At 41.4% G+C, this 57,671-nt stretch carries 48 protein-coding genes (2 of these 48 cut by a window edge); 42 read left to right on the forward strand and 6 right to left on the reverse strand.

All coding sequences use genetic code 11. The features are described from left to right. From HZB59_11740 to HZB59_11800, 13 genes are all read left to right on the forward strand, one after another. Positions 1-1,290, forward strand: the 3' portion of a protein-coding gene (locus HZB59_11740) for a sigma-54-dependent Fis family transcriptional regulator (protein MBI5022097.1). 51 nt of this gene lie to the left of the window's left edge; the window shows 1,290 of its 1,341 coding nt (coding positions 52-1,341); the start codon falls outside the window, past its left edge; it ends in the stop codon at positions 1,288-1,290. Between the two features lie 114 nt (positions 1,291-1,404). Continuing rightward, positions 1,405-2,574, forward strand: coding sequence for an acyl-CoA dehydrogenase family protein (locus HZB59_11745; protein MBI5022098.1), 1,170 nt, complete (start codon positions 1,405-1,407; stop codon positions 2,572-2,574). 126 nt (positions 2,575-2,700) lie between these two features. Further along, the gene (guaB, locus tag HZB59_11750) at positions 2,701-4,167 is read left to right on the forward strand and encodes an IMP dehydrogenase (protein MBI5022099.1); all 1,467 of its coding nucleotides are present in this window, start codon (positions 2,701-2,703) and stop codon (positions 4,165-4,167) included. A gap of 30 nt (positions 4,168-4,197) precedes the next feature. Next, complete coding sequence (locus HZB59_11755; protein ID MBI5022100.1) at positions 4,198-5,286, forward strand: aminopeptidase P family protein; 1,089 nt, start codon at positions 4,198-4,200, stop codon at positions 5,284-5,286. A gap of 12 nt (positions 5,287-5,298) precedes the next feature. Further along, complete coding sequence (locus HZB59_11760) at positions 5,299-6,588, forward strand: glycosyltransferase (protein ID MBI5022101.1); 1,290 nt, start codon at positions 5,299-5,301, stop codon at positions 6,586-6,588. Beyond that, positions 6,585-7,880 carry a phosphoribosylamine--glycine ligase gene (gene purD / locus HZB59_11765; protein ID MBI5022102.1) on the forward strand — a complete coding sequence of 432 codons (1,296 nt, stop codon included), beginning with the start codon at positions 6,585-6,587 and terminating at the stop codon, positions 7,878-7,880. Before HZB59_11760 ends, purD begins: the two co-directional genes overlap by 4 nt. Before the next feature lie 66 nt (positions 7,881-7,946). Further along, positions 7,947-8,876: an NAD-dependent epimerase/dehydratase family protein gene (locus HZB59_11770; GenBank protein MBI5022103.1), complete on the forward strand. Its 930-nt coding sequence runs from the start codon at positions 7,947-7,949 to the stop codon at positions 8,874-8,876. Next, on the forward strand, positions 8,876-9,817 hold the full coding sequence (gene meaB / locus HZB59_11775) for a methylmalonyl Co-A mutase-associated GTPase MeaB (GenBank protein MBI5022104.1): 942 nt from the start codon (positions 8,876-8,878) through the stop codon (positions 9,815-9,817). Before HZB59_11770 ends, meaB begins: the two co-directional genes overlap by 1 nt. Before the next feature lie 91 nt (positions 9,818-9,908). Then, positions 9,909-11,054 carry an acyl-CoA dehydrogenase gene (locus HZB59_11780; GenBank protein MBI5022105.1) on the forward strand — a complete coding sequence of 382 codons (1,146 nt, stop codon included), beginning with the start codon at positions 9,909-9,911 and terminating at the stop codon, positions 11,052-11,054. A 5-nt stretch (positions 11,055-11,059) separates the two neighbouring features. Further along, positions 11,060-12,715, forward strand: a complete 1,656-nt coding sequence (locus tag HZB59_11785; protein ID MBI5022106.1) for an acyl-CoA carboxylase subunit beta — start codon at positions 11,060-11,062, stop codon at positions 12,713-12,715. 3 nt (positions 12,716-12,718) lie between these two features. After that, positions 12,719-13,414 (forward strand): hypothetical protein, encoded by a 696-nt coding sequence (locus HZB59_11790; GenBank protein MBI5022107.1) that lies wholly within the window; start codon positions 12,719-12,721, stop codon positions 13,412-13,414. Positions 13,415-13,463: 49 nt separating this feature from the next. After that, entirely contained in the window at positions 13,464-14,837 is a 1,374-nt protein-coding gene (locus HZB59_11795) for a sigma-54-dependent Fis family transcriptional regulator (GenBank protein ID MBI5022108.1), read from the forward strand. A gap of 311 nt (positions 14,838-15,148) precedes the next feature. Then, positions 15,149-15,466 (forward strand): zinc ribbon domain-containing protein, encoded by a 318-nt coding sequence (locus tag HZB59_11800; GenBank protein MBI5022109.1) that lies wholly within the window; start codon positions 15,149-15,151, stop codon positions 15,464-15,466. A gap of 87 nt (positions 15,467-15,553) precedes the next feature. Here HZB59_11800 and HZB59_11805 read toward each other — a convergent pair whose 3' ends face one another. After that, the gene (locus tag HZB59_11805; GenBank protein MBI5022110.1) at positions 15,554-16,216 is read right to left on the reverse strand and encodes a PorT family protein; all 663 of its coding nucleotides are present in this window, start codon (positions 16,214-16,216) and stop codon (positions 15,554-15,556) included. Positions 16,217-16,578: 362 nt separating this feature from the next. On the opposite strand from HZB59_11805, the gene HZB59_11810 reads away from it, so the two are divergent. From HZB59_11810 to HZB59_11875, 14 genes are all read left to right on the forward strand, one after another. Next, entirely contained in the window at positions 16,579-17,259 is a 681-nt protein-coding gene (locus HZB59_11810; GenBank protein ID MBI5022111.1) for a TIGR00730 family Rossman fold protein, read from the forward strand. Positions 17,260-17,286: 27 nt separating this feature from the next. Continuing rightward, positions 17,287-17,826: an NUDIX hydrolase gene (locus tag HZB59_11815; protein ID MBI5022112.1), complete on the forward strand. Its 540-nt coding sequence runs from the start codon at positions 17,287-17,289 to the stop codon at positions 17,824-17,826. Beyond that, entirely contained in the window at positions 17,823-19,088 is a 1,266-nt protein-coding gene (locus tag HZB59_11820; GenBank protein MBI5022113.1) for a DUF1343 domain-containing protein, read from the forward strand. Before HZB59_11815 ends, HZB59_11820 begins: the two co-directional genes overlap by 4 nt. A gap of 78 nt (positions 19,089-19,166) precedes the next feature. Next, complete coding sequence (locus tag HZB59_11825) at positions 19,167-20,075, forward strand: M23 family metallopeptidase (protein MBI5022114.1); 909 nt, start codon at positions 19,167-19,169, stop codon at positions 20,073-20,075. Positions 20,076-20,087: 12 nt separating this feature from the next. Further along, positions 20,088-20,480, forward strand: coding sequence for a polymer-forming cytoskeletal protein (locus HZB59_11830; GenBank protein ID MBI5022115.1), 393 nt, complete (start codon positions 20,088-20,090; stop codon positions 20,478-20,480). 13 nt (positions 20,481-20,493) lie between these two features. Beyond that, complete coding sequence (locus tag HZB59_11835; GenBank protein ID MBI5022116.1) at positions 20,494-20,754, forward strand: AtpZ/AtpI family protein; 261 nt, start codon at positions 20,494-20,496, stop codon at positions 20,752-20,754. A gap of 3 nt (positions 20,755-20,757) precedes the next feature. Continuing rightward, complete coding sequence (locus HZB59_11840; protein MBI5022117.1) at positions 20,758-21,147, forward strand: hypothetical protein; 390 nt, start codon at positions 20,758-20,760, stop codon at positions 21,145-21,147. A 6-nt stretch (positions 21,148-21,153) separates the two neighbouring features. Continuing rightward, positions 21,154-22,065, forward strand: a complete 912-nt coding sequence (atpB, locus tag HZB59_11845) for a F0F1 ATP synthase subunit A (GenBank protein MBI5022118.1) — start codon at positions 21,154-21,156, stop codon at positions 22,063-22,065. Between the two features lie 46 nt (positions 22,066-22,111). Next, positions 22,112-22,339: an ATP synthase F0 subunit C gene (locus HZB59_11850; GenBank protein MBI5022119.1), complete on the forward strand. Its 228-nt coding sequence runs from the start codon at positions 22,112-22,114 to the stop codon at positions 22,337-22,339. Between the two features lie 12 nt (positions 22,340-22,351). After that, positions 22,352-22,837 (forward strand): F0F1 ATP synthase subunit B, encoded by a 486-nt coding sequence (gene atpF, locus HZB59_11855; protein MBI5022120.1) that lies wholly within the window; start codon positions 22,352-22,354, stop codon positions 22,835-22,837. A 2-nt stretch (positions 22,838-22,839) separates the two neighbouring features. Beyond that, a complete protein-coding gene (gene atpH, locus HZB59_11860) occupies positions 22,840-23,385 on the forward strand; it encodes an ATP synthase F1 subunit delta (GenBank protein ID MBI5022121.1) in 546 nt (181 codons plus the stop codon). A 26-nt stretch (positions 23,386-23,411) separates the two neighbouring features. After that, positions 23,412-24,959, forward strand: a complete 1,548-nt coding sequence (locus HZB59_11865) for a F0F1 ATP synthase subunit alpha (GenBank protein MBI5022122.1) — start codon at positions 23,412-23,414, stop codon at positions 24,957-24,959. A 3-nt stretch (positions 24,960-24,962) separates the two neighbouring features. Beyond that, positions 24,963-25,868 carry an ATP synthase F1 subunit gamma gene (gene atpG, locus HZB59_11870; GenBank protein ID MBI5022123.1) on the forward strand — a complete coding sequence of 302 codons (906 nt, stop codon included), beginning with the start codon at positions 24,963-24,965 and terminating at the stop codon, positions 25,866-25,868. Positions 25,869-25,961: 93 nt separating this feature from the next. Next, complete coding sequence (locus HZB59_11875) at positions 25,962-28,382, forward strand: hypothetical protein (protein MBI5022124.1); 2,421 nt, start codon at positions 25,962-25,964, stop codon at positions 28,380-28,382. 203 nt (positions 28,383-28,585) lie between these two features. Here the strand turns inward: HZB59_11875 and HZB59_11880 are convergent, their stop codons facing one another. Then, positions 28,586-29,833, reverse strand: coding sequence for an acetate kinase (locus tag HZB59_11880; GenBank protein ID MBI5022125.1), 1,248 nt, complete (start codon positions 29,831-29,833; stop codon positions 28,586-28,588). Positions 29,834-29,988: 155 nt separating this feature from the next. Here HZB59_11880 and HZB59_11885 point away from each other — a divergent pair, with 155 nt between their 5' ends. From HZB59_11885 to HZB59_11900, 4 genes are all read left to right on the forward strand, one after another. Beyond that, a complete protein-coding gene (locus tag HZB59_11885; protein MBI5022126.1) occupies positions 29,989-30,204 on the forward strand; it encodes a PspC domain-containing protein in 216 nt (71 codons plus the stop codon). Positions 30,205-30,364: 160 nt separating this feature from the next. Continuing rightward, the gene (locus HZB59_11890; protein MBI5022127.1) at positions 30,365-31,795 is read left to right on the forward strand and encodes a peptidase M64; all 1,431 of its coding nucleotides are present in this window, start codon (positions 30,365-30,367) and stop codon (positions 31,793-31,795) included. A gap of 49 nt (positions 31,796-31,844) precedes the next feature. Beyond that, the gene (locus tag HZB59_11895) at positions 31,845-33,617 is read left to right on the forward strand and encodes a peptidase M14 (protein ID MBI5022128.1); all 1,773 of its coding nucleotides are present in this window, start codon (positions 31,845-31,847) and stop codon (positions 33,615-33,617) included. After that, positions 33,542-35,776, forward strand: a complete 2,235-nt coding sequence (locus HZB59_11900; GenBank protein ID MBI5022129.1) for a T9SS type A sorting domain-containing protein — start codon at positions 33,542-33,544, stop codon at positions 35,774-35,776. The genes HZB59_11895 and HZB59_11900 overlap by 76 nt, the downstream gene beginning before the upstream one ends. A 111-nt stretch (positions 35,777-35,887) precedes the next feature. Here HZB59_11900 and HZB59_11905 read toward each other — a convergent pair whose 3' ends face one another. Next, positions 35,888-37,123, reverse strand: a complete 1,236-nt coding sequence (locus HZB59_11905; GenBank protein ID MBI5022130.1) for a hypothetical protein — start codon at positions 37,121-37,123, stop codon at positions 35,888-35,890. Positions 37,124-37,283: 160 nt separating this feature from the next. Between HZB59_11905 and gpmA the strand changes: the two genes are divergently transcribed. Genes gpmA through HZB59_11940 form a run of 7 tightly spaced genes read left to right on the forward strand, consistent with a single transcriptional unit; the run spans position 37,284 to position 44,415 of the window. Continuing rightward, the gene (gene gpmA / locus HZB59_11910) at positions 37,284-38,033 is read left to right on the forward strand and encodes a 2,3-diphosphoglycerate-dependent phosphoglycerate mutase (GenBank protein MBI5022131.1); all 750 of its coding nucleotides are present in this window, start codon (positions 37,284-37,286) and stop codon (positions 38,031-38,033) included. 40 nt (positions 38,034-38,073) lie between these two features. After that, positions 38,074-39,297, forward strand: a complete 1,224-nt coding sequence (locus tag HZB59_11915) for an aminopeptidase P family protein (protein MBI5022132.1) — start codon at positions 38,074-38,076, stop codon at positions 39,295-39,297. A 40-nt stretch (positions 39,298-39,337) separates the two neighbouring features. Then, positions 39,338-40,270 (forward strand): efflux RND transporter periplasmic adaptor subunit, encoded by a 933-nt coding sequence (locus tag HZB59_11920; GenBank protein ID MBI5022133.1) that lies wholly within the window; start codon positions 39,338-39,340, stop codon positions 40,268-40,270. Positions 40,271-40,274: 4 nt separating this feature from the next. After that, complete coding sequence (locus HZB59_11925) at positions 40,275-41,237, forward strand: ABC transporter ATP-binding protein (protein MBI5022134.1); 963 nt, start codon at positions 40,275-40,277, stop codon at positions 41,235-41,237. Continuing rightward, the gene (locus HZB59_11930; protein MBI5022135.1) at positions 41,218-42,159 is read left to right on the forward strand and encodes an ABC transporter ATP-binding protein; all 942 of its coding nucleotides are present in this window, start codon (positions 41,218-41,220) and stop codon (positions 42,157-42,159) included. The genes HZB59_11925 and HZB59_11930 overlap by 20 nt, the downstream gene beginning before the upstream one ends. Beyond that, the gene (locus HZB59_11935) at positions 42,156-43,286 is read left to right on the forward strand and encodes an ABC transporter permease (protein ID MBI5022136.1); all 1,131 of its coding nucleotides are present in this window, start codon (positions 42,156-42,158) and stop codon (positions 43,284-43,286) included. The genes HZB59_11930 and HZB59_11935 overlap by 4 nt, the downstream gene beginning before the upstream one ends. 1 nt (position 43,287) lies before the next feature. Further along, positions 43,288-44,415 (forward strand): ABC transporter permease, encoded by a 1,128-nt coding sequence (locus HZB59_11940; GenBank protein MBI5022137.1) that lies wholly within the window; start codon positions 43,288-43,290, stop codon positions 44,413-44,415. Positions 44,416-44,675: 260 nt separating this feature from the next. On the opposite strand, the gene HZB59_11945 is transcribed toward HZB59_11940, so the two are convergent. The 3 genes from HZB59_11945 to HZB59_11955 all read right to left on the reverse strand — a co-directional run bounded on the left by HZB59_11945 (position 44,676) and on the right by HZB59_11955 (position 51,297). Further along, entirely contained in the window at positions 44,676-48,107 is a 3,432-nt protein-coding gene (locus tag HZB59_11945; protein MBI5022138.1) for an immune inhibitor A, read from the reverse strand. Between the two features lie 353 nt (positions 48,108-48,460). Continuing rightward, positions 48,461-50,620 (reverse strand): S46 family peptidase, encoded by a 2,160-nt coding sequence (locus tag HZB59_11950; protein ID MBI5022139.1) that lies wholly within the window; start codon positions 50,618-50,620, stop codon positions 48,461-48,463. An 89-nt stretch (positions 50,621-50,709) separates the two neighbouring features. Next, positions 50,710-51,297, reverse strand: coding sequence for a hypothetical protein (locus HZB59_11955; GenBank protein MBI5022140.1), 588 nt, complete (start codon positions 51,295-51,297; stop codon positions 50,710-50,712). Positions 51,298-51,473: 176 nt separating this feature from the next. Here HZB59_11955 and lepA point away from each other — a divergent pair, with 176 nt between their 5' ends. The 4 genes from lepA to HZB59_11975 form a co-directional block, all read left to right on the forward strand. Continuing rightward, positions 51,474-53,270, forward strand: coding sequence for an elongation factor 4 (gene lepA, locus HZB59_11960; protein ID MBI5022141.1), 1,797 nt, complete (start codon positions 51,474-51,476; stop codon positions 53,268-53,270). Between the two features lie 32 nt (positions 53,271-53,302). Then, a complete protein-coding gene (lepB, locus tag HZB59_11965; GenBank protein ID MBI5022142.1) occupies positions 53,303-54,211 on the forward strand; it encodes a signal peptidase I in 909 nt (302 codons plus the stop codon). A gap of 84 nt (positions 54,212-54,295) precedes the next feature. Next, positions 54,296-55,432, forward strand: a complete 1,137-nt coding sequence (hemW, locus tag HZB59_11970; GenBank protein ID MBI5022143.1) for a radical SAM family heme chaperone HemW — start codon at positions 54,296-54,298, stop codon at positions 55,430-55,432. Positions 55,433-55,510: 78 nt separating this feature from the next. After that, on the forward strand, positions 55,511-57,671 hold the 5' portion of the coding sequence (locus tag HZB59_11975; GenBank protein MBI5022144.1) for a DUF2723 domain-containing protein. It continues 617 nt past the right edge of the window; 2,161 of the gene's 2,778 nt are visible here — the first part of the coding sequence; the start codon lies at positions 55,511-55,513; the stop codon falls past the right edge of the window.

Below are 57,671 nucleotides of genomic sequence, written 5' to 3' on the forward strand. Positions count from 1 at the left end.
ACGTTATTGAAAGAGGAACTGCAGGATGCGGGCGGTTACGAAGTAGATCTTGCATTCGACGGTGTTGAAGCCATCAATCTCATTCAAAAATCTCTCTACGATGTGGTGCTTCTCGACATGAAGATGCCGCGCGTTGACGGCAGGGAAGTTCTTAAATTCATTCAGGAAAATTCTCCCACCACGCATGTAATCATTTTATCTCAGTATGCCGATATAAAGATGGCGGTTGAAACAACAAAACTTGGCGCTTCCGAAGTCCTGGGCAAACCGTATGATATAGATCAGGTTGAACAGACTATTGAACGGGCGATCGAGCGTAAGAAACTTTCCATCGATAATAAGCTGCTACAAACCGAGCTTTCGCGCAAAGCTGGAACAACTGAAATAATCGGATCAAGCCAGGTGATGCAGCACATCATAGAGAACGCAACGAAAGTTGCGCAGAGCGATTCAATTGTTCTTATCACGGGCCCAAGCGGAACGGGAAAAGAATTAATTGCCAATCTAATTCATCGTGCAAGCCCCCGCGCCGATAGACCGTTTGTGCCGGTGAACTGTTCTTCAATTCCCGATACATTGTTGGAGAGTGAACTTTTCGGGCACGAAAAAGGCGCCTTCACAAATGCTTATACAGCTAAACCGGGATTAGTAGAAGTTGCAAACGGCGGTACACTATTTCTTGATGAAGTTGGAGATATAAGTCCGATTATTCAACCCAAACTTCTTCGATTTCTCGAGACCGGAGATTTCAGAAGAGTTGGCGGTACAAATGAATTGCGCGTGAATGTGAGAGTTCTATCTGCAACCAATAAAAATCTTCAGGAAGAATCCCGCGCCGGGCGATTTCGCGAGGATTTGCTTTATCGACTCAACGTGATAACGATAAAAATGCCTTCACTGCGCGAGCACCGCGAAGATATTCCTCTGCTTGTAGAACACTTCCTGAAGAAAAAATCGAAATCAAAAGAGCCCAAAAGATTAACCGATGATGCGTTGAAAGTTTTAATGGCGTACGATTGGCACGGGAACGTACGCGAGCTGGAACACGTGATTGAAGGAACAATAATCCTTTCGCCAAATCAATTGATCGAGGCGAAAGATTTATCTTTGGCAGACCGACAGATCGAATCGACATCAGAATCACTCTCCATCACTTCATTAGAACAACAGCACATCGAAAAAGTTTTGAAAATGTATGGCGGAAACAGAAAAAAAACCGCCGAGGCGCTCGGCATCAGTGAAAAAGGTTTGTACCTCAAGATTAAAGAGTACGGTATAGATGTAGATTAGAAAATTTATTCTTCAATGTTTGCCTTTCCTTCAAATATTTCGTAATTTTCAAGCAATTCATAATCATCGGGGCTATCTCGATTTCCTTATAACTTTTTACTGAAAGTTCCTCCCATGACAAAATTTACTGGTCTGGACTATTATGAAATCGACGGCTTACTTACAGAGGAAGAAATCCTCGTTCGTAATACGGTGCGCGAATTTACCGAAGAGCAAATTCTTCCCATCATCGAGAAAAATTACCGTATCGGAACATTTCCCATGGATCTCATTCCAAAGATGGCTGATCTTGGAATGTTCGGTTCAACTCTACCCGCGAAGTATGGCTGCGCGGAAATGAATAATGTTGCCTACGGTCTGGTGATGCAGGAATTAGAACGCGGCGATAGCGGCATACGCAGTTTCGCTTCGGTGCAAAGTGCATTGGTTATGTATCCTATCTACACTTTCGGCTCCGAGAAGCAAAAAGATTATTGGCTACCCAAATTAGCAACCGGTGAGAGTATTGGTTGCTTCGGATTAACTGAGCCCGATTATGGATCGAATCCCGGGGGTATGATAACAACGGCACAGGATAAAGGTGATCATTATCTTTTGAATGGTGCGAAGATGTGGATTACGAACGGAACAATCGCCGACGTCGCGGTCGTTTGGGCGAAGCTGAACGGGAAAGTACATGGTTTTTTGGTTGAAAAAGGTACACCCGGATTTTCCGCGCCCGAGATGATCGGAAAACATTCGCTTCGTGCCTCGGTTACTTCCGAACTGATTTTTCAGGATGTTAAAATTCCAAAAGAAAATATTTTCCCCAAAACGGATGGATTGAAATCTCCGCTCATGTGTCTGAATCAAGCTCGGTACGGAATTGCATGGGGAGCGATCGGCTCTGCAATGGCGAGTTACAACGCCGCACTCGATTATTCAAAGAGTAGAATCCAATTTGGAAAACCGATTGCATCATTCCAGATGACACAGGAAAAATTAGTCTTCATGATTACCGAAATTACCAAGGCACAACTTCTTTGTCTCCAACTCGGTAGATTGAAGGATAAGCAGACCCTCCGATTTCCGCAGGTATCGCTCGCAAAAAGAAATAATGTTCATGTGGCACTTGAAATAGCACGTATGGCCCGCGAGATTTTAGGCGCTAACGGAATACTCGATGAATATCCGGTCATGCGCCACATGGCAAATCTAGAATCTGTCAAAACATATGAAGGCACACACGAGATGCATACTTTGATTGTGGGTGAAGATATTACGGGGATACAGGCGTTCACATGAGATATCATATATGAGTTATGAGTTATGAGTTATGAGTTATGATGTATGATGTATTAAAAGCTTATAGCCAATAGAAACGCCTAATGACAAATGACAAACAACCAATGATTTTTTAGGAATCAGAAAATGGCAAATAAAAAATTTATCGGTGAAGCAATAACGTTCGACGACGTTCTGCTTGTCCCACAGAAATCAAGCGTACTGCCGCGGGATGTTGATGTAACAACAAAGTTAAGCAGGAATATCATTTTGAATATTCCACTTGTATCTGCGGCTATGGATACGGTAACAGAATCGAAGACAGCAATCGCGCTCGCACGCGAAGGCGGCATCGGTATCATACATAAAAATATGAGTATCGATGAGCAATCAACACAAGTTGACCAAGTTAAAAGATATGAAAGCGGTATGATTCTCGATCCGATTACGATGCGGTCGGATCAAACTGTGGGAGATGCGCTGATTCTTATGAGCAAATATCAAATTTCAGGAATTCCTATCGTCGATGAAATTGGGAAATTAATCGGAATTGTAACTAACCGTGATTTGCGATTCGAACCGAACCGGAAATTAAAAGTGTCGAAGCTAATGACAAGCCGGGGTCTCATTACCGCACCTCTCGGAACTACGATAGAAAAAGCTGAACAACTTTTGCAGAAGTATAGAATTGAAAAGTTACCCGTTGTTGATAAAGCGAATAAATTGCGCGGGCTTTTCACCTTCAAAGATATTCAAAAGAAAAAACATCATCCTAATGCCTGCAAAGATAAGCACGGAAGATTGCGTGTTGGTGCCGCTGTTGGAGTTACAATTGATACAATTGACCGCGTTAGGGCTTTAGTGAAATCCGGGGTTGATGTTGTCATCATCGATACCGCGCATGGTCATTCGCGTGGTGTAATTGAAATGGTGAAGCGCGTGAAGAAAGAATTCGGCACACTTGAATTGGTAGCCGGTAATGTTGGGACTGCAGAAGGAACGCGCGATCTGATAAGAGCGGGAGTGGATGCGGTGAAAATCGGGATTGGACCCGGTTCTATCTGTACAACACGGATAATTGCCGGTGTAGGCGTTCCGCAGGTAACGGCTATTTATGAATGCGCGAAAATTGCATCGCGTTCAAGGATTCCTCTTATCGCGGATGGCGGGATTAAACAGACAGGAGATATCGCAAAAGCAATTGCGGCAGGTGCCGATTCGGTGATGATAGGGGGTCTGTTTGCAGGTGTTGATGAAAGTCCTGGAGAAAAAGTTTTATACGAAGGGCGCAGTTATAAAATTTACAGGGGAATGGGTTCAATAGAATCGATGAAAAAAGGAAGCAGCGACAGATATTTCCAGGATGCCGAAGAAGGATTGCCTAAATTAGTGCCCGAAGGGATTGAAGGTAGAGTTCCGTATAAAGGTGAATTAGTCGACACGGTGCTTCAAATGATTGGTGGTTTGCGTGCAGCGATGGGTTATTGCGGATGCAAGAATATAAATGAGATGAAAAGAAAAACTCAATTTATTAAAATGTCTGAAGCAGGTTTGCGTGAAAGTCATCCTCACGATATTTCAATAACCAAAGAAGCTCCAAATTATCATATTTAACTGAGCATAAACTACTCCCGCTGATTTTCCATGAAACAGGAATATGTTTTTCTAAGGAAGCGTTTACATTCACTCCGGGAAATTCTTACATCGATGAATCTCGATTGCTTCTTGATCACCTTTCAACCGCATCTCAGATACATTACAGGTTTTTCAGGTTCAAGCGGACTTGCTATGGTTACCCGATCGGGTGCATATATCATCACGGATGGGAGGTACGCTACTCAGATTCGAAATCAAACTCACGGTTGGAAAATATTTATCACCTCTCAAGATCTGTTCGAAGCGTTGAGAGATACTAAGTTATTACGCCCGCACATGCGAATCGGTTTCGATGGGAATACGTTGGTTTTTTCTCAATTCAAGCGATTGAAAAATATATTTCCAAAGATTATATTTTTACCGAAAGCTGATGCTATAGAGCGGATTGCGATCCGGAAGGATGAAACCGAAATTACCGCCATTAAACACGCGGCTGAAATTACAGATCGGGTTTTCACTGAAATTTTGCAAATTCTTAAACCGGGCGTGAGTGAACTCGATATCGCTGCCGAGATATCATACCGTCATAAAATACACGGCGCCGAAGGTGACGCTTTTCCATCTATAGTTGCAAGCGGACATAGAAGCGCCTTGCCTCACGGACTAGCATCTGAAAATAAAATTAAAAAAGGCGATCTGGTCACTTTAGATTTTGGTTCTATTTATTGCGGTTATCACTGTGATATGACAAGAACGGTTGGAATCGGTTCTCTGCCGGCAAAAGCAAAAAAAATATATCAGGTTGTTCTCGATGCCCAAATGAATGCAATCGAATTTGCAACATCCGATAAAACCGCAAAAGAAGTAGATCATGTCGCCCGTCAGCATATCACAAAATCCGGATTCGGAAAATATTTCAGACATTCGTTAGGACATGGAATCGGACTTCAAATTCATGAACAACCGCGACTTTCGGTCCTGAGCAAAGCGGTACTTCAACCGGGAAATGTAGTTACGATAGAACCCGGAATTTACATACCCGATTTCGGCGGTGTCCGAATCGAAGACGATATTGTTATTACAAACGGTTACCCGGAGATTCTGAATAAATCTCCGAAAGAATTAATAATCTTATAACTAAAAATATCTGTGACTGATTCATCTGTAAAATTAAGAAATGTACTTGTGATCGCTTATTATTTCCCGCCGATGGGTTTGAGCGGTGTGCAACGCACGCTGAAATTTGTGAAATATCTTCCTCAGTTCGGCTGGCAGCCCACCGTGTTAACCGTTACTCCAACCGGATATTACGCTCACGATTATACACTGTTAGAAGAGTTGCATCCTCATCATGTTGAGATAGAAAGGATGGGTTCACTCGATCCCAACCGATTGTTCCGGAAAAAAGGTGTTGTGAAGTTGCCTTCGGAATTCTGGCGGAAAATATTTTCATTTTTAAGCGATTGCTTTTTTATACCGGATAATAAAATAGGGTGGAAGAGACAGGCGATGAAAAAAGCCGACGAATTGTTCGCGAAGAAAAATTTCGATGTTATTTTCGCAACAGCGCCACCGTTTACGGATTTCATCATCGGGACCGAGCTTCATAAAAAATACAACAAACCGCTAGTGATCGATTATCGCGATCCGTGGCACGATTACCCGTACAAATATTATCCCACTCCATTACATAAATTATTCAATTATAAATTGGAGAAAAAGACTCTGCGTGCAAGTGCCCGTATTCTGGTTACCAACCGGCGGACAAAAGAATTGATCCTCAAACGGTATAAATTTTTAGAATACGGCGACATAACGATTTTATCGCAGGGATACGATCCGGCAGATCTCACAACCGATCCGAAAATACATATCGATAAGTCAAATCGGATGCGTATCGCTCATGCGGGAGTATTCTATGCCGACAGAACTCCCAGATACATGTTGGAGGCGATGAAAAATTTATTCCATTTAAAACCTGAGTTAAAAAATCAGATCGAGCTTTATTTGATCGGAACGCTACAAGATGAATTTGTGAAGCTAATACACAAATACGGGCTCGAGGGAAATGTGGTAACAACAGGTTATCTGGATCATGCGCATTGTATTCATCATTTGAAGGTCTCCGATGTACTTTGGCTTACTTTAAATAACGATACTCAATCGCCGGGCAAGCTGTATGAATATCTTGGGCTTATGAAACCTGTTTTGGGCTGTCTGCCGGATGGATTTGTCAGTCAAACTCTTAAAGAAGCAGGTGGTGCATTGATAGTACCCCCGGACGATGTAAACAAAATACAATCCGCGCTAACACAATTATATGATATGTATAAATCGAAAAAAATGATTGCTCCCCCAAAAGATATCGTTGCTAAATATGACCGCATCGACCTGACAAATGAACTTTCTAAAATGTTTGGTTTTTTGGTGAACGAATGAAAATCCTGGTTATCGGCTCCGGCGGTAGGGAACATGCTTTGATATGGAAGATTCGGCAATCTCCCGGCATTGAAAAAATATTTTGCGCTCCCGGCAACGCAGGTATATCTTCAATGGCAGAAAATGTTCCGATCAAAGCAGATGATCTTGATGCTCTATTAAAATTTTCGATTGAGAATAAAATAGACCTGACAGTTGTAGGATCTGAGCAGCCATTAACATCAGGGATTGTTGACCTCTTTGAGAAAAACGGATTGAAGATATTCGGTCCAACCGCGAGCGCGGCAGAGTTAGAAGGAAGTAAAGTGTTTGCCAAACATTTTATGAAAAAATATCGAATCCCGACGGCTGAATTCCGTTCATTCACAATCTCGGAACAATACGATGCTCAACGATACATCAATGAAATTCCGACTCCAGTAGTCGTCAAAGCAGATGGATTAGCGGCCGGTAAGGGAGTTGCGGTTTGTGATACAAAAGAAGATGCCCTGGAATCTCTTGACATTATGTTCAATCAAAAACTGTTCGGAGTTGCCGGAAACCAAGTGGTGGTGGAAGAATATTTGGAAGGAGAAGAAGCATCAGTCTTTGCAATCTGCGACGGTAAGAATTTTGTTTTACTACCTACTGCACAAGATCATAAACGGATTTTCGACGGTGATAAAGGAAAAAATACAGGTGGTATGGGAGCTTACTCGCCGGCACCGATCATGACTGATGAATTAATATCTGAAGTAAGGAATAAAATCATTGCGCCGACATTAAGAGGGATGGCACTTGAAGGAAGAGAGTACAAAGGTTGTCTTTATATCGGACTAATGATTACTCAAACAGGACCAAAAGTTATTGAATTTAATTGCCGTTTTGGTGATCCTGAAACTCAGGTCGTTCTCCCATTATTGGGAAATGATTTAGTCGATTTAATTATCGATTCGATTGAAGGAAAGCTCGGACAATCAAAAGTTAGGTTTCTAGATAAAAGCGCGGTTACAGTAGTTATCGCCTCGGGTGGATACCCGGATGATTATCAAACCGATAAAACAATTTTCGGGTTGGATCAGGTATCAACGATGAAAAATGTAATTGTTTTTCACGCCGGAACGAAGTATACTAAGGATAAGATCGTTACCTCGGGCGGGCGGGTGCTCGGTGTTACGGCACTGGGAAATACGCTTGAAGAAACAATAGACAGGGCATATAGTGCTGTTGGAAAAATAACGTTCGATTCTGCATATTACAGAAGCGATATAGGGAAAAAAGGTTTAGATCGTTTAAAAAATATTTCTTTTTAATGTTTTGATCTAAGAGATTGTATGATTACGGGGATCATTTAATTTATATCATTTGAAGGAGAAAATTTGAAAATATTAATTACAGGTGGCGCCGGTTTTATTGGTTCTCATGTTGCAGATGCATGCATTGAAGCAGGCAATACCGTTGTAATAGTTGACGATTTATCAACCGGTGAAATTGAAAACGTAAACGAAAATGCCGTATTTGTACCGATGGATATTCGTGATGAAACAATCGACAAACTTTTTGATTTCCATAAGTTTGATATAGTGATTCACCATGCCGCCCAAATGGACGTCCGCAAATCGGTAAAAGATCCTTCTTTTGACGCGTCAGTCAATATTCTTGGCACTATCAATCTGCTCGAGAATTGCAAAAAGTTTGGTGTGAAGAAATTCATTTTCGCTTCAACCGGCGGTGCAATCTACGGTGAGCAGGATTATTTTCCTGCCGATGAAAAACATCCGGTCAGACCGCTTTCACCATACGGTATCGCAAAGTTAGCAGTGGAAAAATATCTGTTTTATTACAACGCAGTTTTCGGATTGCAATATGTTTGTCTGCGATATGCGAACGTGTATGGACCTCGGCAAAATCCTCACGGCGAAGCAGGTGTGGTTGCTATTTTTACCGATAAGATGCTCAAAGGCAAACAACCTATTATTAACGGTGATGGAAAGCAAACTAGAGATTATACATTCGTAAACGATGTGGTGCGTGCAAATATGCTTGCGCTTAATTATGACAAATCGGATATTTTTAATGTCGGAACCGGTGTCGAGACCGATGTGAATGTTCTCGCACGATATATAAAAGAATTTACCGGCACTAAGATCGAAGAAATACACGGCGAAGCGAAGAAGGGAGAACAACTTCGCAGCGTTCTCGATAATATGAAAATTAGCACAGTTCTTGGTTGGAAGCCAAGTGTTTCAGTAGCAGAAGGATTGAAAACAACAGTTGCATACTTTCGCGATAAGTTTTCCGGAAATTGATGAATCATTCGTACATAGAAAAAATCTTGAAAGGCGATAGGGTGGCAATCGCCCGCTCCATCTCAATGGTAGAGAATGAGCATCCCGAATCTCTCGATCTTCTAAAATCAATTTATCCAAAAACCGGTAATGCCTACAGAATTGGAATTACCGGTCCGCCCGGTGCCGGCAAAAGCACAATTACAAATAAGCTGGCAAAATATTTCCGCAGTGAGAAAAAGCGGGTTGGAATTATTGCTGTTGACCCAACCAGTCCGTTTACCGGCGGAGCGTTATTGGGGGATCGTGTTAGAATGACCGATGTTGATCTGGATGAAGGAGTTTTTATACGAAGCATGGCTTCGCGCGGAAGTTTAGGAGGACTGAGTAAAAAAGCGAAAGAAGCTGCTGATGTCCTGGATGCGTCGGGATGTGATATAATACTTTTAGAAACAGTAGGTGTTGGTCAATCGGAACTCGATATTGCGAGGGCTGCCGATACTACGATTGTTGTGCTGGTTCCTGAATCAGGCGATTCGATACAAGCGATGAAAGCAGGATTAATGGAAATTGCCGATTTTTTTGTTTTAAACAAATCGGACCGCGCCGGAGCCGAACAGGCGGTTATGTCGATTAAAATGGTTCTGAACTTTAAACCGAAGCATGATGGATGGATGCCCGATGTTATTCAAACCACTGCGAGCGAAGGAAAAGGAATCGTTGAGGTTGCAAAAAAAATCGCAGAGCATTCAACATATCTCGTAAATTCAAAACTTCTCGGACAAAAAAGGGCAAATCGCATCATCGAACAGATCCGCGAATCAATTGGTGAACGATTACATATTGAATTTTGGAACGAAGAAAGAAATCAGATTCTTAATCAAAAAATTGAAGATGTAATCGCGTTCAAGGAAACACCGTTCGATCTGGTTGAATATCTTTTAAAGAATTACAAGAAATAAGCGTTGCTATTCTGATAAAATCCTAATAAATTATACCCACAACATGCAGGAACAATCAATGAGCGAGCAAAACATGAATTCGGGTGAAACAATTTCGTATTCCTTCACTGAAAATATGAAAATGGTGCAAAATGTAGCGCGCGATTTTGCCGAAAAAGAAATCAAACCTGTTATCATGAAATATGATGAGTCGCAGGAATTTCATCACGACATTGTAAAAAAAATGGGCGAGCTTGGTTTTATGGGTGTGATTTTCCCCGATCAATACGGCGGATCCGGTTTTGGATACATGGAGTATATTACGATAATCGAAGAAATATCCCGTGTCGATCCTTCCGTCGGTTTAACAATTGCGGCTCATAACAGCTTATGCACGAATCATATTTACATGTTTGGAAGTGATGGGCAAAAAAAGAAATACCTTCCCGATCTTGTCACGGGGAAAAAGATCGGCGCGTGGGCACTTACCGAGCCGACCAGCGGCAGCGATGCAGGCGGCATGCTTTCGACTGCAACTCAAGATGGCAGCCACTACATTTTAAACGGTAGTAAAAATTTTATTACCCACGGAAGTGTCGGCTCAACTACTGTTGTAACAGCTCTGACCGATAAATCTAAAGGGAAGAAAGGAATTTCCGCCTTCATTGTTGAAAATAATTCACCCGGATTTATCGTATCCAAGAAAGAAAATAAATTAGGAATGAGAAGCTCGGATACTGCTGCACTGACTTTTGATGATTGCCGTGTTCCTTCCGAAAATCTTATCGGTGAAGAAGGTAAAGGATTTCATCAAGCACTATCGGTTTTGGATGGTGGTCGAATAAGTATTGCGGCTTTGGCTCTTGGTATTGCTCAGGGCGCTCTCGATGCGAGTTTGAAATATTCTAAAGAACGAAAACAGTTCGGCAAATCCATAGGAGATTTTCAAGCGATTCAATGGAAGTTAGCCGATATCGCAACGCAATTAGAAGCCGCCCGCTTACTGACTTACCGTGCGGGATTTTTAAAGGATCAGGGTAAAGAAGTTATTATTGAATCGTCGATGGCGAAATATTATGCGAGTGAAGTAGCGGTGATGGCAACCAACGAAGCAGTTCAAATACACGGCGGATATGGATTCATAAAAGATTTTCCCGTTGAAAAATTCTATCGCGATGTAAAGCTTGTAACGATCGGTGAAGGAACCTCCGAAATTCAAAAGCTCGTGATTGCGCGTGAACTGCTCGGGAGGGGATAAAGCAAATGGCTAAATTCGGCGCTGACTTAAAAAAAGATATTGTATTCAACAGGTACGAAGATAATTTGAAAAATATGCTTCGTATTCTGAAGGCGAAGGGTGATGTCATAAAAAAAGGTGGGGGTCATGAAGCGATAGAAAAACTTCACAAACGTGGAAAACTTCATGCCCGCGAGCGAATTGCGAAACTGATCGATCAGGGGAGTCATTTTCTCGAAATCGGATTGTTCACAGCTTACGGAATGTATGAAGAGTACGGCGGTGCACCATCATCAGGAACAATTTTTGGGATCGGTAGAATTCATAATCGCGATGTGGTGATAGTTGCAAACGATGCAACCGTTAAAGCAGGCGCATGGTTTCCTATAACGTGTAAAAAAAATCTTCGCGCTCAGGAAATTTCAATCGAAAATAGATTGCCGATAGTTTATCTCGTAGATTCTGCCGGAGTTTTTTTGCCGCTTCAGAGTGAAATCTTTCCTGACAAAGAACACTTCGGAAGGATATTCAGAAATAACGCAGTTATGTCATCAATGGGGATTCCCCAGATTGCCGCAATTATGGGACCTTGTGTTGCAGGCGGTGCATATCTTCCGATTATGAGCGATGAAGCTTTGATCGTGGATAAAACCGGATCTGTTTTTCTCGCAGGACCTTATTTAGTGAAAGCCGCGATCGGTGAAGATGCCGACCTTGAAGAATTAGGCGGTGCTTCCATGCACTGCGAAATCAGCGGTGTTACAGATTATAAAATGCCCAACGACGATGTATGCCTCGAAACTATCCGGAGTCTGATCTCGAAATTCGGCGCAACTGCAAAAGCCGAGTTTGATCGTATCGAATCGAAACAGCCGGCTTTTGAACCGAGTGAAATTTATGGAATCATCCCGGACGATCGAACAAAACCGTACGATACCAGACAACTTTTAGCCCGAATTGTTGACTCAGGTGAATTCGACGAATACAAATCGGACTACGGAAAAACTTTAGTTACGGCTTATGCCCGCATCGATGGCTGGGCAGTTGGAATTGTAGCAAATCAACGCGCTGTTGTTAAAACAAAAAAAGGTGAGATGCAGGTTGGCGGTGTTATTTACAGCGACAGCGCCGATAAAGCTACACGATTTATTTTAAATTGCAATCAAAAACAGATTCCACTTGTTTTTTTACAAGATGTAACAGGATTTATGGTAGGGACACGCGCTGAGCAAGGCGGAATTATAAAAGACGGCGCGAAGATGGTGAATGCAGTTGCCAACAGTACCGTTCCAAAAATAACTTTTATAATCGGCAACAGTTACGGCGCAGGCAATTACGCCATGTGCGGAAAATCTTACGACCCAAGATTTATTTTCGCTCTGCCAACCGCACAGATCGCAGTCATGGGCGGAAAGCAGGCGAGTGAAACATTATTGAGCATCAAAGTTCAACAGATGACCGCGAAGGGAAAAGAAATTTCAAAAGAAGATAAAGACAGGATGCTCAAAGAAATTTCAGATCGTTACAATTCGGAACTTGATCCTCTTTATGCGGCAGCCCGACTCTGGGTTGATGATATTGTTGATCCGCTTGAGATGAGAAATATAATATCGCGTTCTATCGGGATAGCATCTAACAATCCGCACATACCGAAATTCAATCCGGGTGTTATTCAGGTGTGACCGATGCGGTTTGGACGTCTGGCATTATTATTCTTATTGATAAATCAATCTCTTTTTTCTCAACAAACCGAGGTCGATTCCCTTCAAAAATATCTTCGTATCGATTCAACCGATGACGCGAGTTTTATTTATTCATATTTTCCTCCGATATTTATTCAGAATGGAATTGAATTAAAATCATTTATGCGGAGTAAAATATTTTCTGATATCCGTATCCGGTTCAGCGACTTGGAATCTGTAAATGCCATTTATATCCAGGCGATGAAATTAACAAATAACAATACCGGTATATCTCTGCTGATCTCAACTCTCGCATGTTTCGATCATCGACTTATTGGTTTAAAAGTCCCTGTCTTCGCTTTATTTTTTCCGTTAACAAATGAATCGGAGGAAGAATTCAAGCTTCGTGTGGCAAACCTGCCCAGAAAACTGTATCACGACTCACCAAAAAATAAAATTGGGGATCGGGATAAACTTCAGCATTTCTTTGGATCGGCTTTCCTGACTTTCACTTTTGAATCGAAGCTGCCAGCGGAGGAATTCTCACGTTCCATCGAACTCGGTGAAGATGCTATTATTGTCGATGGTGCGTTTGATGAACGTGATATCAGGGCAAACCGGAACGGACAGAATTTCGGATTGGCTTTGATTCAGAATAAATTTATGCTTCCTTCCGATTATTTCCTTAATATTGAATGACGACCTTAAGATATCATAAACAAGATTTTAGATTATTACGGAGAAATGAATGAAAACTATTCTCGCTATCGATGATGAAAAAAGTGTACGAGATTCTTTGAAGATGATACTCGAATATGAAAAATATTCTGTCATATTCGCCGAGGACGGATTGAAAGGGATTGAAGAATTCAAACAAAATCTTCCCGATGCCGTTCTGCTCGATATCAAAATGCCGGGTGGAATGGATGGCATGGAAACTTTGAAAGAGTTGCGCAAAATAAATTCCGATATTCCGGTTATAATTATCTCGGGACATGGAACGCTAGAAACCGCTGTCGAAGCTGTCAAATCAGGTGCCTTCGATTATTTACCAAAACCGTTAGACAGAGACAAACTTTTTATCGCTCTCCGCAACGCGATAGAGAAAAGAAGTCTCCATATTGAAATAAAGAAAGTACGCGACAAAGAAACCATACTCGGCTCCAGCGCGAAGATGAAAGAGATTTTGGAAATTATAAAACGGGTTGGGAACACCGAAGCGCGGGTTTTGATTACGGGTGAAAGCGGAAGCGGGAAAGAATTAATCGCCAAGGCGCTTCATCGGGCCAGCAAACGGAACAATATGCCTCTTGTTGAGGTGAACTGTGCGGCGATTCCTGCCGAGTTGATCGAGTCGGAATTATTCGGTCATGAAAAGGGTTCGTTCACAGGCGCCACAAATCAGCGGATAGGAAAATTTGAGCAGGCAGACGGTGGTACGCTTTTCCTCGATGAGATCGGAGATATGAGTCTTGCGGCTCAGGCAAAAGTATTGCGTGCTCTGGAGGAAGGAAAGGTGGAACGCGTCGGCGGAAATAAAACCATTGCCGTGGATGTGCGTGTAATTGCAGCCACTAATAAAAACCTTCCTGAAGAAATTAAGAAGGGATCCTTCCGGGAAGATTTGTATCATCGGCTGAATGTTATACCGATATCGGTGCCGCCGCTTCGGGAACGACGCGAAGATATTCCAACTCTCGTAAATGCTTTTATTGAAGAAACATGTTCGCGGAACGGCATCGCTCCGAAAAAAATTACACCGAGAGCGATGGAGTCGCTGAAAAGTTACGAGTGGCAGGGGAATGTGAGAGAGTTACGCAATATTGTTGAGCGGATAATCATAATGTCATCCGGTGCTTCAATAGATTTGGCGGAACTTGAATTGCTCTCGTTCACTCCGAAAGAAACGGTCGATACGATTGTGCAATCGAGTGAATCGTTTCAGGATTTTAAGGATCGCGCCGAGGCAATGTTCATCAAACATCAATTGAAACTTCATAACTGGAACGTATCAAAAACTGCCGAAGCAATGGAGATGGAGCGGAGTCATCTTTACACAAAAATTAAGAAGTATGGATTAGAGCGCGACAGCAATTCGCCGCCGGATGAAGATGAAAAATAATTTGATGGAAAATATTGTAGATGTTATATGAAAGGAATCTCGAACAGGCAGAAGCCAGTTGTAGCGCCGCGGGAAAGAATCGATAAGTCCGCGGTAAAATCGAAAAAGATTTTAAGTCAATCAAAGAAAAATAAATTGAAACCAACCCATTCCTGATGGCGTTCGTAGTTTGTAAGTGGGATCGTATCTCAGTATATTTAAGTTAGCAAGATTGATTGCGTAACAAAGCATCGTCAGTTTGAGCGCAGTGAGTTCCGTAGCAAGACGGAACGAACGAAGTCGAAGACAAATTTAATTAAGAAAAAAATGAAATGCCAACATACCATTATAAATGTAAATCGTGTAAAGAAGAGTTCGAAGAACTGCAAAGAATATCAGAGGACGCGCTTGTTGATTGTCCTTTTTGCGGTAAACCCGCTCTTGCCCGTATGATGAGCGGCGGCGCCGGACTAGTTTTCAAAGGAAGCGGATTTTACATTACCGATTACAAAGGAAAATCACCCGCCGGGGATAAACCGAAAACAGAATCAAGTTCAGAAAAGCCGGCAGAAACCAAAAAGGAAACAAAACCTTCCGTAAAATCCGATTCGAGCAGTTCAGGATCATCAAGTACCACGGAGAAAAAGTAAAAAAAAATACACCGGTGGCATGAACCATTTCATGACACTAATGCTGCAATCTTCGTATTGCGGTATTGGTAATTACTCCTCAGCGAATCATAACTTTATTCCAAATAGGAGCTCAAACGATTGGTTCTTGATAGTGAGCATATCACTGCTGTACGATTTAGAAAATGTCGGGCAGTATTTGAATTCAAATAAAACTGCCTGAATCGTACTTGTAGAAATTTCGATCCCAGCTCCGGCTGAAATCCCTATATCGTTTTTCTTAAACTTGTCGAAAATTGAACCAACATATTTCGGGTCATTCCAGATCAAGAAGTCAAATCTTGGCCCAATCAAGATGTATGGCGAAACTGTTCCCATGTTGTATCTTATTCTAGCCAGTAATGGCAGAGATAGGTAATCGACTCTGGGTTTCAATGTGATATATCTCCCTGTACCTTCAGGATAGGCATTAGTCGTCTCTAACAATTTTTCAGTAAAACCTTTTTGAATGTAGTGTAATTCTCCGAGCACGCTTATGTACGGGAGATCGAGGAGTTCAATGAAAATTCCAGCATCTAAACCCCAACGTCTTTCAATTTCAGGTTCAAGATATAAATTATAATCCCAAATTTGAGTTGCCGAAACAGCTCCGACCTTGAATCCATATCCTTTGATGAATTGGGCTTGTGTGAAATTCGATCCGAGAATAATTATAAAGAGGAGTTTTAAAATTTGAGTTTTTATGTTTAATCCATAGTAGCGAGTGACTATTTTTAGTTGACGATAATGATATTATCTTGCTTAATGTTTGAGTGATCAGGATTTCTCAAAACTATTTCATCTTCATTGTGGATTGTAAATTATCAAACGTTTGTGAGAATGTCAAATCAAGGTTATCGCACACTGGGAGGGAGCTGCGCTCCCGACCAGATAAGCGGTAGACCGTCTCAATTTGTGTATTGCTTGGAAATCCGTTCTAAGGAACAGACCCTACGCCACATTTTTCAGTAAGGTCGGGAGTTGGAACTCCCTTCCAACAATAGATCCATCTTTGAATTCAATACAAAAATATCATATATTTAAAAAAAATGAAATGGAGATAAAAGATGGTTCCACGCACTGAACGTGATGTAATGATCGATGCTCAACTTGATCTTGTTTTAAAAACTCAGAAAGATGTATGGCGTGTATTCAGAGTGATGTCGGAGTTTGTTGAGGGCTTTTCAACGCTCGGAAAGTTAGGTCCATGCGTTTCAATATTCGGATCTGCAAGGGTTGAGCAGGGGAATCATTATTACCGTCTTGCCAAATCAGTTGCAAAGGAATTTGTTCACGCGGGTTACGGAATAATTTCGGGAGGTGGTCCCGGTATCATGGAAGCGGCAAACCGCGGCGCGCGTGAAGCAGCCGGAGTTTCAGTCGGGATAAACATCGATCTTCCTTTCGAGCAAAAAGCTAATCCTTATATCGATCCGGATAAACTTATAACGTTCAGGCATTTTTATGTTCGTAAAGTTATGTTCGTGAAGTACGCGCAGGGATTTATTGTAATGCCGGGCGGCTTCGGCACGTTCGATGAATTTTTTGAATCTATAACTCTTATCCAGACAAAAAAAATAAATCCATTCCCGATAGTGTTAATGGGCACTGATTATTGGAAGGGACTGATTGATTGGATGAAAGATCGGGTGATGAGTGAAGGGATGATTTCAAAATCCGATTTCGATCTTTTTTCAATCACCGACGATCCAAAACATGCTGTCGCAACCGTAAAACGTTTTTACAAAAAAGAAGAACATGGTCCCAATTTCTAATTATACTCTATAGTGTAAACCAATTACATGTCTCTACACGAGTGGAAAAAGAAACGTCAGATATCCGAGACGAAAAATCGATGGTGGAGTTATCGTAAGGATGAGGTAATACTTCCATCGGGTAAAGAAGGTGAGTATCATTTCGTCCACACAAACGGATCGAGTATGGTAATACCGGTACTCGATGATGGTAAGCTCATAGTTGTAAAACAGTATCGCTATCTTGCCGAAAGAGAAAGCATCGAATTTGCGTGCGGCAGCGTGAAAGATGGTTCAACGTACGAAAAGACAGCGATGTTAGAGCTTGCGGAAGAAACCGGTTATGCCGCGGGCGAGCTTTCATTTGGAGGAGAATTTAATCCTTACAACGGCGTAACAGATGAGATGTGCAAAATTTACATCGCGCGCAAATTAACTCCTGTAACATCAGTTCCTGATGAAACCGAAGAGTTTGAAAAGATTATTATCTCCCCTCCTGAATTTGAACAAAAAATAGAAACCGGTGAAATCTGGGACGGTATGACATTGGCGGCTTGGATGATTGTGAGAAAGAATTTTTTAAAATGAAGAAATTTAACTTGCGATGCTTCTATTATCACCTGAGTCGAAATCTCCTGCTGGCGTTTTTCTTTTTATTCTTGCTGTCAACATCTTCATTCAGTCAGCGTGTTCGCATCGGCGCTGAAATTTTATTGGAGAAACATCTCGATTCGCTTAAAGACAAGCGCATCGGCATCATCTGTAACCAAACATCGGTATTGCCGAATGGGGCTCATCTCGTCGACACTCTTTTAGCTCTCGGTGTAAATGTAAAGTCGTTGTTTGCACCAGAGCATGGCATACGCGGGGATAAACCTGCAGGCGAAAAATTCTTAACTGATAAGGATAAGCATACGGGTTTAATTATTCATTCGCTTTATGGTGGATCAAAAAAACCGGATGAAAAAATGCTCAGTGAAATCGATTTATTGATTTTCGATATGCAGGATGTGGGTGCGAGGTTTTATACTTATGCAAGCACAATGGGATATTGCATGATCGCGGCGGCGGAAAATAATAAAAAATTTATTGTTCTTGATAGACCAAATCCAATAAACGGAACCGACATTGAAGGACCGCCGTTAGATCTAACGTTAATTTCATTTTTAGGTATGACTCCAATTCCCGTCCGCCACGGATTAACTATCGGTGAGATCGCTAAGATGATGATAGGTGAAGGTTATCTGAATCCGTCATCGGTTGATCTAACGGTTATTCCGATGGAAGGATGGAAGCGCACAATGTGGTTCGATGAAACAGGATTGCCATGGATATCACCATCACCCAATATGAAAACTTTACAAACGGCAACAGTCTATCCCGGGAGTTGTTTATTTGAAGCAACTAATATATCCGAAGGTCGGGGTACATCGAAACCGTTTGAATATATCGGCGCCCCGAAACTAAATAACAATAAAGTTGTGAAGAAACTTAATTCGCTGAAATTACCGGGAGTAAAATTTTCGACAGTTGAATTCACACCACAAGGAGATTCCGTGACCGGATCGAATCCGAAATTTAATAAAAAAATATGTCGGGGAGTATATATCCAAATCATTGATCGGAAAATATTCAAACCTGTTCTAACGGGATTGATGATGATTGATGCAATTCGAAAGCTATATCCGAAATCATTCAACTTAAAGAAAGGTTTATTTGACCGTTTAATGGGTGATGAAATGGTTAGCGATCTTTTGGTGAAGGGGAAGATTGACCGAAATATATTTAAAATTTTTGATGAGCAGATCGGGCAATATCTCGAAATAAGGTCTAAATATCTTATTTATTAAAGATTTTAAAAAAGATTTTTGACATTATGGCAATAATTCGTTATATTTTAACCGTTTTGAAGGTCTAAATCCAGAATAATGGCATCAGAAAATGCTCGAGAAAGAAAGGAAAAACGCAGGTACACGTTTGTAGTAGTGCCTGATGTTAAATCTGAGAAAACACGGACGTTTTCTGTAACCCGATTCGGTTTTATTTCAGTAATTCTCTCAATGATAATTATTTTCGTTGCGGGAATTTTGGCGATAATAATTTATACTCCGATTGGCGCTCAACTCCCAATATCTCAATCGGCGGTTGCAAAGAAGTATAATCGGCAAATGTCGGATGTGCAAAAAAAATTGCAATCGTTATTACGGGAGATGACGATTCTGCGCGGATATAATATCCGACTTAGAAATGTATTAGGAGAAAAGATTAGTACCGAAGATAGCGTACGATTATTGAATCTTCCATCCGATTCAGTTTCCCTTGCAGAAAGATTCCGGCTCGATGCGGAAGACACTTCGTATGTGGCTCCTATGGAACAGGAAAATGCTGTGACGATAAACCAGCAAACACTTGGCGCGGAGTTGATACCGATGAGGAGTGAAGCTAACATAGATGTTACATCGCAATTACCGTTGATGATGCCGGTGAACGGTTATATTGCGCGTGAGTTTGATCCGCTTCAATTACATTACGGAATTGATTTTGCAGGCAGAGCAAAAATGCCTGTTGTGGCGACGGCAAGTGGAACTGTAGTTTTCTCGAATTGGACTAACGAAGATGGTTTTGTAATAATGATTACGCATGAAGGCGGATACCTGAGTGTGTACAAGCATAACTATTCTTTGATAAAAAGAATCGGAGAAAGAGTACGGCGCGGCGAGACGATTGCACTGCTCGGGAATACCGGCGAGCGAAGCAGCGGACCGCATCTGCATTTTGAATTATGGATAAATGGTGTTGTACAAAACCCGGCGAAATATTTATTGAGTATCAACTAAAAAGGAGTGTCTATGGCTCTAAAACCTGAAACTGGTACAGAATTAAACCTGATTGCTGCGGGAACGATGATCGAAGGTAAACTTCGTACTCCGGGCAGTATTCGGATCGACGGTAAAATCGTTGGTGAAGTTAACGCGACACAGAATATCGCTATCGGCAGTACGGGCGATGTTGACGGAAATATCACCGCTAAAAGTATCACTATCGGCGGAAAGATAAAAGGAATTGTAGTTGCGCAGGAAAAATTGGTCTTCGAATCGAAAGCGATCATTAAAGGTGATATCCGCGCCGCTAAGCTCGTCATTGATGAAGGTGCGACGTTCGACGGCAAATGCACGATGAGCGAGGCAAAGCCGATGCCGAACTTAGTTGAGTTGAAGTCAGAGTCGCGCCGGGCTGAATAACGTTCATAGTTTTATGAGCGGACCCGATATCGACCGGGACGAGAATGAAAATTCATCGTACTTCCGGGCGATGAGAAAAGCGGGACCTTTATTCGGTTCCGGGATCCAACTTGCGGCAAGCGTTGTATTGATGTACTTTTTAGGTCGATGGGCAGATGAAGCATTCAACACAAAACCCTGGCTTATGCTTGTTGGAATATTCTTTGGTATAGGAGCCGGGCTTTTTAATTTTATCAAGATTGTCAATCGTCTCGAAAAGAAAAGTAAAAAATAATAAATGAAAATCGATTGGTCGTTTCCCCGCCAAATAGCGATCGCTATCATAATAATATTCATAATCGGCGGGTATCCTTTGTTTACGATGTTGGATGTTGTTACTATCAAAGCAATTTTTTTAGGAATGGCGCTCGCGACATTGAATGTAATTTTAGGTTACGCGGCAATAGAGTATTCTATAGGAAAATCAATGACGACTTTTTTCAAATATGTTATAGGCGGTATGGGATTACGTTTAGTTTTGTTATCTATACTGCTTGTGGTTTTAATAAAAATATTTTCACTTCCCGTTTTAGCCCTTGTCGGTTCAATGGGATTCTTTTATATGATCTTTTTAGTTTTAGAAATACTATACATCCAGAGAAAAATAGAAATTAAACAACAGAATTAAGAATAAGTGAATTTTAACACACCAGATACCGTAACAGTTCAGCAAACACTGCACGATACCGTTCATGCCGCCGCCCAGCACGGAGTTCATGGGGAAGAAGGTGGAAATCTTTTCACCGGCTTGCTTCACCATGTTTATGATTCAAACGAATTGGACCTACCTTTTATCGGAAAGATAGAACTACCGCATTTCGCACCAATTCATATCGGTAGCATGACATTCGACCTATCGCTAACGAAGCATGTAATATTTTTATGGCTTGCGGCATTCCTGTTAATCGTACTTGCCACTGTTGCCGCCCGAAAGAATAAGAAAAATCGCGTACCTAAAGGTTTCGGAAATTTGGTGGAAGTATTTATTCTATTTATTAGAGATGAAGTTGCAATCCCTAATATGGGACACGGTGGAGTCAGATATTTACCATACTTACTAACGACATTTTTCTTCATACTGATCATGAATCTGAGCGGCTTGGTCCCATACGGAGCGACCGCAACAGGAAACATCAGCGTGACGGGCGGGCTGGCTATCATTGCGTTCATCATGATTCAGGTATCGGCAATCAGGGCACAGGGATTAGGTAGCTATCTAAAACATCTTACAGGTGGGGTTCACTGGATGCTCTGGCCTATAATGATTCCAATCGAAGTTTTAGGTTTATTCACGAAACCGTTCGCGCTTATGGTTCGTCTTTTCGCTAACATGATCGGTGGTCACATAGTGATAGTATCTCTAATCGGACTGATATTTATTTTTCAATCTTGGATCATTGCACCGGTCCCGATCATTTTTGTACTCGGGATAAATATGTTGGAGTTGTTCGTCGCATTTTTACAAGCATATATTTTTACAATGTTAACATCGCTCTTCATGGGACTCGGTATGCAAGCGGCTCATGACGAAAGCGAGCATCATTGAACAAAATTTATTATCAATTAACTTAATATTAATACAGGAGAAAAAAATGGAAGCAAACGCATTAGGATATCTTGCAGCAGGAATCGGCGCCGGCATCACGGTGATTGGCGCAGGTTTAGGTATCGGTAAACTTGCAGCAGCAGCAATGGATGCATCTGGACGTCAACCCGAAGTTGCCGGTCAGGTTAGAACATCTATGTTGATTGCCGCAGCTCTTATTGAAGGCGCAACTTTCTTCGCGCTGGCGATCTGCATAATTCTTGCTACAAAATAACGGAAATATTTTATGCTGAACCCGAACCCCGGATTAATAATCTGGACGATTATAACATTCGTGCTTCTTCTGATAATTCTTAAGAAGTTCGCGTGGAAGCCATTGCTCGAAAGCTTGCACAAGAGAGAAGAAACCGTGCGAAGCTCGATAGAGCGTGCAGAAAATGCGAAACAGGAAGCGGAACGATTGCTCGATGAAAATCGCAAGCAACTGGAACGCGCAGAACAAGATGGACGAAGGATCCTTAGTGAAAACCGCGCCCTTGCTGAAAAATTAAAAGAAGAAATAATCGAACAAGCAAACCAGCAATCCCGAAAAATGATCGAAATGGCAAAACAGGAAATCGAGCGCGATAAAGATGCGGCACTTATTTCGCTTCGCGGTGAAGTGGCAAATCTTGCGATTCAGGCAGCTGGGAAAATTCTCGATGAAACATTAGACGAAAATAAACAACGTAAGTTGGTTGATTCGTACCTGAAAGGATTACCTAAAAACTAACGATGAGTAGTTTACGAACAGCGCAGCGTTACGCCAAAGCGATGATCGACATCGGCACCGAAATGAAAAATCTCGACGGCATATTCCGGGATTTTGAATTGTTAGAATCAACCCTCCAAACTTCGCGTGATTTTAAACTTTTTTTGAAGAATCCGGTTTTAAGTTCTGAAAAAAAGAAACGTGTTTTAACCGATCTGTTGAAGGATAAAGTCAGTGAGATGACGATGAAATTTGTCATCATCCTCGTGAGAAAAAATCGCGAAGGAATTCTCGCCGAAATTATTCACGAATTCAATCGGCTTCGCGATGTGAAAATGGGCATATTAAACGTTAATGTTAAAACGGCGATACCTTTTTCAAGCTCTCAGCAAGATCATCTTGTACGGCAACTTGGATCTGTTACCAAGATGAAGGTAAAAGTGAAATATGAAATCGATCAAACGCTCAAAGGCGGATTCAAGGTACAGTATTATGACACTGTTTGGGATGCGAGTGTTCAGCATCAATTAGATCTTCTGCGGAAACGATTCGCGGAAGGAACAATATAATATTATTCTATCAAAAGGAAATTTGAATGGCAGAAGTAAGACCCGATGAAGTTTCGGCAATATTGCGGAAACAACTTTCCGGTTTTGAAAAAGAAGTGGATGTCTACGATGTAGGCACCGTGCTTCAGGTAGGAGACGGAATAGCGCGAGTATACGGACTCACAAAAGTTATGGCGAGTGAACTTGTGGAATTCCCTCACGGTGTATTCGGAATGGTTTTGAACCTGGAAGAAGATAACGTTGGTTGTATCCTCTTCGGCGAAAGTACTATGATCAAAGAAGGCGATACCGTGAAGCGAACCGGACGTGTTGCCTCGATGCAGGTGGGCGAACAAATGCTCGGCAGAGTGATAAATCCTCTGGGACAACCAATCGATGAACGTGGTCCGATCAAAACGGAAAAATATCTTCCCATCGAACGTAAAGCGTTAGGTGTTATTCAACGGCAGCCTGTAAAAGAACCGCTTCAAACAGGCATCAAAGCCGTTGACGCTATGATACCGATAGGCAGGGGACAGCGCGAGTTAATTATCGGCGACAGGCAAACGGGTAAAACAGCAATTGCTATCGATGCGATCATCAATCAGAAATTTTCGCATACCGAAGAAGCAAAACGCCTTGGTGTTAAACCTATGTATTGCATCTACGTTGCGATTGGCCAAAAAGGTTCAACGGTTGCACAGGTTGTTGCGAAGTTGCAGGAAGAAGGAGCAATGGATTATACAACGGTTATTTGCGCGACGGCGAGTGATCCTTCTCCTCTGCAGTTCATCGCGCCATATTCGGGCGCGACATTAGGTGAATTCTTCCGCGACAGCGGCAGGCACGCTCTTGTTATTTACGATGATTTATCGAAACACGCACAAGCATACCGGCAGGTATCGTTATTATTGAGACGACCCCCGGGACGCGAAGCATATCCCGGCGACGTGTTTTATCTGCATTCACGTTTGCTTGAACGCGCATCTAAATTAAGTGATGATTTAGGCGGCGGTAGCTTAACGGCTCTGCCTGTGATCGAAACTCAAGCAGGAGACGTATCGGCATATATTCCAACAAACGTAATCTCGATAACCGATGGTCAGATTTATCTCGAACCGAATTTATTTAACTCGGGTGTGAGGCCTGCTATCAACGTCGGAATTTCTGTTTCCCGCGTCGGTGGTAACGCTCAAATCAAGGCGATGAAGAAAGTAGCCGGAAGATTGCGACTTGATTTGGCGCAGTATCGTGAGTTAGAAGCATTTGCGAAGTTCGGATCGGATCTTGATAAAGCTACCCAACAACAATTGCGCCGCGGTTCCCGGCTTGTAGAATTATTAAAGCAAGGGCAGTTTGTACCGATGACTGTTGAAAAACAAGTGGTTAGCATATTCGCCGGTACGAACGGTTATCTTGATGAAGTGCCACTCGCTCATCTCCAGCGTTTCGAAAAAGAATTTCTTGAGTTTATGGAAATAAAACATCGTGACATTCTGAACAAGATCGCGGAAACAAAAGACCTCACCGATGATGTTCAAAAGAAACTTCATGAAATATTAAAAGAATTTTCATCAGCTTTTAAAATATCCTAAAAGATGGCAACACTGCGCGAGATACGCCGCCGTATAAGCGGCGTGAAGAATACACAGAAAATAACAAAAGCCATGAAGATGGTTGCTGCGGCAAAACTCCGCCGTGCGCAGGAAGCCGTTATTGCCGCGCGTCCTTATGCGCGTAAAATGCAAGAACTTCTTCAGAAATTGAGCAATATATCTGATCCGACCGTTCATCCGCTTTTTGAAAAGAGAGAAGTTGAATCGGTTGCGTTAATTATTGTAACCGCGGATCGCGGATTGTGCGGCGCTTTCAACTCGAACATCATCAGAACCGCCGTACAGCACATTAATAGTAATTATGAAAATCTGCATAAAGCAAATAAAGTAAACCTAATCTGTGTCGGACGCAAAAGCGCCGATTTCTTCGGTAAAAATAATTACAAAATTTCAGGCAAGTATACCGGTATTTACGCTGATTTGAATTTTTCTCATGCTCAAACCATAATAGGAGATGCTACCCGCGGATTTACGGCGGGTGAATATGACAAAGTTGAAATCATTTACAATGAATTCAAATCGATCGCCCAACAACGTATTGTAACTGAACAAATACTTCCCATCCAGCCTCTTCCCGCCACCGATACCTCGACTAAAGCGGGAACCTCAAATCCGAAATCTGTACTCAATTATATTTTCGAACCGTCGAGTGATGCGATTATATTATCGCTTATCCCAAAGCATTTGAATTTTCAAATCTGGCATGCTTTATTAGAATCGAACGCGGCTGAGCAGGGTGCGCGTATGGCGGCAATGGATAACGCAACATCGAACGCGACCGATATGATAAAAGCGCTCCAATTATCTTACAATAAAGCCAGGCAATCATCTATCACGAAGGAATTGTTGGAAATCGTCAGCGGTGCGGAAGCGCTAAAAGCCAGTTAACATTGGTTGAAAATAGACCTTGTTTGGTTTTCTACTTTATCATTGTTAAATTGGTGGTAACAACAATCCAAACTAATTATCCATTGAGATAGTATGAAAACCCGCATTTTTAGTCTTGCCATTTTTTGCATCGTATTTCTTGCACCGATTTTCTCTCAGGATGAAAAAATTCCTTTAGAGAAAAAAGATTTATTCTTTATGGAAAAGAGTAGGTATCAGAAAATCTTTTCCGGTGAACCTACAAAAACTATGTCAACCTCAGCAATCGATGTCACTTATTATGGGTTAGATTTAACAATTACAACTTCACCTCAGTATCTGCGCGGAAAAGTTACAATGAATTCTGTTTGCAGGCAAAACGGATTATCAGTCATTTCACTCGATCTGATGAATACACTGACTGTTGATTCTGTTTTTGTCGGTGGGATTAAAACATCGCGCATACAATATCCGTCATTTTTTAATATTACTTTAGACCGGACTTATAATATCGGGGAGATGATAAATGTGGATATTTATTATCAAGGTGTACCGGGAAGCAGTGGATTCGGGAGCTTCGAGTTCTCTTCTCACTCAACAGTTCCGTGGGTTTGGACTTTAAGTGAACCATACGGCGCCAAAGATTGGTGGCCCTGCAACGATCATCCGAGCGATAAGGCAGATTCGGCAGATATTATTGTTACAACGGATCTCTCTTATAAAGTCGGTTCGAACGGTAAACTTCTTTCCGTGATCAATAATGGGAACGGTACCGCTACCCATCATTGGAAAACTAATTATCCGGTATCATCATATTTAATTGCCATCGCTCTTACCAACTATTCTCAATTTTCTAACTGGTTTAAATACACACCTACCGATTCAATGGAAGTGCTAAATTATGTTTTGCCTGAAAATCTTTCTTCGGCGATGAGCGGATTACCTGTCGCAGTTACGGGATTGCAGATTTTTTCGGATATGTTTGGATTGTATCCATTCATCAGCGAAAAATATGGGCATGCACAATTTGGATGGGGTGGAGGCATGGAACATCAAACCATGACGTACCTGGGTGGGTTCAGTGAAGGTCTTGTGATTCACGAATTAGCCCACCAGTGGTTCGGCGATATGATAACTTGCAGAACATGGCCAGACCTGTGGCTTAACGAGGGCTTTGCGACTTACTGCGAGGCGCTATACAATGAAAAGAAATACGGATTCGCATCTTATCAAAGTACGATGAACAGCGAAATGAACAGTGCAAAATCAACAAATGCCGCGTTGTACCTTGCTGACACAGGAAGCGTTGGAAGCATGTTCGGATATAGTTTGGTTTATGCAAAAGGAGCAACTGTATTGCATATGTTGCGACACGTAGTAGGTGATAGCGCTTTCTTCCGCGCGATGTATAACTATTCCAACGATCCAAGATTTAAATATGGCACTGCATCGACCCCGGATTTTAAAAGTATTATCGAAACTGAATCGGGCATGGATCTGAGTTATTTTTTCAACGAATGGATTTACAAAACAAGATATCCGCGCTATAGCTACGGATGGACATCGCAGCCATCAGCCGGCGGATATAAAGTTACTCTTGGCGTTACTCAAACCACCGGTACTACCAATCCTGTTTACTTCACGATGCCGATAGATATTAAAGTTTACGCTGCCGGATGGGATACGACAGTTGTAGTTTTCAATAACATCCAAACACAAACATTCGAATTCGATATCTCTCATCAACCGACATCTTTGCAATTCGATCCGATGAACTGGATATTGAAGACGAAAGATTCCTTAAAAACTTTTACCGTTTCACCGATATCCAAAAATTTTCAAAAAGTGTTAGTCAATTTCAATAAGCTCGATAGCGTAATAGTTTATAATACAGGATTGACGATGTTGGATATAAATTCAGTTCTTTCCGATAATCCTGATTATTCGGTATTTCCCACAACTGTTTCGATTTCCCCCGGGGCGAATCAAAAATTTTATATTACTTTTACACCCTCGGCAACCGGAGTGCGAACAGGGAAATTATATTTTTATCATAACGCTCCAACATCCCCCGATCAGATAACTGTAAGCGGTACCGGATATGAGGCATCTTTAAAAGTCAGTAAGGGATGGAATATAGTATCAATTCCGATGAATGCCGCTGATACCCGCCATGAAATTCTTTTTCCATCGGCTTATGGTCCCGCGTTTATGTACAACGGCATTTCAGGGTACACGGCAAAAGATACATTGATTCCCGGAATAGGATACTGGCTAAAATTTCCAGATACCGCTACTGTATTTCAACAGGGCTTTCCACCCGTTGTTGATACCATCGATGTTTATGAAGGATGGAATCTTGTAGGAACCACGCTCAATACAATCTGTGTTGCGGATGTAGCAGTAACACCTGAAGGTATTTTAGCATCACCATATTTTGGTTTCGCAGGTTCATATTTCATCGCCGATAGTTTATATGCCGGTAAAGGATATTGGGTGAAAGCAAATCAGGTGGGGAAAATTGTTTTGAAATAAAATACTGACAGCTACTTAAAAGCAAGATACCAACACGAGAATCGATATGAGATTTAAGTTGTGAGTTAAGAGTTGTGAGTCCTTCGACTCACTTCGCTCACTCCGCATTTAATTTTTTATATTTTAGGATAATGACTCATTCGCTACTGGTTGAGCATTTATCCTTTTTTAATTTTAACTTTTTAATTTTTAATTATTAGGGGTCACCATCTTCTTGGCACATTCTTCACCGTCCGTACTGTATCACGAGCAATAAGCAATTCTTCGTTAGTTGGAATTACAAACGCTTTCAGCTTCGATTTTGGATTCGAGATATCTCCTTCTTTACCGCCAACCATCGAATCGTTTTTCTCCTTGTCAATATTCAGACCTAGGAATTCCAAACCGCTGCAAATACGCTGACGGATGATTGCGCTGTTTTCTCCGATTCCACCTGTGAAGATAATTGATTCGGCACCACCCATTTCCACTAGATAAGCGCCGATATATTTTTTTACTCTTTGAACAAATATCTCTATAGCTAAATGCGCACGCCTGTCGTTATTTTCCTGCTCTTCCGCGATGAGGTCGCGCATATCATTTGTCAATCCCGACAAACCGAGCAACCCCGATTGTTTGTTGAGCATTGTATCGATCTCGCGCACAGTCATGCCTTCTTTGTTTCGGATAAATTCTATGATAGACGGATCCAGATCACCACCCCGTGTTCCCATTACAAGTCCTTCTAGCGGAGTGAAGCCCATCGACGTATCGAACGACTCACCGTTTTTAATGGCGCAAGCCGAGCACCCGTTGCCGAGATGAATTGTTATTACATTTGTATCTTCTAATTTTTTACCGACAATAGTTCGGTATCGGTATGAAACGTATCGGTGCGATGTTCCGTGAAAACCGTATCTGCGAATTTTATGTCTACGGTATAACTGATATGGTATCGCATAGAGATATGAAGATTCAGGCATAGTGGAATGGAACGATGTATCGAAAACCGCGACCTGCGGTGTGTTCGAGCCCATGATCTCTCTCGCTCCCTGGATGCCTCTGAGATTTGCCGGGTTGTGTAACGGCGCAAGCTCGATGTTATCCTCTATTTCGCTTATAACATCATCGTTTATCAATACCGACATTGTGAATCGTTCGCCGCCATGCACAACACGGTGGCCAACGGCATGTATATCCGCGAGTGATTTTATATTTTTTATTTTTGATTCGGGAGAGGTGATCCATTTAATAATCCAATCGATACCTGCCCGGTGGTCGCGCAGAGGTTCAGCGGATTTTATTTTGGGAAGTCCCTCTACCTGCACGTTGATGAGGGCTTGCCCGATTACGCGTTCAAGCACACCGCCTGCAAGTCGTTTATCCGCATTTTTTTCTATAAGATCGATATCCGTTTCAATAAGTTGGAATTTGACTGATGATGAGCCGCAATTTAAGACGAGTATATTCATATTAGTATTTCTTTTATAAGGGAGTTTGAGAGTTGATAATCTGAAATTATTTTCATTTTCAATCGATAATAAGATACAAAATTTTCTAAAACAATGCGATTTGAATATAGTAAGATTGTTATTATATTATTGTGATCAATTTTGCATAACCAGCCATGAAAAAACTTTATCGTTCCGTTACAAATAGAAAAATAGCCGGTGTTTGCGGCGGTTTAGGGGAGATGCTTGATGCCGATCCGACATTGGTTCGACTTGCAACAGTTGTAATAGCTCTTGCAACAGGCTTGCTTCCTTTTTTAATCGGATACATAATCGCTTGGTGGATCGTTCCGGAAGGTTCTCAATCTTCGGGCAATCCGGAATGGAAATAAAAGCGGCTTGAAAACATTTCTCAAAATTATTTTTTTCCCCATCTGGTTTCCGATTAAGATTCTTTGGTTTTTCTCCAAGGTTGTTGCTTTCACTGTAATTGTTGCTGTAATAATTATCCTTATCTATATTTTTATTCATTTCTTTTAAAGGAGTTCACACATGAATATCCGCAAACTATTATTTATCGCATTTTCATTAATATTGATTGTTAGTATTAATCTGTTCGCTCAATCTTTCGATAATTATTTTATCGATAAGACGATGCGGATAGATTATTATCATACGGGCACCAAAGGAACAGAATCAATATCGTTAGACAAGGTCTTCCCGGAAGGGAAATGGGCAGGCAGCATGAATAATCTTGTTGATATCTTGAACTTAGGTGATTACCATGTAAGGATATTCGATCTCGGTTCGACCTCGCTTATTTATTCGCGCGGCTATTCATCGATGTTCCAGGAATGGCAAACGACGGACGAAGCTCTTGCCGGAATATTCAGAACTTTTCATGAATCGGTCCGCATCCCTTATCCAAAAAATAAAATTCAAGTTGTAATATGTCGTCGAGACAAGAATATGAATTTCCACGAAATATTTTCAACCATAATCGATCCGAACGATCCGACTCAAGTAAATATTGAGGTAAAACCGAAGCCATTCAAAGTAACATCGTTAATGGAAAGTGGTAATTCTCATGAGAAAGTTGATATCGTTATTGTCGGAGACGGTTATCGCAGGGAAGATCTTGAAAAATTCAGAAAAGATGCGAAGCATTTTAATGAAATAATGTTCTCAACAACTCCGTTCAAGGAAAGAAAGTCTGATTTTAATGTCTGGACTGTTGAAGTTATCTCGCCTGATTCCGGTATAGATAAACCGGATAAAAATATTTGGAAGAATACAGTTCTTGGAACAATGTATAACACATTCGGTTCTGCACGTTATGTTCTCACGGAAGAAAATGAAGTTCTTAGAGATATCTGCGGTAACGCTTCTTATGATTTTATAACAATATTGGTCAATGACAATCGCTATGGTGGAGGAGGTATCTACAATCTTTACACAACAACCTATACACGCGGTGATGCAGAGGGGATGGATTGGCAGATGGATTATGTTTATGTGCATGAGTTTGGTCATTCATTCGGAGGGCTTGGTGATGAATATTATAGTTCGCAGACATCGTATAATGACATGTACCAAAAAAATGTTGAACCGTGGGAACCGAATCTCACAGCGCTGAACGATAAGAAAAATCTGAAGTGGAAAAACTTAATTGATAAAGATACACCTCTTCCAACGCCTTGGGAGAAAGATCAGTATGATAGTTTGGGAAGAGTTCGCGGTAAACTCGACCGGCTTGCTCCCGATTATTACGAAAAACGAAAACCGCTGTATGAAGCTGAGCAAAAAATATTGAAAGAAACAAAATTTGCAAATAAGGTCGGCGCTTTTGAGGGGGCTGGTTATATGTCGAAGGGAATGTATCGTCCTGCATCCGATTGCCGTATGTTTACTCTTAGTTTGGTGGGATTCGATCCGGTTTGTACCTCGGCAATTAACCGAGTAATCGATTTTTATTCTAAGTAATCTTAAAATATAAACATCCGAAATCAACAATCCGCAATACGAAATCATCATGAAAATAATTATCTATCTTTTTATATTGCTATTTTTGCTCTCAGTAGCAATATCACAATCGATTCGCGAGCAATGGCTCACATATTATGAACAGAGCGGATTCAAAAAAACTCCGCGATACGATGAGACGATCGCTTTTTGCCGCCGACTCGAACAAGCATCACCGTGGATAAAAGTAAAATCATTTGGAAAAAGCGCGGAAGGCAGAGACCTTTATTTAGTGGTCGCTTCAAAAGATAAAGCATTCGATCCCCAGAGAGCTCATCAAAAAGATAAAGCTATTCTTCTTTTGCAGAACGGAATACACGCCGGTGAAATAGACGGGAAAGATGCTTGTCTAATGCTTCTACGAGATATCGCCATCACTAAAACAAAAGAATCGTTACTTGATCATGTTATATTACTCATCATACCTGTTTACAATGTCGACGGTCATGAACGAATGAGTCAATTCAACAGGATCAATCAGAACGGACCCGAGAAAATGGGATGGCGTGTAACCGGACAAAATTTGAACCTGAACCGCGACTATATAAAAGCAGACGCACCTGAGACGCAGGCATGGTTGAAAATGTTTAATGAATGGCTTCCCGATTTCTTTATCGACGCGCACGTAACAGATGGAGCGGATTACCAGCATCTTGTAACTTACGGAATAGAGAGACATCAAAATCTCGCCGATCCGATTCGCAAGTGGGTTCACGATAAATACCTCCCTATGATTTCAACATTAAAAACAAACGGAATACCGGTTGCGCCATATATCTCTCTGCGCGATCATGAAGATCCGTTGAAAGGTTTGCAAAGCGGGGTTGCACCACCGCGGTTATCCACCCCGTATATTGCTTTGCAAAACAGACCCGCGCTGCTAATAGAAACACACATGATGAAAGATTACAAATCGCGGGTGGAAGGGACCTATCAAACAATTGTAGCGACAATGGAATTGATGAATAAAGAATATAAATCATTGCACCAAGCCGCACTCGCTACCGATCTTTTAACGATGACAAAACTTGACCAATCCTTACCGCTGAGATTTGAGACAACCGATACACCTAATGGGATATTTCACTATCTCGGTTTCAAACAAACTAATCAACCGAGCGAAATATCGGGCGGCACCTGGACTGTTTACACGAAAGAACCATTTGAAGCCGATATCCCGGTTTACGACAGTGTTCGAATTTCAAAATCAATTGATCCGCCAAAAGCGTATTTGATTCCCGCGCAATGGCTGGAAGTGATTAAACGCCTCACTCTGCATGGTATCAAAGTGCAGCGCTTATCTAAGCCGGTTGAACTTGATGTTGAGATGTATAAATTTTCCAATGCAAAATGGCAACAGACACCGTACGAAGGAAGGCATTCGGTGTCGTATAACTCAGAAAAATTTTCCACTAAACGGATATTTCCCGAAGGAACGGCAGTTGTATTGCTGAACCAGCGGGCTTCACGCGTAGCAGTATTCGCATTGGAACCGGAATCTCCCGACGCGTTTGTGGCGTGGGGATTTTTTGACGCAATCTTCGAGCAGAAAGAATATGCCGAAGATTATGTTATGGAACCTCTTGCACGGGATATGCTCTCGAGAGATGTGGAATTGAAATCAGAATTCGATAATAAATTAAAAACAGATTCAACATTTGCGAAGAATCCATTCGCGAGATTGAACTTCTTCTATCAACATTCTCCATGGTGGGACAACAATGTCAATCTTTATCCTGTTGCCCGATATGTTCAAAATGGCACTCTTCCCTTAAAAGATTAAAATTTAGAAAGATTCCAACAGACATGAAGCTTAAAATTTTATTTTATTTTAAAATTATTTTCTTATTGTTCATTCCCAATTTGCTTCTAACCCAGCAAGTAAAGTGGTTGGATATAAGCGGAATTCAAGGATGTTATATACTTGCCGAAGGTGCCGAAGGAAAATTATTCGCCGTAAGCGAGCCCGCTGTATATTATTCAACGGATGCGGGTGCGAACTGGGCGCAGACATCGTTGAATCTCGGTTCAATGATCGATTTTAAAGCGAGAGGCAACCATGCATTAATTACCCGCTATATTTCAAATCAAATTGAAAGAAACAGAATCGAATATTCATCCGATAACGGTGTTACATGGAAGTTGATATTCGGTAATCGCACTGCAATGTCTTATGTCGAAAATATGCTGTCTGATGCAGGAGATGTTTATGCTTTCACAAGTCAAGGAGGAATAAAATTAGTGCACTATAACGGTGTTAAATGGGATACAACATACAGCATTGATTTGAGTTCTTATTATTACACTACTTTATCACTGATTGATAAATCAAATGTAATGTATATCGTTTGTCGTGGACAAGCATCGAGAGATCTTCTGATTTCAACAAATCGAGGAATTTCATGGCGTAAAACTTTCGAGTATCCCAATGTTGATGTTTTAGGATTGGGAAAAGATGGATGCGTCCTTGTGGGGAAATCGGTGGTTGGCACGACTCAGGAAGGATTCGTTTATCGCACAACCGATGGCGGGAACAGTTGGAATTATTTAGGATTGAACGACCATTATATTTACTCTCTGACAGCAGATAAAAATGGGATTGTGTGTGCATCAACGGAAGCAGGTATTTTTCGTAATATTCCCGGTACAACCGGTTGGGATTATATTGGACCATCCGGCGAATCGTACGATGTTATTATGATTTCGGAAAAAAATGATTTGCTGGCATCAGCGGGTATTTGCAGATCGGTGCAGTGCAATCCTCATACAAGCAACATCACGCCAATATATAAATCCGTAGACAACGGTATTTTTTGGTCGCCAAGCGGCCCGCGCAAACAAGATTTATTTTGCCTTGCTAATACTAATTCAGGAATTCTTCTTGCCGGTACACTCGGGAATAGAATATTCCGGACAGAAAGCGGCGGCTTTAGCTGGACTCAATTGCCCCCCGGCTTAACAGGAGATTATGTTTATACGCTATTAAACGACGACGAAAATATTTATGCAGGAACGGATAAAGGATTGTATATCTCTACAGATGATGGAAACAACTGGAAAAATATAACAGGTCATAAATTCAGCGGCTCGGTTTATTCTGTTCTTAAAAATCAAACGGGGAAATTATTTATAGGGACAAATTTCGGAATCTATACATCTTCCGATAACGGAATATCCTGGATTGAAAATAATTTATTCAACATGCCAATACTTTTTATGGCGAAGGGAAATAATAATTCTTTATTTGCCGTAACGGATAAAGGCGCGTTACACTCATCAAGCGATGACGGTATCACTTGGAATTACACGGGTCTAACACGGGAAGACATCCAAACGATTGAAACGAACAAAGCAGGTGATATATTTTTAGGAGTATATGGGAATGTGCTCCGTTCCACAAACGGCGGTGCGAATTGGACTAGCAGCTATGTCGGTAATTCATATGTCTACTCAATCGCGTTCAACGAAGCTCAGGACGTTTTTGCCGGGACATATAACGGCATCTACCAATCGCGTAACGGGGGATTAAATTGGACTTTCATCGGATTGAACTCCGGAATTGTTCTCGATATGATATTCGATTCTCAGCAAAATATTATAGCTGGATTATACCAGAATGCGGTGTACCGAAGCGAGCAACCTCTTCTGGATGTGCGTGTCGTTTCGAATGAAATTCCTTTATCGACAAAATTATTCTCCAACTACCCGAACCCGTTCAATCCGGCTACCAATATTCAATTTTCAATTGCAAATTCTCAATTGACAATTCTGAAAGTGTTTGACATGCTGGGCAGAGAAGTGGCAACGCTTGTAAATGAGATGAAACAACCGGGTGTGTATAGTGTAACCTGGGATGCTTCGCAATATTCGAGTGGTATTTATTACTATCGACTTCAAGCAGGCAATTTTGTCGAAACTAAGAAATTAATTTTGATGAAATAATTCCAACAAAAAAACTTGTTTTATTGAAATAGTATTGAACGTACCTTTTTGAACATCGAGCATCGAACATCGAAAATCAACCATCACCCATCAATTCCCGATAATCTATCTTCAATTATTATTTTTGAAATTCTTTTTTAGAATCGAATATAAATATAACACCTCATCATCCGGAAGACCGGCACCGAATGTATAGAATCCGCTTTTTGATTTAATTGTAATTCCTTTTGATCGTATAAACTTAGTCAGGAACGAAATCCATTTCGGTTGAGGATAACCGCCTGTTGTAGTCCCGTATTGCTGATTTGTACCATGATCCATTGACGATTGTGCTGAATCAATGATGCTTTGTTTTGTGCTGTAATCGATTCCTATGATTTCATCGGATGGAATTATCTTTGTTCGGGACCGCCTGACTTTTTTTTCTTCAACGACTATTTGAGATGAAGTAAGAGTTAAAATCGTGCCGCTTTTTTTTCTGCTGTGGATGGCAAAAATCATTCTGAAAATGGGTATCAAAATAAAAAATAAAACAATAAACGCGATGAAGATATCGCTTATAGCATCGGGTGTATTAGAGTGACGAAAGAATGGAATGAGATTAGGAATTATAAAAATCAGAAATATTAAAGGTATTAAAATCTCAATTGCTCGCAATGATTTTGGCAGGATCAGAGGAATGGTTATCCGTTTGCCGTCCGGTATTTCTTCTATCCGACTTTGCATAGAAACCGGTTTCGGAATATCATCACTTAATCTGACAGTTGAATCGAACAGCTCTTTCGATTTATCAATGATTGCGTCGGGTGCTAAAGTTGTCGGATGGTCGGTGGTATGGTCTTCGAGCGGAAGGCGAATGAACTTTGCTATCATAGTGCCTTGATCATAAGATTTTCCATATTCGGTTGAACTGAACAATGGGAAATCTTTTCCGGCTCGCATTTTTAGTGTGACAGGAAATTGATCGGATGTTTTTGAATCGCCTGAACGTAAATGAATTTCGACCGCGCGGAATTCAATCAAACTGATTTCTTCTCCGCGCATCGGCATTAGCAATCCCCAATATTTCTGTATCACCTGTCTGCTTACATCGATCGTTACCCATGTTCGGCCCAAGGTCAAGGTCAATCCGGCCACCGTGAAAACTATTCCCATCAGCGCCATCACAATCCATCCCCAGTCCGGTACATCGTTTTGATTCTCCAGAGGAATTACTCCTGCGGTTATCAATATCATAAATATACCGCCTGCAAAAAATGGCAGACCGAAAATCGATAAACATCCGCCTCCTTGTTTTGAATGCAACTTATCCGGTTCAATTTGTTTGAATGGTTTAGCAGTTTCCATATTTCAATCCGATCATATTCATTGCTATCGAATATCTGGAAATATTTTAATATCCGCAAGCATAAATAAAATTCTGCACGTTGGTAATTCAGTTGCCATTTTCTTACATTGAACTATTCAATTTAAAATCATCAATTTTATTACTATTGGAGTGAAAAGGATGTATAAAGTAGTTCTCGTTCGTCATGGTGAAAGCATTTGGAATAAAGAGAACAGGTTTACAGGGTGGACAGATATCGATCTATCGGAGCGTGGTATCGATGAGGCGATGCAATCGGGTAAAATATTGAAAATGGAAAAATACAAATTCGATATCGCGTTCACATCTGTTTTAAAGCGTGCGATAAAAACATTGAATTATGTTCTGGATGAAATGGATTTGCACTGGATACCTGTTGAAAAATCGTGGCGGTTAAACGAACGGCATTATGGTGCGCTGCAAGGACTGAACAAATCGGAAACGGCACAAAAATATGGCGAGAAGCAAGTACAAATATGGCGAAGGAGTTACGATATTCCGCCACCGTCGTTAACGGCGGATGACGAGCGATATCCCGGTAAAGATGCCCGGTATTCTTCTATGGAGAAGAATCTTATACCATTAACCGAGTCGTTGAAACTTACAGTCGATCGCTTCTTACCATACTGGCACGAAACAATAGCACCTACGATAAGTATGGGTAAGAAAGTGATCATAGTGGCGCACGGGAATAGTTTGCGCGCATTGGTGAAGTATCTAGATAACATCGATGAAGAGACGATTGTAGGATTGAATATTCCCACAGGCGTACCACTCGTATATGAACTTGATAATAATCTGAAACCGATAAAACATTATTACCTTGGTGATCAAGAAGAAATACAAAAACAGATGCAAGCGGTTGCAAACCAGGGTAAAGCGAAAGAATAATTATCTCAACAAATAAATAATTAATCGTGAAAGAATAAATATGAATCCAAAAGATAATTCCACATCTCCGGCATTAATAAATAAAATTAAATCGATACAAAATACCTTGCGCGAACAAAAAATAGATGGCTGGTTGTTTTATGATTTCTGGAAGCGTGACGAATTCACACAGAGAATACTGGAATTTCCATCTCACATAATGAATACACGACGGTTTTTTTATTTGATTCCTGCTGAAGGAGAGCCGCGAAAATTAGTCCACAGCATCGAAAGATGGAATCTGGATTATCTCCCCGGTGAGAAAACCATATTCCTGAGCTGGCAATCATTGGAGGCAGGTTTAAAAAATATGCTTCTCGGGTTTAAAACAATTGCAATGCAATATTCTCCGTTTAATGCAATACCTTATGTCTCCAAAGTGGATGCAGGGACCATCGAAATGGTTAAGAAAACCGGCGTTAATATAATTCCATCGATGGATTTGCTTCAATACTTCGAATCGAGATGGAGCGAGGAAGCGTATCGAGATAATCTGGAAACATCTGCAATCATGCGGAAGATTGTTGACAAAGTTTTCGCCTTCATGAAGGAAAAAATAAATAAGAAAGAACGTTTAACCGAATATGATGTGCAACAATTCATGCTGAAGCATTACGCGGAATACGGATTAATAACCCGAGACGCGCCAAACTGTTCTGTCAATGCCAACAGCGGCAACCCGCACTATGAGCCAACGAAAGATGTTCATTCTGAGTTACGTGAAGGAGATTTTGTTTTAATCGATCTTTGGGCTAAGAAAAATAAACCGGGCGCGACTTATAACGATATTACCTGGGTCGGTTATCTTGGTAAAGAAGTTCCTGAAAAATACACAAAGATTTTTGATGTAGTGAAAGGTGCGCGCGATGCGGCCGTCGATTATCTAAAAAAATCGTTTGCCGAAAATAAAACAGTCCGCGGTTGCGATGTGGACGATGTATGCCGTAATTATATAAACGGATTTGGCTACGGTGAGTACTTTATTCATCGCACGGGGCATTCGATCACGGAAGACGGACATGGCAGCGGCGCAAACATAGATAATCTTGAAACCCGGGACGAACGGACGTTAATTCCTGAAACATCATTCTCAATCGAACCCGGGATATATTTCATCGGTGATTTTGGCGTAAGAAGTGAAATAGGTGTATATATTTCAAGAGATAAAGAAGTGATTGTCACGGGTGAACCAAGGCAGCAGGAAGTTGTTGCGATATTGAAATGATTTTCGATTACGACTAAATATATTTTATCTGAGGTAAGTCATGAGAAATCTTTTACTTTTCTTAGTATTATTGCTTCTTTCAGGTTGTTCCAATAAAAACGGTGAAAATATTTCAGCATCCGGAACGATTGAGACGAAGGAAGTAACTGTATCGGCAAAAGTTGGCGGACAAGTTGTGCGAATTTTTGCTGATGAAGGTAAAAATGTCCAAGCCGGCGATACTCTGCTGCTCATAGATCAGTCTGATTTAGAAATACAGTTCGATCAGGCAAAAGCGAATGCAGACGCCGCAGACGCGCAATACAAACTTGCCGTCCAGGGAGCAAGACAGGAAGATATCGCGCAAGCCGAAGCAACTTTGGAAAATGCAAATGCTGACCTGAAAAGAAATGAGCAACTTTTTAAAGAAGGCAGCATCGCGCAAAAGCAACTCGATGATACACGGACAAGATATATTTTGGCAAAACAAACTTATGATAAAGTCAGGAAAGGTTCACGTCCGGAAGAGATCGACGCGGCTCGCGCACGTTTAGCGCAAGCGAACGCGCAGGTTAGAGCGATTAAAAAGAAGATTGACGATTCGTATGTTACCGCACCGTTTACCGGAGTTATAACTCAGAAATCGATTGAGGAAGGCGAGATGATTATGCCGAATTCTTCTCTTCTTCGGATATCTCAGCTTCAGCAGGTCTATCTGAATATTTATATTTCTGAAGTAGAATTGGCGAGAGTAAAATTGGGGCAGGAGGCAAAGGTATATATCGATGGCGAGCCAGCAAAATCATTCCCGGGAAAAGTTACTTATATATCCTCGATTGCCGAGTTCACGCCAAAAAATGTTCAAACAAAAGAAGACAGAACCAAACTTGTTTTCGGTGTGAAAATTGAAATTCAAAATCCCGACGGTATTTTAAAACCTGGTATTCCTGCGGACGCGATTATAGTTAAAGCGGTACCTGCCGGGGGAAGTTGAGAAAATGTCTTTAATCGAAGTGCGGGAATTAACGCGCCGCTTCGATGATATAGTTGCTGTCGATCGTCTTCAACTTTTCATCGAAGAAGGAGAAATGTTCGGCATTGTAGGTCCGGATGGCGCGGGAAAGTCAACTACTTTCAGAATGCTTTGCGGCATTCTCACTCCCACTTCAGGTAATGCGACAATACTCGGTTACGATCTGCTTAAGGAGTCGCGAAAAATAAATAAACATATCGGTTATCTTTCGCAGAGGTTCAGCTTGTATGGTGATCTGACCGTAGATGAAAATATAGAATTTTTCGCCGAGATAAATGAAGTTTACGATTTCAAAAAACGGAGAGACGAGTTGTTGGAATTCACCCGGCTCACACCATTCCGTAAACGGTTAGCCGATCAACTTTCGGGGGGCATGAAACAAAAACTCGCCCTTGCATGCACGCTCATTCACCATCCCAAAATAATATTTTTAGACGAACCGACAACCGGAGTTGATCCTGTATCAAGGAGAGATTTTTGGAAAATATTATCCGCACTGCTCGAATCAAAGATCACAATCGTAATGAGCACGCCGTATCTTGATGAAGCAGAGCGTTGCAGCAGAGTCGCGTTGTTTAATAACGGTAAATGTATGGCGGTAGATACTCCGTTGCAGATAAAGAAAATGATGAGAGGTGAAGTGATTGAAATTATTTGTGATAATATCCGTTTAGCAGGAAAGGAATTGAAAGAGTTGAATCTGGTATTGGGTGTGCAAACTTTCGGTGACCGGTTGAATGTTATCGTGGAAAATAGTGCAAACGATTTCACTCTCATCGAGAGGTATTTGATGCAAAAGGGAATTGAGATAAAAGAGCATCGGCGTGTAGCTCCATCATTGGAAAATGTGTTTATCTCGTTGATGTCTGATAAAGCCCAAAATATTTTAGAAAAAATCGGGATTCCGAATGATTCAGATCGCGATTGATGTCCAAAATTTAACGAAACAGTTCGGTAGATTCAAAGCGGTAGATAATATCAATTTTACTGTTGAAAAAGGGGAGATATTCGGATTTTTGGGTGCGAATGGCGCGGGTAAATCTACTACCATAAGAATGCTGTGCGGAATTTTGGAACCAACAAGAGGTGGCGCGAAAGTAGGCGGGTACGACATCAACACACAAACCGAATTGGTGAAACTGAACATCGGCTATATGTCTCAAAAATTTTCTCTCTATGAAGACTTAACCGTAGAAGAGAATATAAATTTTTTCGGCGGTGTGTACGGTCTTTCATCCGGTACGATCCGAGATCGAGCGAAGTGGGTGATGGAGATGGCGGGATTGAAAGGGAGAGAAAAAAGTTTAACTAAAACACTTGCGGGTGGCTGGAAACAGCGGCTCGCACTTGGCTGTGCGATTCTACACGAGCCAAAGATTGTTTTTCTTGATGAACCGACGAGTGGAGTCGATCCGATCTCGCGTCGCATTTTCTGGGAGTTAATAAATCAATTATCGGAACAGGGAGTTACTATCCTTGTAACAACTCACTATTTAGACGAAGCAGAATACTGCAACGACATCATTTTAATAAATGCGGGAAAAATAATCGCAAATGGTTCTCCTAAGATATTGAAGAGTCGCCAGATTACTTATCCGATTCTCGAAGTTGAAGTATCGGAGGTTGCTGTCGCAATGGAATTGCTGCGCAATCAACCCTGGGTGGTCGAAGTTTCATTGTTCGGCGCATATATTCACGTTGGTGTTGAGAATGAGGAAGAAGGGAAAAATAAAATAAATAAACTGTTCACCGGGAATAAAATTCAATTAAACCGTATAGAAAGAATTGTCCCCTCTCTCGAAGATGTCTTTTTACACCTTCTCGAAGAAGATTCAAGGAGGAATAAATGACTTTCAAACGAATCAAACCTGTTGTGAAAAAAGAGTTTTTGCAAATCCTTCGCGATAAAAGATCACTCTCTGTTCTGCTAGTTTTTCCGGCGCTGTTAATTATGGTCGTTGGATTCGCGCTCAATTTTGATGTCAAACATATTCCGATGGCAGTATTCGATCAGGATAAGAGTTCGCGGAGCAGGGAATTCATCAAAAATTTCTCGAATACGGAATATTTCGATGTGAAATATTACATTAGCGGTTACGATGAGGTTGATGAACTGTTGAATAACGATAACGCCCGGATCGCAGTGGTTATTCCGCCTGATTTTTCAAAAGGTTTGTCTTTAGGCAGAGATGTAAGTATCCAGATTATTATTGACGGCTCGAATGCGAATACCGCTACAACGGCAATCGGTTACATGACTGTAATTGTGCAAACATATTCGCAGAAGATCGTTGAGCAAACATTTCAGCGTGTTGGTATGAAAATGTTTTTGCCCATCGATTTCAGACCCAAAATCTGGTATAATCCTGAGCTGAGTTCGGCAAAGTTCCTGATACCCGGACTTATCGGTTTCATTCTGATGATCAGCGCCGTGATCTCTACGTCGCTCTCGGTTGTTCGCGAGAAAGAACGCGGCACGATGGAACAGATGATGGTTTCTTCTCTCCATACAGTAGAAATAATTATTGGCAAAACACTCACATATCTGTTTATCGCGCTGCTCGCTTCGGTGTTCGTGCTCATCGTAGGATTTGTTCTCTTCGATGTTGCCGTTCGAGGCAGTATATTATGGCTTTATGCAGGTATTTTTATTTTCCTGCTCGGAGGATTGGGACAAGGACTTTTAATATCTACCATCACCCATAATCAACAGGTTGCATTTATGATGGCAGTGCTGTCATCTCTGCTCCCAACATTTTTATTGTCGGGATTCGTATTTCCCATCCGCAGTATGCCGGTATTTTTGCAGATCATTTCGAATGTAACTCCCGCAAAATTCTTTCTCGTAGTAGTGCGAAGCGTTATTGTGAAAGGTGTGGGAGTAACTGCATTCTGGGATCAACTGATATATATGATAATTTTCATGATCATCATGATTACAATAAGTTCTGTGCGCCTGATGAAAAAAACCAACTAAGATGAAAACAATAATTCATATCATCAAAAAAGAATTTCTCCAGATCCGCCGCGATAAAAGGATGCTCGCGCTTTCAATTCTGGCGCCGGTTATTCAACTCGTGCTTTTAGGATATGCCGCGACAACCGATATCCGAGATATACCGATGGTTTTAGTGAATCAGGATAGATCGAGCGTAAGCCGCGAGTTCGTGAATCAGTTTGTGAATTCGGGTTATTTCGTAATCACGGAAAATGTAGATTCGCCGAAAGAGATCGATGAATTTATCGATAATGGTCATGTCTGGTTAGCGCTCATAATCCCGCCCGATTTTTCAAAAAACATCGAGAGCGGTAGAGCAGCAAGTGTGCAGTTGATTGCCGATGGAAGTGACGCGAACTCGGCTAACATAAGCATCGGTTACGCGTCTCAGATCATCGGCAGATATTCGCAGGGGATTATTCTCAATAGCTCGATGCGTGCTCAGATGCAGACAAAACCGGGCAAGGTGATACCCGAGGCGCGTGTTTGGTTTAATCCTGAGTTGAAAAGTAGAAACTTCATGATTCCCGGTGTTCTCGCCATGGTGCTGTTGATTATTACCATGACGTTGACATCGCTTGCTATTGTTAAGGAGAGGGAGAACGGCACATTTGAGCAACTGATTGTTACACCGATTAAACCGTATCAATTGATACTCGGGAAATTGTTGCCGTTTGTAATAATCGGGGCAATTGATGTCGCGCTGGTTTTAGTGGTCGCGCGTTTTTGGTTCGCCGTTCCGTTCAGGGGATCTGTTCTGCTGATATTCGGACTGAGTGGATTGTTCGTGCTGACAACGTTAGGACTGGGTTTGTTCGTGTCGACAATTTCAAAAACTCAGCAGCAGGCGATGATGACGGCGCAGTTCTTTTTTTTCATGCCGTTCATATTCTTTTCCGGATTCACATTCCCGATCGAGAATATGCCGCAGATTATTCAATATATAACTTATATTATTCCACTTAAATATTATATCGTGATTGTAAGAGGAATATTTCTGAAAGGTGTGGGGATTGCCGAACTATGGACGCAGGCATTGGCGCTTTTAGTGTTCGGCATTGTTATACTTACGTTGAGTGTGTTGAGATTCAGGAAGAGATTAGGTTAATCCCCATAGGGTTGATTAATAAGAAATAGTGCGTCACGCTTCGACTAGCGCTCAGCGTGACGATTTTGCTTAAGGACTGTATTCTTTGGTCAGCCCCAATATAGTTCGCTGAGTATTAAAAGTTGGAGGAAGAAAAAATCGGGGTTGGAAACACGAAGAATTCCATCAAATGCTGAAACAAATGTAAAATCAATATCTGTTATGAAATAAAAAAGGGTGAATCGATTGACTCACCCTTTTTGTTGGAACTGTTGGTGATACTATTTTATAAGTATCATCTTCTTAGTGCTGACATATTTCTCTCCACCTTGAGTTTCATCATCGCCTATTGTTTCTGCGACGATGCGATAGTAGTAAACACCCGAGGCGAGGTTTGCTGCTGTTGCAGATAGTTCAATTTCCTGACTGCCGAAATCCATATCCTGTCTATCCAATAACGTTGCTACTTCTTGTCCGATTGAATTGTAGATTTTCAATGTTACAAAGCTCTCGTATGGTAAGTAGAATTCTATCATTGTAGATGGATTGAACGGATTCGGATAATTTTGTGAAAGTTCGAATCGTTCCGGTATTGCCTCGGGTATCGGTTTGAACACGAACGATCCCATCTCGATGAACGAGCTATCGAGATGCAGGTACGGCACTTCGCTGAGCGGCTTTACCGGTTTGAAGCGTAAACCACCCGCGAATTGGAACGTATCGATCGGTCCGGAGAAAGCTGAATCAATCTTTCTTACGGTGTTGAACATTTCCATGAACGTTGTAGTGCCGGGATAAGTGCAAACATGATTAGTGTCGTGGTATAACGACATCATACTATCTAACCGTGCTGCAATCTGGCTGATCTTTAATCCGTTCAAAGGATTTGTGCCGCCTTCGTCAAATATTAAATTACCGAAACCTCCCGGAAGGATACCGTAATCACTTCCGTTTATGTTGGCTTGCAGGGCAATTCCTTCAGCGAACAGTTTGTTATTGTGTTTTGTTGGGGGTAAATATTTTTGCTGTTTCTTAATCGGTTTCGGTTTTATACCGCTCCAAGCGCCAAGGCAACCCGGATCGCCGGTGTGCATTCCGTGTTTATCTTTCAGAGATTTCAGAACATCTTTATATGTTGGATGTAAGACTGAGTGTGCTCCGCCAAGTCCAACTTTCAAACCAGTACCCGCGCCTGCTGATAATAAGTTGATTGCATTAGGCATTGGTAAAAGAAGATCCATCCGGACAATAATATCATAGGTTGGTGTTAAAGGAGCACCCGGAAGAATTCCTTTGCTTCTAACACCATTATATTCGATCCAGATGTACTTCATCGTGACCGGTTTACCGACTTTTCCTATTCCTGTGATAGTAAGAGTTGTAGGTTCAGGACCACATAAATTTTCGCGATATTGGCCTGCGGGGATGCGCAGTAAAACTTCTTGCATGTTTTCCCAAGTAGCAATATTCGGGTAGTCACCGATTAGCCCGTTTTCGCATCTTCTACCGTCTATTTTACCCGAAGTTGGCATAGAAAATTTTAAGCGAAGATTGACTGTGTCATCCTTTACATCCTCCAGTAGATCCCAACCGGCCCACCAAATTTCATACTGAAAAGAAACGCCAATAGGTTTCTGAGTAATTGGTTTTGGCTTACCTTTTAAGTCGATAGCATTTGCCAAGCTTTCGGGTAAAAATGTTCTGAAAGCGAGACTGAAACTGCTATCAAGCGTATTACCGAAATCAATTCCCGTCATGTTGAATTCCGGGTCTAAATTTACAAAGTGCGGTTTCAGGTTTGCCGGATGTGTTTGCCGCCAGTTTGGTTTAAAGACTTCGCTCACTCTGTAATTGCCGGGCCAGAGAGTTGTGAAGATGTAATTACCATCCTGATCAGTAAGAGCTTCGCGCGAAACAGTTTTACCGTAGGCGCTTGTCCCGCTAAGCATAATTGTCCAACTGCCTAAACCGTTTTCACCCTGATCCTTGGCACCGTTACCATCGAGGTCGTTGAATTTCATTCCGCCCAGAGAGCTGTAATCTATTTCGTAATTACCGAAATCGATCGTATCGAATACTCCGGCTGGAGTTAAATCGATAACGTATTCCGATAGTGGATAAGATTGCCACCATCCCTCGGGTGGTAGCTCGACTACTTTATAAGTATCAGCTTCGAGACTTAAAAATTGATAGTAACCGCTGCTGTCGGTTATTCTTTGTTTGTGAAGGTTATAGTTAGTGCCGTTTCCTTTGCGGAACAATTTTATTAAAACGCCTGATAAATTTTCTTCACCCTGATCCCATGCATGATTACGATTTCTATCGGCGAATTTCAACCCCATTATACCGTTGGTTGTAGGTGACCAGTAATTGCTGAAGTCGAGGTTCACCAGATGTGTATTCAAATCGGGGATATCCACTGTGTAATATTCTGAACTCGGCAATTTTTGTACCCAACCTTGCTTCTCTATTTCTTTAACAAAGTATTTGCCGGGTTGGAGAATGTACAGTTTATATTGACCCAACGAATCTGTTCTGTCGTAATCTACTTGATTGCCAAGCGTATCTGTTAAAATAATTTTCCAGAAGGGTAATACAGTATCTGCTCCGTCGAACGAACCGTTTTGATCTATATCGTGATACATCATACCGCTTATCGAACTTGCCTCTGTCCAGTTCCCGAATCGGATACTGTCAACAAGCGTATCGGGGGTTGCAAGGTCGATAACCCACTGTCCACCGGGGGGACCTGTCTGTGTCCATCCGGCTTGATTTTGTTCTGTTACCGTATAAGTTCCAAGCGGAACGGGCAGCCAATATTTTCCCCAGTAATTAGTGCGGGTTGTTAATGATATCTGACTGCTGGTGGCAGTGATTAACCATTCTTTCAGGCCATGCTCGTTATACTCTTTAAGTCCATTCTGATTTTCGTCGAAATATTTCTTTCCGGTTATCATACCGCTCTGGTCGAAGATGATAACATCATCAACATACCATCCGGGGAATTCATTGTAAAGATTATCACCTGTATCAAAATAAAATCTTAAATTTATTACTGACCCTGCATAGGCAGATAGATCGAGGTTTGAAATCATCCAACCTTCAGTATTGCCGGATGGCGCGGTTCCGTAGCCACCGCGCAGATGCGTCCAGCTTGCACCGCCATCAACACTAACATCGACCATGCAATAATCCCAGCCGCGTTCTGTTACAAAACTTTCGGTGAATAATAGTTGGACAGGTGCTATTGCGCTAACAAGATTAATTGGGGGAGAGATCAGCGCGTTATTAATCCGTTCTCCATTCAAATAATTTCCTTGCTGTTCAATACCATCCCACCAGCTTGTGGGTTTAGAGGAAGCGTTACTTACGGTTTGATGCCAGAGATCGGTGCCGGAGTATGAAACTGAAGTCCATCCGTTTAAACCGCTTTCCATGTTATCATAAAAGTGAATTGTGGAACCTGTTTTAACCGATTGATTTATTCTGATAGATGCTTCGGTTTTAACGGAGGACGTGGAACGATCGCTGTTTTTCAGTTGCTTCGTTTCAAGAATTTTGTGATAGTCGCGCATTTGCTGTGCGGCGTTCATTGCGCGCTCGCGTGGAGATTGTTTAACCTGTTGATCGCCGGCGAATAACAAAGTATTACTGATTAAACAAAAAATAATTGCAAATGTGAGAGGGAAAAAAATGGTTTTGAGTGATTTCATAAGAACCTCATTCTGTGGATGAAGAGTGTGAATGACAATAGCCCTTTGCTTTGTGGGTCTTGAGAGAAAATGCTTAATGTATTGTAACGATTCTGTAAGCTAAAGTCAAGAAAAAAAAATTAAAAAATTGAATAATATTGATGTTTTTAAACTGATTTCAACAATTTTACTCAATTTATCCAAACAACTTAATAATCGAAAACCAATTCACTTAGCCGGATTTGGAGAATCTCATTATTCGATTTCGGGATTTAATAAGTAAATTAGCTTTTTCGACGATGAAAGTGAAGAGTCCAAATAAAAAAGCCGGCGTAGTCATAGTATGCCGGCTTTTAATATATCTATCTTTTTGTTTACTTAATCAACAACTCATCCATAATATTTTTCGCGTTCGAAAATTTATCGATGATGAAAAGTATATAACGCGCATCCACGCTAATCGTCCGGTTTATCTGATCCTGAAAATAATAATCTCCTACAACCGATTCCCAGTTACCGTCGAATGCGAGGCCGATTAGTTCACCTTTTCCGTTTATCACCGGACTACCCGAGTTTCCACCTGTAATGTCGAGATCAGCGATGAATGCAACCGGAACATCGTTTATACGAGGATCGGCATATTTTCCGAAATCACGTTTTTCCCAAAGTTGGCGTAGCTTCGGCGAAACTATAAACGGATCGACGCCGGTTTCTTTTTCGATTACACCGCCGAGCGATGTTACATAATCGTAATGTACTGCATCGCGTGGTTTAAACGACTTTACAACACCGTATGTCATCCGGATTGTCCGGTTCGCGTCGGGATACATGTCGGGTCCTTTCCAAGAGCTATACGCTTCCAACAATTTTGTTCGGAGGATTGTTATCTTGGCAGTGAAGTCAGCGTTTTTTTTCTGGATTTGCGAGTTGTTTTTATCGATTGCCAGGGCAAATTCCACAAATGGATCGTCGAGTATTTTTGATTCGGATTTTTCAGTCATTTTCAGGCAATCTTCTTTGTTTGCAAGTTTTGTATCGTCATACAAATCATCGACGAATTCCTGAACCTCTTTTATCCGTTTCTCTCCGGTTTTACTACCGACGATTTTTTGAATAGCTTCGATTTGTTGACTCTCCGGAAGTTCGGCAGCTTTCAAAATCATCGAAGAAAGAAGTTGTTTATCCAACGTGAGATTTAAATTCTTAAACGTGTTGTTGATTGCGTCTTTAAGGTCGCTGAGATTTTGTTCCGGTGTCCGCACTTCGCGCGTCGGGGTTTCCGGCGGCTTCAAATAGGTTCTGAATCTGTTCGCGATGGATAAGACATCAGAACATTGGAGAAGCTGCCCGAGCATAATTTGTTTTTTATTGAATGTTGCTAATGTTTCATACAACGATCTAATATCCGAAATGATGGAGCCGTACTTCTTCTGCAAGTCGGGATTTGTGGCGAGAAATTGTGCGAATATTTCTTCATTTGCATTACGGAGGGTTAGGAGATCTGCACGGCGCATCCCTTCGAGTGTTCCTAAAAATTTCTTATAAGGATTTGCCAGACCGCGCCATTTACTGGAGTATTTAATCTCGGTTGCACGGTCATTTTTACCTGCCGTCTCGATGATATCCATCCGCGTCTTGTAAAGATCGATTGTCATCGGGAGCGATTCTTCTTTTGCCAATTTAATTTCCGGGGTTGTACGATAACGGTACGTTGTACCCGGGAAACCGAGGATCATGGCGAAATCATCTTCCTTGAATCCTTGTGTCGAAATTGGGAGGAATACTTTCGGTTTGCACGGAACATTTTCTTTTGCGTACTTCGAATGTTTACCGTCCGGACCTATGTATGCGCGCATTAAAGAGAAGTCACCGGTGTGCCGGGGCCACATCCAGTTGTCCACCTCACCGCCGTAATTGCCGATGGATGTCGGAGGTGCATAGACGAGACGTACATCGCGGAACACTTCGAATGTGAAAAGAAAATATTTCATGCCGCCGAAAAATTCCGAAACGCGGCACTCGTTCTCGCTGTCACCTTTTTCTTTCTTCTCAATTTCATTCATCTTGGTACGGATTGCTTTACTCCGTGCGTCCGGTGCCATCGTGTCGCTGACAGCGCTCAATACATCCGCGGTGACATCTTTCTGGTTAAGGACGATTCGTGCCTGGTACGACGGAATCGGAATTTCATCCGCTTTTGATGCTGCGAGGAAACCGTCTTTCAATCGATCTTCTTCTACCGAACTGACAGATTGGATTGCACCGTAGGCGACGTGATGATTTGTGAGTAAAAGTCCGTCGCCGGAGATGAACGAACTTGTTCCACCTCCGAGTAAAACAATTGCATCTTTGAGGCTTGTGCTGGTGGTGCTGTACACTTGTTCCGGTGTAAGCTCCATACCGTGTTTCTGCATTTCCGTAAACGGCAATTTGCTGATTTGTTGAAGCATCCACATCCCTTCATCGGGGAAGGTAAAAGCAGATAGCATTAAGAATATTAGTGCAACGCTAGTCATGATGATGCTGCGTTTCATAACGTCTCCTTTAATGAATTTTAAAATCGTACGATAAAATATTTTTATAATTGATTAGTGGAAATTGGGTTTAGATAAAAACAATAAGATTATTTCACACGATGCAGTTCACCCGGTTTCGGGAATGCTTTTGTGTTATTGGCGTACTTGATTACCAATTGCTGGAGCTCTTTAGTTGATGCGGTAAGTATTAACTGATCGTTCAACCGTGCATGTTTGATTCTGTAAGCGTTTTTGTCGATCATCTTTGCAAGCCAGTCATTATCGAGCATAGATAATTTTAAAGTGTCGTTGGTAAGCCAAACGCGTGAGATTGTGTGAACAGGCAGCAGATGGAAATCATAGAAATCGTTTTTAACTTTTGTGTCCGGTTTTCCGGGAAAAATATCAAGGAAGATATATTTGCCGAGTTTTCCGAGTTGAGCGATAAATCGTACGGTATCACCGGGAACTTTGTCATCGGGTGCATTATGCTCTGTCGCAAAATGGATTAGAGTATAATTCTTGTCGTTCGATTTCTCAAATATCCATGTACTCTTTCCGTCTTTTTCTCTCCAAGTCCCGAGAAGTTCATTATTGAATATCAAATCTTCTTCCATGAACAAGGGATAAAGTGAACGAACACAGCCAATCAAGGTCAGTACGATGAACGCAACGGTAAATAAAATCTTTTTCATAAGAGAATCCGGGCAGCTTCAGAATAAGTGAAATACTTAACTTTGAAAATATACCGCACTTTTATCAGAATGTCAATTATTTTATCAAAATTTTGGAACTACGCACAATTATTGGTATATTTTCACTAATTAATCCCGCTTCAATATTGCGGGATTGTTCATATTTGCCCCTTATGATGGAACATATCAGAAATTTTTGCATTATTGCCCACATCGATCACGGAAAGTCGACAATAGCCGACCGACTTCTTGAGCGCACCGGTACAATTACTGAGCGCGAAATGAAGTTTAATCAAGTGCTCGATGATATGGAATTGGAACAGGAACGCGGCATCACGATCAAGTTGCACGCCATACATATGAAGTATCGCGCAGCCGACCGGAATGAATATACACTGAACTTGATCGATACGCCGGGTCATGTCGATTTCTCTTACGAGGTATCGCGTTCGCTGGAAGCTTGTGAAGGCGCTATACTTGTAATCGACGCTTCGCAGGGTGTTGAAGCTCAGACTATCAGCAATCTCTATCTTGCCATCGAGGCAGGGTTGGAAATAATTCCGGTTATTAACAAGATAGATTTACCGGGAGCGATGACCGAGCAAGTCAAACACCAAATAATGGATCTTATCGGATGTAAAGAAGACGAGATAATTATGGCGAGCGCTAAGATGAAAATAGGTGTCGATGAAATTTTAGAAGCTATCGTTAAGAAAGTTCCGCCACCGGCCGGAAATATTAACGCACCTTTGAAGGCATTAATATTTGATTCAATATTCGACAGTTATCGCGGTTCGGTTGTTTATATCCGTGTGGTAGATGGTATTCTTCGTGAAAAAGATAAAGTGAAGTTTTTCGCAACCAATAAATATTTCGATGCGGAAGAGGTCGGAATTTTAGAAATGAATCGTCTCCGCACTAAAGAATTAAAAGCCGGCGATGTGGGATATTTAATACCCGGAGCAAAAGACGTTCATGATACCAAAGTGGGAGATACAATAACCAATGCTGATAATCCGGCAGAAGGTCCATTGCCCGGTTACAAAGAAGCCAAGCCGATGGTGTTTGCAGGTTTGTACCCCGTTAACGCAGATAACTTTGGCGAGTTAAGAGAATCGCTTGAAAAACTCCGGATGAACGATGCATCATTGATTTTTGAACCTGAATCTTCTGTAGCTTTAGGTTTTGGGTTCCGCGCCGGATTTTTAGGATTGTTGCACATGGAAATTGTGCAGGAGCGGCTTGAAAGGGAATATCAGCAGGAACTGATTACAACGGTCCCGAACGTTGAATATCGCGTGTTAAAATTAAACGGCGATGTTGTTTTGGTCGATAATCCTGCGTTGATGCCCGCGATTGGAGATATTGAACGCATTGAAGAACCTTTTATCAGAGCGCAGATTATTACTCCGACCGAGTATATCGGAAATATAATGAAACTTTGCACCGATCGAAGGGGAGTCTACAAGAACACGACCTATTTAGATCCGACACGTGCTGATTTGCGATATGAATTGCCGTTGTCTGAAATCATTTTCGATTTTTACGATAAACTAAAATCGACATCGCGCGGATATGCCTCTTTAGATTATGATTTCCTTGAAAACCGTGAATCCGATCTGGTGAAACTTGATATTTTATTGAATGGCGAGTCTGTGGATGCGTTATCGTCTATTGTCCATCGCGACAAAGCGTATGAGTGGGGTAAGAAGCTTTGCGCGAAATTGAGAAAACTGATTCCACGACAAATGTTTGAGGTCGTGATTCAGGCGGCTATTGGAAGCAAAGTGATCGCGAGAGACACAATTTCTGCCATGAGAAAAAATGTTTTGGCAAAATGCTATGGCGGAGATATTTCGCGAAAACGTAAACTTCTCGAGAAACAAAAAGAGGGAAAAAAACGTATGAAACAGGTAGGTCGAGTGGAAATACCGCAGGAAGCTTTCTTAGCTGTTCTTGCGATGGAAGAATAAATTATTTGCAACAATAATCGGTATTATAATATATGAGTTCAAAACAAATAAAAGCAGACAAAGAAAATAAAGCAACACATCAAAGCTGGCAAGATAAAATAAAAGCCGGCTTAAAAGAATTTGCAATTGTCTTCGGTGCGTTTCTTGTGCTGAATAGTTTTGTAATCGCATCTTTCGAAGTTCCTACCGGATCTATGGAAAATGAAATTATGACCGGTGATTTTTTGCTCGTCAACAAATTCATCTTCGGCGGAACAACACCGCGTACAATACCATTCACCAATATTAAAATACCTGCATTCAAATTACCTTCCTTCTGGAATGTTGAACGCGGTGATGTTATAGTTTTCATGTTTCCCGGATACCGCGAAGAAACTGAACCGGCAGAATTTGCTTACTATTTGAAACGATGTATTGCCATGCCCGGTGATACTCTCCAGATTATCGATCGGGTTGTTCACGTTAATGGTCAGCGTTTACCATTTCCTCGCAATATGAAATACAATACTTCTTATATTAAACCGCCGAACTATAGCGAGCCGAGAATTTTCCCTGTCGGCGCACCATATAATGAGGATAATTACGGACCAATTCGAATTCCGAAAAAGGGAGATATCATTAATTTGACGATGAATGATTTTTTGAAATGGAATACTTTTATCAAACGCGAGGGACACGCCATCGAAGTCCGTAATGGACAAATTCTAATCGACGGAAAGCAAACCGATAGTTATCAGGTGCAGCGCGATTATGTATTCGGAATGGGAGATAACCGTGATAACAGTCTTGATAGCCGTTTTTGGGGGTTCATTCCTATGGAATCGATTGTTGGCACTCCGCTTATAGTTTATTGGTCATGGAATCCCGATATCTCGTTCTTCGATCTTTCTGAAAAGCTGCCAACTATCCGTTGGGGTCGACTTGGAACTCTCGTTAAGTGATAACCTTGGTGTCATAATTTGTTTATCAAAGTCAGCAAGGTTATAGAGTACGTCTAATCAATCTTCCTAAAATGTATTTAAAATTTGGCTGGCATTTATATTCATATCCCATTTTGTGAACGGAAATGCATCTACTGTGATTTCTATTCGGTTGAGGATCATTCTCTTCAGAGCAATTTCGTTTCCGCTCTTATAAAAGAGATTGAATTATCGGATGCTGCCTGGCTAAATGAAACGATCGAAACAATCTATCTGGGTGGTGGAACTCCGTCGGTACTTTCTCCGGATAAAATAAATACAATTCTAAAAATCATCCGCAATCGATTTAAAATTTCAGAAGAGCCGGAAGTAACAATTGAAATTAATCCGGGCACTATTTTTCCTCACTATTTTCAAGAATATCTCTCGCTGGGTATTAATCGACTCAGCATCGGTGTTCAATCGTTCCGCGATGTTGATTTACAATTCTTGTCACGAATCCATAACGAGGGCGAGGCAACCGAAACAATTTCGCAAGCGCGCAAATCGGGATTCGATAATATCGGTATAGATCTTATTTACGGTTTACCCACTCAATCCTTGGATGATTGGAAAGGAATATTGCGACGCGCTGTTGAATTCACGCCGGAACACATCTCCACTTATAATCTTACGGTTGAACGTCAAACCCCGTTGTTCAATATGGTTCAATCGGGATCTGTAACTATTCCGGATGATGATATTTGCGGGAAGATGTTTCGTTATGCGATGCGGTACCTTGCAGAGAGTGGATATCATCATTATGAAGTTTCAAATTATTCTCTGCCGAACATGGCATCGAAGCATAACAGCAATTACTGGACGCACAAACCATATTTAGGTTTGGGACCATCAGCTCATTCATATCGTAACAATGTTCGGTGGTGGAATCATCGAAATATCAATGATTACATCGACAGTCTCAATGAAAGTAAAGCCCCGATGGCAGAATCTGAACTTTTAACTCGACAACAAAACTTGATTGAAGAGATAATGTTCGGGTTAAGGATGGGATCGTTAGATCTGATTTATCTTCAAAATAAGTTTGAAATTGAAATCGATTCTACGCAAAAATTGATAAAAGGCATGATCAACGAAAATTATATCGAATATAATGGTGGAACCGTAAACTTAACCTGGGATGGATTCGTGTTTTGCGATGAAATTATCAAACGTTTTGTCAACTCACTCTTAATTGTGTAGTATTTTTGCGATTGTATCATATTTCTTCTATATTAATGCCATATATTTTTAATTATTCTTAAATTCGCCGAGGTTTAAATGTTTGAAATTAAATTAAATCGTTACGTTGCCGGGTGTGTATTCTTTGTAACTTTATTGGTTTATATTTTAACTCTTTCGAGAACTGTAGTCTTCTGGGATGTTGGTGAATTCATCGCAGCCGCTGTTTTACTGCAGGTTCCACATCCGCCTGGTTCACCACTGTTTATACTACTCGGTCGAATAGCATCTCAAATACCCACGTTTGCGGATATTGCTGCTCGTGTTCACATTATGTCGGCAACTGCGAGCGTTATTGGCATCTTATTCACGTACCTTGTGAGTGTTAAACTCATTATACATTTACGTGGCGCAATATTATCTACATCGGATAGGATAATTACATACGGATCCTCGGTCATCGCAGCTCTTGCTCTTGCATTCAGCACAACTTATTGGGCAAACTCAATTGAAGCCGAAGTTTACGGATTAAGCATGTTTTTTACAACAGCTATTATATGGCTTGCATTGAGATGGTCTGAAAAATCTGATGAACCTCATAATGAGAAATATATTTTATTGATTGCATATCTGGTAGGTTTATCAGTAGGAGTTCATCTATTAGCTGTACTTACAATATTTCCTGTTTTGATGATCGTTTATTTCAAACGATACGAATTTAATAGAAAATCGTTTATAAGATTCGGAATTATTTCGCTGATAATTTTCTTTGTAATCTATCCGGGCGTTGTTCAATTCCTTCCATCTATGCTCGATGGGGAATTCAAAGGTATCCGTAGCGACATACTACCGTTCATTCCGCCGGTTGCCATAATTGCAGCCGCATACGGTGTTTTCCGGGCTTCGCAGAAAAAACAAAAAATGATGCAGGTTGCGCTGCTTTCATTTCTATTAATTGTTCTTGGGTACACAACTTATATTCTTGTTATCATGCGCGCGAACGTTGACAATTTGCCAATGAACGAGAATGCTCCGCATGATCTCGCCGGACTTACAAGTTACCTCGGTCGTGAACAGTATGGCGATACTCCGATGCTGAAAGGAGAAAGTTGGAATAATGAAACTCAAGGTTTCGTCCAAAAATATTTCCCGCGCCGCTGGTCTCCCGAAGACATGCACAGACCTACGCGCGAAAATTACAAGAGTGACGGAGACTTCTTCTGGAATTATCAAACCAACCATATGTTCACCAGGTACGTATTATGGAATTTTGTCGGTGCTGAAGGTGATTGGCAAGATGCGGGGGTGGGTTGGAAGGATACGTGGGGAATACCGTTGTTCATTTCTCTTTTCGGGATCTATTTCCACTTTAAAAAAGATTGGAAAATGGCTCTTGTATTTTTAGCGATGTTCATTATCATGGGTGTCGTTCTTGCATGGTATCAAAATCAGCAAGATCCCCAACCCCGCGAACGTGATTATTTTTACGTTGGAGCTTATTATGTAATGGCGATATGGATAGCTTTAGGTATTGTCGGGTTGATTGATTTACTCAGAAAAAAAGTAAAAGAGCAAAAAACATTTACAACAGCGGCATCGGGTATTATAGCTCTATCTCTTGTTGCAATTCCATTGAACCTTTTGCGTGTGAATTGGCATGAGCATGACAGGAGCAGAAACTACATTGCGTGGGATTATTCTTACAATTTACTCCAGAGTTGCGAACCAAATTCCATTTTATTTACGAACGGAGATAACGACACATTCCCGCTATGGTATCTACAAGATGTCGAGGGAGTGCGCCGTGACGTCAGAATTGTCAACCTCAGTTTGGTGAATACATCCTGGTATATTAAGCAATTGAAAAATCAGATGCCTCATGGTACGCCGAAAGTTCCAATCTCCTTAAGCGACGGTCAAATCGATAGGATTACACCGCGCGCATGGAAACCGCAGCAACTTGAATTGCCGGTTTCAGCTGATATAATTAATCGTTACGATTCTGTGGATCGTCCGCGGATGCCTCAACTTCAACTCGCCGATTCCAGTGTGTTGAAAGAAGGGAAGATCACTTTCACGATGAACGGTATCCCGTATCAGCAGGATGTTAGAATACTCCGGGTGCAGGATATATTAACATGGGAAATTATCCGTGCTAACCGTTGGGAAAGACCGATTCACTTTGCAGTCACTTGCTCTCCCGATTCGAAAATAGGTCTTGATAATTATCTCTGGATGCAAGGTTTGACGTATAAGTTGA

This window comes from Ignavibacteriales bacterium (assembly GCA_016214905.1).
GTDB lineage: Bacteria > Bacteroidota > Ignavibacteria > UBA10030 > SZUA-254 > PNNN01.

Excerpts from the sequence above, each read along its gene's own strand:
- HZB59_11745 (MBI5022098.1), top strand. The coding sequence starts at position 1,405 with ATGACAAAATTTACTGGTCTGGACTATTATGAAATCGACGGCTTACTT.
- guaB (MBI5022099.1), top strand. The coding sequence starts at position 2,701 with ATGGCAAATAAAAAATTTATCGGTGAAGCAATAACGTTCGACGACGTT.
- HZB59_11755 (MBI5022100.1), top strand. The coding sequence starts at position 4,198 with ATGAAACAGGAATATGTTTTTCTAAGGAAGCGTTTACATTCACTCCGG.
- purD (MBI5022102.1), top strand. The coding sequence starts at position 6,585 with ATGAAAATCCTGGTTATCGGCTCCGGCGGTAGGGAACATGCTTTGATA.
- meaB (MBI5022104.1), top strand. The coding sequence starts at position 8,876 with ATGAATCATTCGTACATAGAAAAAATCTTGAAAGGCGATAGGGTGGCA.
- HZB59_11785 (MBI5022106.1), top strand. The coding sequence starts at position 11,060 with ATGGCTAAATTCGGCGCTGACTTAAAAAAAGATATTGTATTCAACAGG.
- HZB59_11790 (MBI5022107.1), top strand. The coding sequence starts at position 12,719 with ATGCGGTTTGGACGTCTGGCATTATTATTCTTATTGATAAATCAATCT.
- HZB59_11795 (MBI5022108.1), top strand. The coding sequence starts at position 13,464 with ATGAAAACTATTCTCGCTATCGATGATGAAAAAAGTGTACGAGATTCT.
- HZB59_11800 (MBI5022109.1), top strand. The coding sequence starts at position 15,149 with ATGCCAACATACCATTATAAATGTAAATCGTGTAAAGAAGAGTTCGAA.
- HZB59_11810 (MBI5022111.1), top strand. The coding sequence starts at position 16,579 with ATGATCGATGCTCAACTTGATCTTGTTTTAAAAACTCAGAAAGATGTA.
- HZB59_11815 (MBI5022112.1), top strand. The coding sequence starts at position 17,287 with ATGTCTCTACACGAGTGGAAAAAGAAACGTCAGATATCCGAGACGAAA.
- HZB59_11820 (MBI5022113.1), top strand. The coding sequence starts at position 17,823 with ATGAAGAAATTTAACTTGCGATGCTTCTATTATCACCTGAGTCGAAAT.
- HZB59_11825 (MBI5022114.1), top strand. The coding sequence starts at position 19,167 with ATGGCATCAGAAAATGCTCGAGAAAGAAAGGAAAAACGCAGGTACACG.
- HZB59_11830 (MBI5022115.1), top strand. The coding sequence starts at position 20,088 with ATGGCTCTAAAACCTGAAACTGGTACAGAATTAAACCTGATTGCTGCG.
- HZB59_11835 (MBI5022116.1), top strand. The coding sequence starts at position 20,494 with ATGAGCGGACCCGATATCGACCGGGACGAGAATGAAAATTCATCGTAC.
- HZB59_11840 (MBI5022117.1), top strand. The coding sequence starts at position 20,758 with ATGAAAATCGATTGGTCGTTTCCCCGCCAAATAGCGATCGCTATCATA.
- HZB59_11850 (MBI5022119.1), top strand. The coding sequence starts at position 22,112 with ATGGAAGCAAACGCATTAGGATATCTTGCAGCAGGAATCGGCGCCGGC.
- atpF (MBI5022120.1), top strand. The coding sequence starts at position 22,352 with ATGCTGAACCCGAACCCCGGATTAATAATCTGGACGATTATAACATTC.
- atpH (MBI5022121.1), top strand. The coding sequence starts at position 22,840 with ATGAGTAGTTTACGAACAGCGCAGCGTTACGCCAAAGCGATGATCGAC.
- HZB59_11865 (MBI5022122.1), top strand. The coding sequence starts at position 23,412 with ATGGCAGAAGTAAGACCCGATGAAGTTTCGGCAATATTGCGGAAACAA.
- atpG (MBI5022123.1), top strand. The coding sequence starts at position 24,963 with ATGGCAACACTGCGCGAGATACGCCGCCGTATAAGCGGCGTGAAGAAT.
- HZB59_11875 (MBI5022124.1), top strand. The coding sequence starts at position 25,962 with ATGAAAACCCGCATTTTTAGTCTTGCCATTTTTTGCATCGTATTTCTT.
- HZB59_11880 (MBI5022125.1), bottom strand. The coding sequence starts at position 29,833 with ATGAATATACTCGTCTTAAATTGCGGCTCATCATCAGTCAAATTCCAA.
- HZB59_11885 (MBI5022126.1), top strand. The coding sequence starts at position 29,989 with ATGAAAAAACTTTATCGTTCCGTTACAAATAGAAAAATAGCCGGTGTT.
- HZB59_11890 (MBI5022127.1), top strand. The coding sequence starts at position 30,365 with ATGAATATCCGCAAACTATTATTTATCGCATTTTCATTAATATTGATT.
- HZB59_11895 (MBI5022128.1), top strand. The coding sequence starts at position 31,845 with ATGAAAATAATTATCTATCTTTTTATATTGCTATTTTTGCTCTCAGTA.
- HZB59_11900 (MBI5022129.1), top strand. The coding sequence starts at position 33,542 with ATGGTGGGACAACAATGTCAATCTTTATCCTGTTGCCCGATATGTTCA.
- HZB59_11905 (MBI5022130.1), bottom strand. The coding sequence starts at position 37,123 with ATGGAAACTGCTAAACCATTCAAACAAATTGAACCGGATAAGTTGCAT.
- gpmA (MBI5022131.1), top strand. The coding sequence starts at position 37,284 with ATGTATAAAGTAGTTCTCGTTCGTCATGGTGAAAGCATTTGGAATAAA.
- HZB59_11915 (MBI5022132.1), top strand. The coding sequence starts at position 38,074 with ATGAATCCAAAAGATAATTCCACATCTCCGGCATTAATAAATAAAATT.
- HZB59_11920 (MBI5022133.1), top strand. The coding sequence starts at position 39,338 with ATGAGAAATCTTTTACTTTTCTTAGTATTATTGCTTCTTTCAGGTTGT.
- HZB59_11925 (MBI5022134.1), top strand. The coding sequence starts at position 40,275 with ATGTCTTTAATCGAAGTGCGGGAATTAACGCGCCGCTTCGATGATATA.
- HZB59_11930 (MBI5022135.1), top strand. The coding sequence starts at position 41,218 with ATGATTCAGATCGCGATTGATGTCCAAAATTTAACGAAACAGTTCGGT.
- HZB59_11935 (MBI5022136.1), top strand. The coding sequence starts at position 42,156 with ATGACTTTCAAACGAATCAAACCTGTTGTGAAAAAAGAGTTTTTGCAA.
- HZB59_11940 (MBI5022137.1), top strand. The coding sequence starts at position 43,288 with ATGAAAACAATAATTCATATCATCAAAAAAGAATTTCTCCAGATCCGC.
- HZB59_11945 (MBI5022138.1), bottom strand. The coding sequence starts at position 48,107 with ATGAAATCACTCAAAACCATTTTTTTCCCTCTCACATTTGCAATTATT.
- HZB59_11950 (MBI5022139.1), bottom strand. The coding sequence starts at position 50,620 with ATGAAACGCAGCATCATCATGACTAGCGTTGCACTAATATTCTTAATG.
- HZB59_11955 (MBI5022140.1), bottom strand. The coding sequence starts at position 51,297 with ATGAAAAAGATTTTATTTACCGTTGCGTTCATCGTACTGACCTTGATT.
- lepA (MBI5022141.1), top strand. The coding sequence starts at position 51,474 with ATGGAACATATCAGAAATTTTTGCATTATTGCCCACATCGATCACGGA.
- lepB (MBI5022142.1), top strand. The coding sequence starts at position 53,303 with ATGAGTTCAAAACAAATAAAAGCAGACAAAGAAAATAAAGCAACACAT.